Origin of the sequence: Paenibacillus graminis, assembly GCF_000758705.1 — a bacterium.
GTDB lineage: Bacteria > Bacillota > Bacilli > Paenibacillales > Paenibacillaceae > Paenibacillus_AQ > Paenibacillus_AQ graminis.
In genome coordinates, this window is the sequence record NZ_CP009287.1 from 2421353 (window position 1) to 2479023 (window position 57671).

The window sequence follows — 57671 nt, forward strand, 5'->3', positions numbered from 1 at the left end:
GCTCTACGTGCGGCGTGCAGTTGAATTTCTCCATCAGAACTATGACCGCAGTATACAGGTCAAAGAGATTGCCGCCGAGGTGAGCCTGCATCCCGGCTATTTGCACCGGATCTTCCGCGCGCATACGGGCCGGACACTGACCGACTACCTGAATATGCTGCGGATGGAGAAAGCCAGAATGCTGCTGGGACAGAGCGAGATTCCCGTTGCGGAAATTGCCGACTATGTGGGGATCAGCAGCAGGCAGTATTTTCACCTCCTGTTCAGGAAGTATACGGGCTGTACTCCTGTGGAGTACCGTAATTCGCTGGAACGTTTTTCGTGGAGCGATGCCCAGCCGGACATCCGGGACAGGTGAGGATTGTTGACAGTTGACCGGTAAAGTGGTCATGATATTGATAACGCTTCCCGCCTCCTCCTTGCTACAATGGACAGGTAGAAATCATACATTGGGAGGAAGATGGCGATGTCTTTTAAAGTAGCTTTTATCGGGGCGGGCAGCATTGGCTTTACCCGCGGTTTACTGCGTGACCTGCTGACTGTACCGGAATTTAAGGAGATTGAAGTCTCTTTTATGGATATTAATCCTCATAATCTGCAGATGGTCACCGAGCTGTGCCAGCGGGATATCCGGGAGAATGGCCTCAAGATTGTGATCTCGGCTACGACGGACCGCAAAGAAGCGCTCAAGGATGCCAAGTACGTATTTTGCACAATCCGTATGGGCGGATTGGAGGCTTTTGCGACCGATGTGGATATTCCGCTGAAGTATGGTGTGGACCAGTGTGTGGGCGACACCTTATGTGCAGGCGGCATTATGTACGGGCAGCGCGGGATTGCCGAGATGCTGGAGATTTGCCGTGACATCAGAGAGGCGGCTGCGCCGGATGTGCTCCTGCTTAATTACTCGAATCCAATGGCCATGCTGACCTGGGCCTGCAACAAATACGGCGGTGTGCGGACCATCGGGCTCTGCCACGGAGTCCAGCATGGACATCACCAGATTGCCGAGGTCTATGGACTGGAGAAATCCGAGGTGGATATCATTTGTGCCGGGATCAATCACCAGACCTGGTATATCTCCGCGAAGCATAAGGGCAGGGATCTGACCGGAGGGCTGCTTGAAGCTTTTGAAAAGCACCCGGAATTCAGCCGGACGGAAAAGGTGCGGATTGATATGCTGCGCCGCTTCGGCTATTACAGCACCGAGTCCAACGGCCACTTGAGTGAATATGTGCCGTGGTACCGCAAGCGCAGCGGTGAAATCATGGACTGGATTGATCTGGGCAGCTGGATTAATGGAGAAACCGGAGGCTACTTGCGGGTCTGCACGGAGGGGCGCAACTGGTTCGAGACCGATTTTCCCAATTGGATGAAGGACCCGGCGCTGGAATACACGGCTGAGCACCGGGGCGAGGAGCACGGCTCCTATATAATTGAAGGGCTGGAGACAGGCAGAGTGTACAGGGGCCACTTTAATACCGTCAATAACGGGATTATTACCAATCTGCCGGACGATGCCATTATTGAAGCGCCGGGCTATGCCGATCATAACGGCATCTCCATGCCGCTGGTCGGCGAACTGCCGCTGGGTCCTGCTGCAGTGTGCAGTGTCAGCATTTCCGTGCAGCGTCTCGCTGTCGAGGCTGCTGTGCATGGCGATGACCAGCTGCTGCGCCAGGCCTTCATGATGGACCCGCTCGTCGGAGCGGTCTGCAATCCGAAGGAGATCTGGCAGATGGTGGATGAGATGCTGGTGGCAGGTGAAGCTTGGCTGCCGCAGTACAGTGCGGCGATTGCCGAAGCGAAGGTGCGTCTGGCTTCAGGCGGCCTCATACCGACACTGGCCGGCAATGCCGGGGCAGCCCGGCTGAAGGTGAAGTCCGTGGACGAGATGATGCAGGACCGGGAAGCGGCCAACAAGAACGCCGGCGAGTCTGACAAAGGCAAGGACCGGGAGAAGGTAAGCTCCGTAGATTGAACTTAATTATAACGATATCATACTGGATACCGAAGATGTGATGTAAGCGGGCTGAATATTTGCTGTATGCCAAGAACCCCTATCCCGGCTTTACGGGACAGGGGTTCTTAGCCGATATGGAGGACTGACGGACTGTTATTTTACAGGTTCTCTTTTGCCAAAAAACGTCTTCAGCGCTTGATAGACTTCCTTTTTGTCCTTGATCACATAATGCATGAACTGCTCCTGCTTCAGATGGCGGTAGGCGGACATCAGCGTGCTGCTGCGGTTGTATTGATTAACCTCCCCATAGCCGAACATGTTGCTGCGTTTCAGCAGTTCACCGATCAGCTTAACGCAGCGTTCATTGTCAGAAGTAAGGTTGTCGCCGTCGGAGAAATGGAAGGGATAAATATTGTATCTGGAGGGCGGATAACGGCTGTCGATAATCTCCAGGGCTTTCTGGTAGGCCGATGAGCAGATCGTTCCTCCGCTTTCGCCGCGGGTGAAGAAATCATGCTCGCTGACTTCTTTGGCCTCTGTATGATGCGCCAGAAATACAATCTCGACCTTCTCGTACTGGCGGCGCAGGAAGCGGGTCATCCAGAAGAAGAAGCTGCGGGCGCAGTATTTTTCGAAGGTGCCCATGGAGCCGGACGTATCCATCATCGCTATAATGACTGCATTGGAATGCGGAACTGTAATATCGTCCCAGGTTTTGTAACGCAGGTCGTCAGGGCTGATGCTGTGAATGCCGGGGTTGCCACGGCTGGCGTTGCGCCGCAGATTCTCAAGCAGGGTGCGTTTTTTGTCGATGTTGGACATCATGCCTTTTTTGCGGATATCGTTGAAGACGATGGATTTGACTTCGATCTCTTCCTGTGTTTTGGGAGCCAGATGAGGCAGTTCCATGTCCTCGAACAGGATGTCCTCCAGATCCTCCAGGTCAACCTCCGCTTCTACTGTATCCTGACCGGGCTGATCGCCCGCCTTGTCTCCTTTGCCTGGCTGGGCGGATTGAGAATCGCGGCCGAGCACATCGCCGACCTGGCTTTCGCCGTCGCCTTGGCCGACATGCTTTTGCTTGCGGAAGTTGTAGACAATCCTGTACTCATCCAGACTGCGGATAGGAACTTTAACGATCTGCTTACCGTCAGACATAATAATATTCTCTTCGGTCACGAGGTCGGGCAAATTCCCCTTAATGGCTTCCCGGACCTTCTGCTGATGGCGCTCTTGATCCTGATGGCCTTTACGGTGAAGGGACCAGTCTTCTTTGGATACGACGAACGCATAATGATCGGATGATTGCGGCAGGATGACCACCTCCCATGGAATATAATTCGATACGGACACTACCCGGTACAATGAAGGGCAGGTTGTAACTAAAGTATATTCATGGGGCTGGGGGATATGTGAACCTTCTTATTCACTGATTTCTTCAATTAAAAGTCTGTAGCTGTTGGAGCGGGCCTCGCCGGAGTACCGGCGTCCGTCGATGGTATACAGATACAGCGCGGTTGAGCAGCCCTGAAGGGCGTTGCCCATATAACCCGGATGGACACGCACAAGATAGCTGAGCTGAATGGTCTGCCCTGGCTGCATCACTCCTAGTGAGATTATGCCGCTATATGTGGATTCGGGTAACGTATGGACGCTGACCGTAACCTTGCCCGTCTCCAACGTGCTTCCCTGGGGAATGATCTGTATGACCGATACCTCAGCCGGATAGTTGCCGCTGTTCATGACAGTGATGTTGAATTCGGCAATGCCGCCGGGTTCAACTAGTGGAGGCTCGCCTGTCATTTCAATAGAGATGATTGGGGAGACCAGCAGGGTGACGACTGTATTGGAACGGACCCTTTCCCTTACATTACGACCATCCGGCAGTGTGAAAGTATACTCCACGCTGCCTTGATTCTGGATTGCCGGCACATGGTGGATGTTAGCCTCAGCAGGGATTGATACGAGAAAATCCACAACGGCTGCCGATCCTGCCCGGATGGTGCCAAGCGGAATGCCTTCTCCGGGACGGACTCCTCTCTGCGGAATTCCGTCCACACGTACACTGTCCCAGATAAACAGTGTGCCGGTAGGAATGGCGTCGGCAACCATGGCGTCCACGGCCAGATTCCCGCTGTTCCGGATGGTGAACTCATAGCGCAGCTGGTCACCGGGAGCTGCGCTGTACTTGTCAACCTTCAGGCTGACAGAGAGGCCGGATTGAATTACGGCGACAGTGACTGTATTGCTCTTGGTTTCACCCGCATCTCCAGCCGTATCGTAAGTGACAACTGCCCGGGTGGTTAAGGCGGATGAGGACGGAACGGAAACAACCCTTACCTGAAATGAGATGTCTTCAGCCTTGCCTGGGGCGAGAGGGGGGAGCGGTATGCCCTTAGCCGGGCCGGCATCCGGCGAATAGATACCGCCCGAGATTACGCTTGCGGGAAGGAATGCCGCCCCTTCCGGCACAGGGATTGTGGCCAGGATGCCAGACATCAGCCGGGTTCCCTCATTCCTTAGCCGCAGGGTGAACGTAACGGCATCCCCAACAAATGTTGTAGGTGTGCTCGCCGCCAATAGAATAGAGAGCTTATAAGCGAGCAGGGAGACCGATACCTGGTTCGAGTAGACTTCGCCCTCCACACGCCTTCCCTCCGAAGTAGTAAAAGAATACACGGCTCTTGCCCTGTTGCCCAGCTCAAGAGAAGGCGGCAGGGAGACAACGATCACTTGAAAGGCAATGCGGATCTCCCCCTGGGGAGCGATTGCCCCCAGCGGGATGCCGGAGGACGGGGAGACTCCGGGCAGGGGGACTCCGTCCCGCAGCACACTGTTGGCGACAAAGGATACCCCGGAAGGCAGAATGTCCACAAGGGTAGCCAGGGCTGGCGCATTGCCTTCATTGCGGGCAATAAGCGTATAAACCAGTGTCTCCCCGAGGGAGACACTGGTTTGATCTGCACTTTTTAAGATTGTCAGAACCGGGCCGACAACCGGAGTGTGGACGGTATTGGAATAAGTAATAACATCCGCACCTGCTGCCGAGCTGAACAGCACCATGGATTGATTGCTGACGACGGGTTGAAGGCGGGAATCCCGGATCATACGGCAACTACCTGTACCTGGAATGTCACTGTAACGGAAGCTCCGGGGGCAATGGTGCCGATAACAATGCCTGAACCGGGATTGGCTCCGGGACGGGCCGTACCATCGACGGTGACGCTGCCGGCAACAAACTGGCTGCCAGCCGGGATCGGGTCAACCAGCACGACATTGTTGACAGGCGCAATTCCGTTGTTGGTCACTACAATGGTATAGGTGATAACGTCGCCGACTACAGCATCAATGGCAGGTGTGCTCTTTACTACAGTGACGTCTGGAGACGACACGGGGATGACCAGCACGTTCGACACTGAGGAGCCGGAGAGCAGGCGTCCGTCCGGCGGACTGAATGTAAAGGTCGAGGCAGCCTGATTCACCAGCTGCTGCGGCGAAGGCAGGGAGGCGACCGTGACCTGCAGGGTGATGGTTACGGTGACGGTTGCTCCCGGAGCCACTGTTCCAATATTGAGTCCGCCGGCCGGATCGGCACCCGGCTGCGGCACGCCGTTGACCAGCACGCTGTTCGGAATGAATACAGCCCCCGCCGGTATCGAATCTGTAATGGTAACATTTGCCGCCAGATTGCCGGTGTTGGTGATATTCAGGAAATAAGTGACCGTATCTCCGACGGTTGCGTTGGCCGTATCCGCGCTTTTGACAATGTTGATGAACGGCTGGTATACCGGAGTCACGAAGGTGTTGGAATAAGAGGCACCCGAGAATGCTCCGGAGGTGAAGCTTACGGAAGCCTGGTTGCTCAGGCTGGCAGACGCCGGCAGTGCGTTTACAAGGATGCTGAACGTTACCTGTAAAGTAGCACCCGGCGCGATAGTACCCAGCGCAATGCCATTGGCAGGATTGGCACCAGGCAGCGGGGTGCCGTCAACGGCTACGCTGCCGCTGACAAAGGAAGCACCGGCGGGAATCGGATCGCTGAGCACGGCGTTGTCTATGGGCGCTATGCCGCTATTAGTGACGCTAATGCTGTAAGTGATGGTATCTCCGATAACGGCATCCGTTGCCGGTGAGCTTTTAACAACCAGGACATTTGGCGAGGAGACGGAAATCTGATTGATATTGGAAACCGATGTCTGATTGAAGGTTCTGCCGTCCGGAAGCGTGTAGGCGAAGGAGATCGTCGCCTGATTGCTCAATTGCTGGCTTGCCGGCAGTGTGTCAATTACCACAGAGAACGTAACAGCCACAGTAGTGCCAGCGGCAATGGAGCCAAGCGTGATTCCGGTTGCCGGATCGGCTCCGGGAGACGGGAAGCCGTTAATCAGTACGCTGTTCGGAAGCAGTGTAGTCCCCGCTGGAATAGTGTCGGTTAAAGTAGCCGCAGCCGGATAGTTGCCGGCATTGCTGACATTAACCGTGTAAATAATGGTATCTCCGATGGTTGCATTTACAGAGCTTGAGCTTTTCGCTGCACTTATAACCGGCTGATATACCGGTGTGGTCACAATGTTCGAGAAGGCTACGCTGGAGAGCACGCCGGAGGTGAAGCTTACGGATGACTGATTGTTCAACAAGCCGCTGGCTGGAAGCGAAGTGACGGATACGCTGAACGTAACGTTTACTGAAGCCCCTTGAGCGATGCTGCCTATGGTAACTCCTGTAGACGGTGAAGCCGCCGGGCGGGCAACGCCGTCCACCAGCACGCTGCCGGGAACAAATGCCGTGCCGGACGGCAGAGCATCCGTAAATACAACATTATTGATGGTAGCGATCCCGTTATTCGTCAGCGTTACAGAATAAATGATCGTATCACCAAGCGTGGTTGCTGTGGTTGCTGTGGTTTTGACTACAGCCAGGTTGGGGTTGGTGACAGGGATCGTTACCGTATTGGATAGAACCGAACCGCTCAGTGTCCGCCCGTCAGGCAAAGTGAAGCTGTATGCTATAGTTCCCTGGTTGACGAGCAGCTGCGGTGAAGGGAGCGAGGTGATGATTACAGAGAAAGCCACCGCTACGGTTGCCCCCGCAGCAATCGTTCCTGCCGCAATCCCGGTAGCCGGGTCAGCCTGTGGCAGAGGCAGCCCGTTAATCAGGACACTGTTCGGCTCGAACGTGGTGCCGGCCGGAATGGTGTCTGTTACGGTCAAAGCTGCCGGATAGTTGCCGGAATTGCTGACCGTCAGGGTATAGGTTACGGTATCGCCGACGGTGGCGTTGGCTGTACTGGCGCTTTTGACCGCAGAGAGAACAGGCTGGTAAAACGGAACGCTGACCGGGTTGGAAAAAGTAGAACCCGAAAAAGCAACACCGGAAGTATACGTCACCGTAGCCTGGTTGTTGATTGCTGCGCTGGCCGGTGCAGAAGTAACCGTTACATTGTAAGTGACAGTGGCTGATGCGCCGGGTGCAATCGTTCCAACGGATACACCGGTCGCCGGGTGGGCATTCGGAAAGGGAACCCCGTTCACCGAAACGCTGCCGGTCACAAAAGTGGTTCCCGGCGGAGTCGGATCACTCAGCTGCACACTGTTCACAGGGTCTATTCCTGTATTGGTTATGCTAACAGAATAGGGAATGGTATCCCCAAGCGTTGCCGCTGTTGCCGTGGTGCTTTTTACAACCTCAACATTTGGAGCGGACACCGCGACCGTTACAGTATTGGATTCCGCTGTGCCGGTCAGCAGTCTCCCGTCCGGCGGAGTATACGTAAAGGTGGACGAGGCCTGATTGACAAGCTGCTGCGGAGTAGGCAAGGATACAATGATGACCGTGAAGCTGACGGAAATACTGGCACCCGGAGCGACCGTACCGACAGTAATGCCGGTATCCGGCGCTGCACCCGGCTGCGGAAATCCGCCGACAATGACACTGTTGGGATCAAAGACAGTACCTGCCGGAATATTGTCCGTCAAGGTTACATTTGCGGCAAGATTGCCGGCATTGCTGACAACTACTGTGTAAATGACGGTATCGCCGACGGTTGCGTTGAGATCATTCGCACTTTTGACCAGGGAAATCTGCGGCTGGATCACCGGTGTGGAGGTGACATTGGAAGATGAAGAGCCAGAGAAGACACCGGAGGTAAAGCTTACGGTTGACTGGTTGTTGATCTGTGAAGGAATCGGCATTGTTATCCTCACCTCGAATGTTACGGCGACTGAGGCCCCTGGGCCCAGACTGCCGATTGGAATGCCGGCGGACGGAACTGATAGCGGCTGGGAAAGGCCGCCCACAATTACGGTTCCGGGAATGAAAGCCGCATTCTCAGGCAGAGGATCACTGAGAATGATGTTGCTTACAGCAGCAATGCTGTTGTTCGTCAGCACGGAGGTAAAGGTAACAATGTCGCCGGTGACGGCGTCGATGGCGTTCACACTTTTTACGATGCTGACATTAGGCGCAGAGACGGGAACGGCAAGCGTATTGGAAGCGGCGCTTCCTCCAAGCTGCCGTCCATCAGGCAGCGTGAAGGTGAAAGATGCGGCTGCGGAGTTGAGCAGCTGCTGGTTCGGAGGCAGCGCCGTTACGGTGACCAGAAAAGAAACAGGAACGCTGTCTCCCGGTGCGAGCGGCCCCACAGGGATGCCGGTCGCCGGGCTGTAACCCGGCAGCGGAGTGCCGCCGATGCTGACACTGTTGGTCTCGAACACAGCCTGCGGCGGCAGGGTATCGGTCAGATTCAGAACAGCGGCGATGTTGCCTGTGTTGCTGACCAGAATGGTGAAGGACAGAGAGCCGCCGACAGAGGCTTGAGCGGCATTGGCGCTTTTGACCAGATCGATAATAGGAATATATACAGATGTGCTCACTGTATTCGACAGAGCGGCTCCACTGAACGTGCCTGCCGTAAAAGAAGCGCTGGCCCTGTTGGTAAGGACGGCCGGATTAGGCAAAAGGGCTGCATTCACCTGAAAGGCTACGGTTGATGAAGCACCCGCCGCGATAGTTCCGAGTGTAATCCCTGCTCCCGGATTGGCCGAAGGCACGGATGCACCGTTCACGGTGACTGACCCGGCTACGAATACGGCGCCTGCCGGAACAGGGTCAGACAAAACAACGTTATTTACGGGAACGCCGCTGGGATTGGATACAACCACTGTATAGATCAAGTTTTCCCCTACAGCCATACTTGCCAGGCTGGCGTTCTTGAGCAGGCTAATGCCTGGGGCAGATACCGGTATGCTGACCGTATTGGACAGGCTTGTTCCTGAAAGAGAACGTCCGCCCGGTAATTGATAGGTATAGCTGCTGCCGCCCTGATTACTAAGAACAGGGGGAGAAGGCAGTGACTGGACAGCCGTTAAAAAGGTAACGGTAACGGCGGCTCCGGGGGCTACCGCACCGAGGGCAATGCCTCCTGTTGGAGAATCGGACGGGCGGGCGGCCCCGTTTACGGTGACAGAGCTCGCCACAAAGGCGGAACCGGCCGGAATGTTGTCAGTCAGGACAACCGTGGCGGCCAGATTGCCTGTATTCTGTACCCGCAGCGTATACAGCACATTGCCGCCTACAGTTGCGCTGGTTGTATTGGCGCTTTTGGCAATATTGATAACCGGCTGATAGACAGGGGTTGCCGTTGTATTGGACTGCGAAATGCCCGTGAATACACCGGAGCTGTAAGAGGCTGATGAACGGTTGGAAAGCTGCGCGGGTGAGGGTACTGAGGTTACGTTTACCTGAAAGGTAACCGTAACGCTGGTACCCGCCGCAAGGGTCCCCACAGTGATTCCGGTCGCAGGATCGGCGGACGGACGGGCTCCGCCTGCAACAGTGACACTCCCCGGCACGAAGCTGCTTCCGGCGGGGATGGGATCGGACAGAACGACATTGGTGACAGGAGCAATACCGTTGTTGCTGATAACCGAGGTATACAAGAGAATATCGCCTACGGCCACGTCGGTGAACCCCGCGCTTTTCACAACAGCTACATTCGGCAGAGTCACCGGTATTGTCAGTGTGTTGGAAGCGGCTGTTCCGGCTAAGGTGCGGCCGTCCGGCACCTGGAACGTGTATGCGGCAGTGGCCTGATCCACAAGCTGAGGAGGGGAGGGCAGGCTGTTCACTTGTACCCGGAACTGAACCGTGGAGCTTCCACCGGCGGGCACAGTCCCGATAGAGATGCCAGCCGCAGGATTGCCTGCTGCAGGCGTGCCATTAACGGTGAAGCTGCCCGGAACATATGTGCTTCCGGCCGGAATGTTGTCCGTGACCGTAGTAGCGGCTCCTATGTTGCCTGTATTGGCAATCTGCAGGGTATAGGTGATTTGATCGCCCACTGTAGCATTGGCGGTGTTGGCGCTTTTGACGATGCCGAGAACAGGCGAATACACCGGCAAGGTGGCCGTGTTGGACGGAATAACTCCGGTCAGAACCGATCCGCCCGCCACACTCTGGAACGTAAATGCCACATTGGCTGTATTGGCTACAGTTTGCGGACTCGGCAATGAAGTGACAGTGGCTTGATATGTAACGGTTACAGAGGTGCCGAGCGTCAATGTCCCCAAAGGGACGCCTGCCGTAATATCATACGAAGGACGGGATACACCGGCTACAACAACACTTCTGGTCACAAAGGTTAACCCTGCCGGCAAGGTGTCCGACAATACGGCGCTGGTCGCACTGGCAGTTCCTGTATTGCTGATTGTTACGGTATAAGTCACGGTATCCCCGACGATGGTCCCTGTCACATTGGAGCCTTTGGTCAAGGAGATCTTAGGGGCGTTGATATCAATTTGCAGCGCATTTCCGTTGACCACATAGGCATCTCCGGAGGTCGTCAAGGTCAGCAGTGCAGTAGACTGGTTGTTCACAAGTCTCGCCGATACATCTACATTGGTGATATCCCAGCCCTGCCGCCCGCCGATGATATTGGTTCCGGGACTGCCATTGGTCTGGTTGCGGGTGCCGAAGGTGCCGGTGGTATTGAGCGCGCCGGAATCATTATTGATCTGGGAGGCAAAAAAGTTATTGGCAAAGTTGTTGGGACCCGATAACGCAACCTGGGTATTTGATGTCGGACCGAACAGCGCCTGATCTCCCGAACGGTTGGCATCACCTTCCTGTGCGCTGAACAGAATGCGGCCTCCGAGCGCTCCGGATACCGGGGTGGCAAAGCCTGTAATGGTTGTGACTACAGGGGCTGAACTGGCCTGCACCAGCACGGCCCCTGCCCGAAGAGACATATTACGGAAGGGAAGCGACGGGTTCTGGTAGATCACGCCCAGCGTCCAGCCGGCATGATTGGCTGTGGTATCGCCGGTAATAACAATAGTGCCAACCACACCGCCCGTCGTGTAGGTTCCGGCACCCCCGGATTGAATAATGCTGGTTACGTTCGCCGAGCGGACGTAGGCAGATGCACCGTTTCCCAGATCTACCGTATTGCTGGTAGCGGAATCTGGAGCCACACTGGAGGTGCTGCCCGCAGGGGTAGTGAAGGTGACCGGATTGTTGATGGCTGAACTCAAATTGACAGAACCATTGATATAGGAGCCGCCCCAGATAAGCTCGGCATACAGCACCGTACTTCCTGAGGGGATTGTCAGTACCGCCGAAGAGCTGTTGCTCTGGTATAAGCTCGTGGTCCCCGCCGGATAGGTTCCGAATACGGACGCTGTATTTACTGTAGAGAATGCCCCGATGCTGTCCTGTGTCCCGGGAACGCCCGCTGTGTCCGAGCGGCTCAGTCCCAGTGTATTGCCAGTGAACGTGATCGCTCCCGTTGCGTTAATGGTAGCCCGAACGACTAGAGGAATAATTTTCACCTCCTTTTGAAAATAATGCGTTCATAAGTGAGAACGAAAAAAAGCAAACCGGCCTCTTTGTTGGCATCGGTATGCTCTGTTTCTACTCTTCATAGGCTATGCTTAAATTGGCGGGAAATTGTTTGTCCATGGATAAAGCGGCATATTATTTTTATACTTGCCTGTTTTGTGCGTGTCTTCTCCGTTTCAGAAGCGCTTGCGGTTCGGGATAAGCTTTCCTGCTCATGGCTGCAAGCTCTTCAGGGGTGATGGGCTTCTTGACTGCGACGAAATGGTACATAATTTCATGAACGACATTAGACTGCAGCGTCTTCAAAATCTCCAGTTCCTCAGATTCATAAAGCGTGTTGTCAAACGGATATTGATAGAACAGCTCCATCCGCAGCAGCCTGTAATCAAAGGGAGGCACAGGCGCCGGATAATCGGGGATTTCCGGTGAGACTGCCCCGGAGGCAGGCTGAAAAAAGCTTCCTGTGAAATAACGGGGAGTGTATTCGTCGAATTTCTGCTTGAACAGCGGATTGGACAGGTGGGGGAAGCTGTGGGCGTAAGGCGCCAGAATACAGATAACAGCTTTGTGGACGCTTATCCGGTGAATTTCCGCCATTACCGCAAATAAATTGTTCACATACGGCAATACGCGGCTGGCCATGACAAATTCGGCAGTGTTGTCCGGCAGTGGAATTCCTTCATTTATATCGCAGATGATATCTACTCCGGGCCAAGCGGTGCGGTCGATTCCAAGATAACCGGATTCCTTGCAAGAACCGCAGCCGATATCGATTTTCAAGGAAATCACTCCTTCAGGGGATGACTCTAAAATAAGGCTCTCCACCATTGTATTAATTTCAACGCCTCCTGTCTCCGGCGTACGCCTATCCAAGCCGTAAACGGCCGGCAAGTTTATGCAACCCCGGAGAAGGGTTAAACGTTAATAAGAGTAAGCCAAGCCAGGCAATAACTTTACCGCTTCAACAAAGAGGAGGCAGTCAACATGAAATCGCAACGCAAATTACCTGTTATGGCGGCCATCGCTGTATTGATGCTGGCTATCACCGCTTGCGGCGGCAATACACCCGCCGGGGCTCCGGGAGAGCCTTCACCTGCGGCTTCGCCCTCGCCTGCCGGGAGCACGGCTTCGCCGTCACCAAGCCCTACAGCCCAGCCGAGTTCCTCCCCTGCGGAGGAAACGCAGTCGATTCAAGGTACAGGCATCTATGTCGGGCAGATCGATAATCATTCCGTAGAGATCAAGACAGATGAAGGGGCGACGTCATTTGAACTGGGCATAGGCCTGGAAAAGGCTCCAGAGGCTTTAAGTATGGATGATCCGGTAGTTTTTGAATATGTCGAACGGGGCGTAGAGGGAGATTCCTCCGTCCTGCAGCGGGTGCTTACGAAGCTGGACAAGTCTGCCGGCAGCGGCAGTGCAGCCCCATCTCCGGCGGCACTCCCCAAGTCGAAACCATTCAGTCTGACACTGGAAGGTATGAAGGAAGAAAAGACGGCTGCACTTGCTGCCGGAGAGGGCTATTCGCTGTATATATTTGATATCTTCACTTTTGATGCAAAGACAGGCAAACTGGCCATGAAAGTAGATCCAGGGTATTACGCTGAGATCACCAAGCTGCCCAAGAACTTCAAGCTCGATTCTCTCAAGCTGGAGGGTGAAAAGGAACTGTCCGCTACAGGGAAGGTGAACGCACTCGATCAAAAAGAGCGTGACCGGCGGATGTCCGGTATCCGGCTCTATCTTACAGCCATGGGTAAAGGGCTGACCCGTGAGTATGTGGTGAAGGAGATTGCAGGGCAGGGGTATGTGATCAGGCTGAACATTCCGCAGCGTGAAGCCTCGGAAGGCTTCGGACCGCATGTCTACGCGTCGCTGGACAGTCTGGTCAGCCAGTAGCCGGGGGCCAGCTGAGAGAGCAGTATAGCAGGAGCTCTATAATGGAACTTAAAAATCAATGATGAAAAGGCAGTCTTTGTTAGTGGAAAAAGTATCGCTAATATAACTCACTCGGCTTACGGAGTATCCTATGTGGGGAAAAGTACCACTAATCCGGCTGATATCGTCCATCTGGGATGAATAAGCATGAATTAAGTGTACAAAATCCCACTAAAACCTTTTGCAGCCAGAATTTCAGCTCATTAGTTTTACTTTTTCCACTTAGCCACAGTTCCTGATGAGCCTGTTCGCTATCCCCAAGCTTTCTCCAGTTCAACTCGTATATTAACAGAATAGAAGCACAACAAGGGACCGATTCCGGAGAGCTTCCGGACCGGTCCTTTGTGCAAATATAAGGATTTACATCTTTCACGCCCCAAATCATCCTTATATTTGTCGCTGATAGGGTGCCGCCCTTTTAAAGGCTGGCGAAGCCGTTTCTGCCTGTGGGTGCAGGTTAAGCTTTAAACAGAACCGGCATTCACGAGTACGGTGGAGATGATCAGCATGAACACCAGCAGAAAAACCGCATTTATGGTAGTGCCGATGACCGCAAACACTTTGCGGCGTTTGCGGAGAGTAAGGCCGATAATGCCGAGCACTCCCCCGATGACATTGAAGGCCGCCAGGATAAGCACAGATAGTCCGAGATAGAAAATAGATTCTGCACTATCTGCAATGAATGAGTCGCTTCCGTTGACAAGGGAAGTGGACCGGACACCTACAACTACAAAGGCGATAATATAGCCTATAAGGGTAATTAAGGCGATGATGAACGAAGCAATTCCGGGTCCGGAATGTTTGAAATCCCGTTTGTTCTCTTCATACGTTGGATGCTGCTCCGGCGGCAGTCCCGTCTCCGGGATCGTACTCTGGGGCCGGGGGGAGGAAGGATCTGTTTTGGGTGTAGAATAATCGTTCATGGGTGCACTCCTTATGTCCTAAATGGGTTAATGCCTGATAGTATCCACTTTTCCATAAGATGGCGGCAAAAGCAAGCCTTGTTTGTAAAATGTACCCAAGCAGCCGCTGCTGGAAATAAACGGCCAGGTTACGGTAAGATAGGGGGAAGTCCAATTTTAAGGAGCTGTGGTACCATGCAACGAAGATTTATGGCCTGGGGAGCCTTGCTTGCCATGCTGTCTGTCGGCATAGGCGCGTTCGGAGCGCACTTGCTCAAACCGGTAATTAGCGAGGATTACCTGAAGGTGTACGAGACAGGTGTACATTACCACATGATTCATGCACTGGGGCTGATCCTTATCGGTCTGGCTGCAGGTCAATGGGGGGAGCGTTCACGCCTGCGCTGGGCAGGGAGGCTGCTGATCCTGGGGATTGTTCTATTCTCCGGCAGCCTGTATGTCTTGAGCATTACCGGCATCAAGGGGCTTGGAGCGATTACTCCACTTGGAGGCGTATGTTTTCTTGCGGGGTGGCTTTGCCTGGCCTGGGAGGCTTTGTCACGGAAAAATTAAATGAGGTACAACCCAAGGTCCCCTGCAAAACAACAAGCACCTGCCTGGAAAATCGGGCAGGTGCTTGTTGTTGCGGGATAACAGCAGAAACTTATTACGAAAATTCGTCGATCTCATTGAGCTTGAACGTGTATACTTGCTTTTCATCCACATGGTATACACTGAGTGAATTCGCCGCTTCGTCAAAATTCAGAATACGGCAGGGCATTGACACCTGTTTGCCGTGCCGGTTGGCCCGGAGCCGGACCAATTGGTTGTTCTGAATGTATAATCTGATTTTTCCATATGCATCCGCAGGACTTTCTCCGGGCGCGTCAGCAGGAATACTGTTGGTTACGGGCTTGCCGGCTTGCTTGTCCGCTGGCTTCACTGGCAATTTAACAGGGATTTGAACGGCTGCTGCAGATTCATGCTTCAGGGCGAGCTTCGCAGACCGCAGCAGGTGGTCAATCGTTCTTCCAAGCTCGAGACCCGAGTTGATGTTGAAATCTGTGATTTTGTCGGTGCTGTTCAATATTTCAAGTAAATATTGCAGTGCAAGCGGGTTAGTACGGGCGTTAATCAGGATGTCGACATTAAATAGATAATTGCCGTCCGTATGTTGTAGTTTCTTGTCCATAGATCCCCCAGCTTTGTCAGTAGACACAATTAGAAATACAATTTTTAAAGTATATAAACTATACCACTAATTAAACAATAAGCATATACCTCCTTCTTGAAAAAACAAGGACTATTGACCCTGGGGTTTGCAGGGGATATAGGTCCATCGTCCACACGCTGCCCGGAATAACAGCATACACATACATCATGATGAGGATCAAGTAAAAGGGAGGTAGTGCAAGTGGTTACAATGGAGCCTGTTGCCGTAGGCGGGCATATATTGGTTGGTGTTGAAGTGAAGCTTCCGAAAACTACGCTGCTGTCCATCAGCACGAGCAAAGGTTATATCATGTGCGGGGCGCTCGATGTGGGCCTTCTTAACGAGAGGCTCAGCGACAGGGGAATCATCGCAGCCCGGGCGGTTGGAGTGAGAACATTGCCGCAGCTTCTGGCTGCTCCGCTGGAGTCTGTAACGATAGAGGCCGAGAAGCTGGGGATCGTACCCGGGATGACCGGAGCGGATGCCCTGCTCCTCATGCTGTAAGGCCGCTGCCTGGTTGTATGCAGAGTGCATGGATTAAGCGGGGCCTGCGGGCCTCTTTTTGCTGTGCCTGATAAGCTAAGCGAAGGGCGGTTTTATCCGGAACGGGGCATAAGGGAGGCGGGCTTGGCTCATCCTATAGAATAGCTTTCGAGTTATGGAGGCGTCAGGGGTTTCAGCGATGGGGCCGGGCATATTAATTGTTTCGTCTTCTGTGCGGAAGGGTAAATTCAGTATAGACACTGCACTGCCGGACCAGGGACAAGCAGCCGGCTAAATTATGGATAAGGAAGGGATTATACAATGGCTAAAGCATCGAATAAAGTCAACACTACTTCACTCGAACAAGTACTCAACCGTGAGGTTGCCAACCTGAACGTGCTGTACGTCAAAATTCATAATTATCACTGGTATGTGAAGGGCGAGCAATTTTTCTCCCTGCATGTAAAATTCGAAGAGCTTTATGATGATGTTACCCTCAAAATGGACGAGGTGGCTGAACGCCTGCTCAGCATCAAAGGCAGTCCGGCAGCAACCATGAAAGAATATCTGGAACTCGCAACCATTCAGGAAGCGACCGGTAAGGAAGATACCCGGGGCATGGTGCAGACGCTGATTGAGGATTTCGCCACCGTGGCTGAAGAGCTTACAGAAGGCATTGAACTGGCCGAGCAGGTGAGCGATCAGCCAACAGCCGATCTGTTCATCAAAATCCGCAGCGATTTGGAAAAAAATCAATGGATGCTGCGTTCTTTCCTCGGTTGATCATTCCTCTCTCATACTAGCAGTTCAAAATAGAGTAGAGCCTCCGGCATGGGGGCTTTATTTTTTGCTTTTTGTCGATCCATGAAAACGGGTTTTGAAATACATGTTTGTAAAAAAAATCGGTTTGTAATAAAATTAGTGAGAATCATTGATAATCACTGCGATACACTTTATAATTATTATAATATGATATAAAATCTAATTTTGCTGGCATCAGGGATTACCTGTTACAATACAGCTTTCTGATTTCGCAAATCGAACAATGGGGGGAACATTATTATGGCAGCAGATTTTGTCATTGAAGGACTGAAAGCGACGATTGAAGGAAAAGAAATTCTGAAGGGCATCAACCTTCAAATGAAGGGCGGCGAAATTCACGCCATCATGGGACCGAACGGTACCGGTAAAAGCACCCTGGCTTCGGCTCTGATGGGCCATCCCAAGTACGAGGTTACCGAAGGTACAGCCGTTCTTGAAGGCGAGGACCTGCTGGAAATGGCTGTTGACGAACGCGCACGCGCCGGTCTTTTTCTGGCGATGCAGTATCCAAGTGAAATCAGCGGCGTAACGAACTCTGACTTCCTGCGCAGCGCAATTAATTCCCGCCGCGAAGAAGGAAGTGAAATTTCCTTGATCCGCTTCATCCGCCAAATGGAAGCAAAGATGAAGGAACTGGATATGAACCCTGAGTTTCTGCACCGTTATCTGAACGAAGGCTTCTCCGGCGGTGAGAAGAAACGCAACGAAATTCTCCAAATGATGATGCTGGATCCGAAGATCGTCATTCTTGACGAAATTGACTCCGGCCTTGATATTGATGCGCTCAAAATTGTCGCTGAGGGCGTCAACTCGATGCGCAGCCCGGAACGCGGCTTCCTGGTCATTACCCACTATCAGCGCCTCCTGAACTACATTAAGCCTGACTTTGTACATGTTATGATGCAGGGACGGATTGTGAAATCCGGTGGTCCTGAACTGGCAGAGCGTCTGGAAGCAGAAGGTTATGAATGGGTGAAGGAAGAACTCGGCATTGAAGATGAAACCGTAGGACAGGAAGCTTAAGAGACGCCAGGAAGGAGGAAACCACTTATGACGACGCAAACCATTCTTCCGGTAGATGCACAGCTGCTCGGCGATTGGTCGCAGAGCAGCGGCGAGCCGGTCTGGCTGAAGGACAGCCGATTGAACGCACTTACGCTGGCCGCTGGTCTGGCACTGCCGAAACTGGAGAAGACCCGGATTGACCGCTGGAATGTGAACACCTATGGAACCTACAAAGCAGGCCAGGCGATCACTGCACTTAGTGAAGCTCCTGCTTCTGTTGCCGCACTGATCAAGGATCAGGAGGAAGGCAGCCTGATTATTCAGCGCAACTCCAGCGCCATCTATGTCCGCCTTGCACCGGAGCTTGCAGCACAAGGCGTTATTTTTACCGATTTGCAGACTGCGGCCAAAGAGCACGGCGATCTGGTGCAGCGCTATCTGCACAAGGCCGTACTGCCTGATGAGCACTCTCTAGCTGCGCTGCATGCGGCCCTGTGGAACGGCGGAGTATTCCTCTATGTTCCGAAGAACGTTGTGATTGAGACTCCGCTGCAGGCGGTGCTGTTGACCGATGATGCGGAAGCGGCCTTTGTTCCGCATATTCTGATTGTTGCCGACACGAACAGTTCAGTGACCTATGTCGACAACTATGTGTCAGACAAAACTGAAGCCGGACTGCACAATGGTGCGGTTGAGGTGTTCGTGGGCGCAGGAGCTAAGGTCCGCTATGCCACGGTTCACCAGTTAGGTGAGGATACGACTGACGTGACTTACCGCCGTGCCGTTGTGGAGAATGACGGAACGATTGAATGGATTGTCGGCGAGATGAACTATGGCGATACGGCCAGCGACACCAAGTCGGTGCTCAAGGGCAACGGAGCGAGTTCTGATGCCAAAGTCATCGCGGTGGGATCAGGCTCGCAGAAGCTGAACTATACCACCCAGGCGCAGCATTTCGGCAAAAACACGCCGAGTGACATGATCACCCGTGCGGTGATGCGTGATACGGCAACCTCTATTATTAACGGAATTACGAAGATCGAGAAGGGTGCAACCCGGGCTGATGGCCAGCAGACAGAAAAAGTTCTGATGCTGAGCCCCGGGGCGCGCGGAGACGCGAATCCGATCCTGCTTATAGATGAAGATGATGTAACCGCAGGCCATGCCGCTTCCGTAGGACAGGTCAATTACGAGCAGGTGTACTACCTGATGTCCCGCGGAATTTCACGGCATGATGCAGAAACACTGATCATTTACGGCTTCCTTGCACCTGTTGTGTCGCAAATTCCACTGGAGGGACTGCGCAATCAGCTCCAATCTCTTGTGGAAAGGAAGTTAGGCCAATGATCAGCAGTGCCATCCGGGAGCAGTTTCCCATACTGAACCAGACAATCAACGGGCATCCTCTGGTATACCTGGACAGCGCGGCAACCTCACAGAAACCGCGCCAGGTCATCGAAGCCGTGAAGTCCTATTATGAATGGGATAACTCCAACGTGCACCGTGGTGTCCATACGCTCGGCAGCCGGGCTACGGATGCTTACGAGGGGGCCCGCGAGAAGCTGGCCAAATTCATTAACGCCCGCAGCACGAAGGAGATTATCTTTACCCGCGGCACAACGACGGCTCTGAATATTGTAGCTTCGTCTTACGGCCCGGCTAACGTCGGTGAAGGCGACGAGATCGTCATCACCCAGATGGAGCATCACAGCAATTTCATTCCATGGCAGCAGCTGGCGAAGAAGACAGGGGCCACCCTGAAGTTCATTCCTCTGCAGAAGGATGGGTCCATTACGCTTGAGGATGCCGAGCAGACGATTACGGATAAGACCAAGATCGTCGCCATAGCATATGTCTCCAATGTAATGGGCATTTCCCATCCGGTAAAAGAGCTGGCAGCCATCGCTCACCGTCACGGTGCAGTAATCGTTGTGGACGGAGCCCAGAGCACACCGCATATGAAGGTGGATGTTCAGGACCTCGACTGCGATTTCTACGCGCTGTCCGGCCACAAGATGCTTGCGCCTACCGGCATTGGTGCCCTGTACGGCAAGAAGGCTCTGCTGGAAGCGATGGAGCCGGTCGAGTTCGGCGGTGAAATGATCGACGATGTGGGCCTGTATGATTCTACCTGGAAGGAACTGCCTTGGAAGTTTGAAGGCGGTACACCGATCATTGCCGGTGCGGTTGGACTCGGGGCCGCGATTGACTTTCTGCAGGAAATCGGGCTGGATGAAATCCACCGCCATGAGATGGAACTGGCCGCTTACGCGGAGGAGCGCCTCTCGGAAGTGGAGGGTCTGACGATTTATGGTCCGAGAAACCGTAAAGTCGGTGTGGTGACCTTCAATCTCGGTGATGTCCATCCGCATGATGTGGCTACGGTGCTGGATGCTGAAGGCGTGGCTGTACGTGCCGGGCATCACTGCTGCCAACCGCTGATGCGCTGGCTGGAGGTCAGTTCGACGGCCCGGGCCAGCTTCTACCTGTACAACTCAGAACAGGATGTAGATGCGCTGGTCCAAGCCTTAATTAAGGCAAAGGAGTATTTCGCCTATGAACTTGGATGACTTGTATAGACGTGTAATTATGGATCATTATAAAAATCCCCGGAACCGTGGTTCTTTTGCAGATGACGCCCTGAAGATTGAGCTGAATAACCCTACCTGCGGCGACCGCATTACGCTTCAGCTAAAGGTGGAGGATGGCGTCGTGAAGGACGCCCGTTACAGCGGCGAAGGCTGTTCGATCAGCATGTCGTCGGCTTCGATGATGACGGAAGCGGTCAAAGGCCAGACTGTAGAGCATGCGCTTGAGCTGGCTGACCGGTTCTCCTCCCTGATGAAGGGGGAGGCAGTGGATTTTGAAGATTACGAAGATATCGAAGCCCTTTCCGGTGTTAATAAATTTCCGGCGCGGATCAAATGTGCGACACTCGCATGGAACGCGCTGCGCAAAGGCATAGACGTAGAAGAAGAGCATCACCAAGAACATTAAAAACAAGGAGGCTGACACCATGGCTAAGAAAGCGCCTGATATGGAAGAGTACCAATACGGGTTCCGTGACGAGCATAAGTCGATATTCCAGTCTGGTAAAGGACTTACGGCCGAAATTGTTAAAGAAATCTCCGCCATCAAAAATGAGCCGGAATGGATGCTGGAATTCCGTCTGAAAGCTCTGGAGCAGTTCTACAAAATGCCAATGCCTAAATGGGGCGGCAATCTCGACGAATTGGATTTTGACGATATCCAGTATTATGTAAGACCGTCGGAGAAACAAGGGAAGACTTGGGAGGAAGTGCCCTCCGAGATCAAAGAAACCTTCGATAAACTGGGGATTCCAGAAGCGGAACAGAAGTTCCTGGCCGGCGTATCGGCGCAGTATGAATCCGAGGTGGTCTACCACAGCATGCAGAAGAACCTTGAAGATCAAGGTGTAATCTTCACCGATACCGACACGGCGCTGCGTGAACACCCGGAGCTGTTCAGAAAATTCTTCGGCACCATTATCCCGCCTGCTGATAACAAATTTGCAGCATTGAACAGTGCGGTATGGTCGGGAGGAAGCTTCATTTATGTTCCGAAAGGCGTGAAATGTGAAGTGCCTCTGCAGGCCTACTTCCGTATTAACTCCGAGAACATGGGCCAATTCGAGCGTACCCTGATTCTTGCTGATGAAGACAGCTTCGTACATTATGTAGAGGGCTGTACCGCTCCAATCTACAGCACGAACTCCCTGCACAGTGCGGTGGTTGAGATCCTGTGCATGAAGAATGCGCGCGTTCGTTACACAACCATTCAGAACTGGGCGCCAAATATCTATAACCTGGTTACCAAACGTGCTGTAGCCGAAGAGAATGCTACGATGGAATGGGTTGACGGCAACATCGGCTCCAAGCTGACGATGAAATACCCTGCGGTGGTGCTCAAAGGCCGCGGAGCCAAAGGTTCTGTATTGTCCATCGCGGTTGCAGGCAAAAACCAGCACCAGGATGCAGGGGCCAAAATGATTCACTTGGCACCGGACACCACTTCGACGATCGTGTCCAAGTCGATCAGCAAACACGGCGGTAAAGTAACGTACCGTGGTCTTGCTTCCTTCGGCCGCAAGGCGGAAGGCGCCAAATCGAACATCAAATGCGACACACTCATTCTGGATAACGAGTCGACATCGGACACCATTCCTTACAATGAGATCATGAACGACAACATCGTGCTGGAGCATGAAGCGACCGTCTCCAAGGTATCCGAGGAGCAGTTGTTCTACCTGATGAGCCGTGGTCTTACCGAAGCGGAAGCAACCCAGATGATCGTTATGGGCTTCATTGAACCCTTCACCAAAGAACTGCCGATGGAATATGCGGTAGAAATGAACCGCCTAATCAAGTTCGAGATGGAAGGCTCTATTGGATAACAAAGTAAATTTTAAATGTAGGAGACGAGCGTTCAAGTTCGTCTTCTTCTGTTTTTATTCTAGCCTAATTTTTATAGGGGCTTCATAATACATATCCCTTGCGCAACCGGGATATACGGACTTGCTTATACAGTACCTTTTTAAAGTGAATCAAATCTCCATAGAAGCTGCCCCTTAACAGATTTATCTGTTGGAGGGGCAGCTTTTTGCTGCTTCATGCTAATCAAAAAAGAATAACTATGCAGAATATACAAATAAAGGTTTAGCTTTGTTGACGCGGAAATAGACTGAATCTTGGTTAATCTTAATCCAATAGTATTTAAGAGGAAATGGGAGCATTTAAAGCTGAAGCCATCCTTTTCCTGCAGAAGAAGCCTGCTTTTATCAGGAATAACCGTAAAACGGTGATTTCTCCACTTTGCTGCATTAAAACAGGGGTGATAAACTGCATAAAGTCACTAAAATGGAAGCGCTAAAAATCTAACGCTTTAAGGAGGAGAGATATGGATGTTCTCAGGCAACTGCGGGGCTTTTATCGGGAGAAGCTGCATTATCTGATTCTGTCGATTTTTTGTTTGGCTGCCGCGACTGCAGTGGGGCTGATTACCCCCAATCTGTTAAGACGTTTGATTGATGAGGTTATTGTTCCCCTGAAGTTTACTGAGGTGCCCGTACTTGCTATCAGCGTATTGGCGGTGGTGCTGGTCAAAGCCTGCCTGCAGTTCGCCCATGGATTTTTTGGAGGACGGCTGGGCAACTTTCTGGCTTACCGGCTGCGCAATGCCTGCTATGAGAAGCTGCAATTCCTGTCTTTCCGCTATTATGATACTGCGAAGACAGGCGACCTGATGTCCCGGCTGACCGGGGACCTGGAAGCCATCCGGCTGTTTATCGGTTTCGGATTTGCCCAACTGCTGAATGTGTTTTTTATGGTATTGTTCGGCTCCATTATGATGTTCACGATCAATTGGCAGCTTACGCTGATCACGCTGATCACCATGCCGTTTCTGGCTGCGGTCGCATTCAGATTCGAATCCAAGATTCATCCGGCTTTTCAGGAGATGCGGCTTGCACTAAGCTCTCTTACAACGGCTGTCCAGGAGAATGTCACCGGTGTGCGGACCGTCAAATCGTTTGCCAGAGAGGCCTACGAGGTAGAGAAGTTCTCGCACCGTAATGAACGCTATAAGGATAATCAGATTTTTGCCGCAGAGCTGTGGAGCAAGTTTTTCCCGGTGATGGAGCTTTTGGCTTCGGTCAGTGTGGCGATCTTGCTCGGGGTGGGCGGAACGCTGGTGATCAAGGGGCATATGTCGCTTGGTGAGCTTGTAGCCTTTTTCAGCTTAATCTGGTATATTATCGGCCCTGTATGGGGCCTTGGCTTCCATATCAACAACTATACGCAATCTAAAGCTTCCGGAGAACGTGTGCTTGAAGTGCTTAATCAGCACATCGATGTGAAGGATAAAGAGAATGCCCGTGAGCTTGTGGCCGCTGAAGTGCAGGGTGAGGTTGTTTTTGATCACGTGACGTTTGCCTACGGCAACAAAATGCCTGCGGTCAAGGATATTCATTTCAGCGCCAAACCGGGGGCGGTTATCGGGTTCCTCGGCGGGACCGGCTCCGGGAAATCGACCATTATTCAGTTGATGATGCGGGCTTATGATGTGAACAAAGGCAGTATCCGGCTGGATGGGGTGGATATCCGTGAATATAATGTACGCAGCCTGCGGTCGCAGATTGCCACGGTGTTCCAGGAAACGTTCCTGTTCTCCTCTTCCATCCGCAATAATATTTCGTACGGCCTGAAGAATGTGGGCATGGAGGAGATTATCCGCGCCGCCAAGCTCGCTAAAGCCCATGATTTCATTATGGAAATGCCCGAAGGGTATGATACGGTAGTTGGCGAGCGGGGGATGGGGCTCTCAGGCGGCCAGAAGCAGCGTATTGCCATTGCCAGAGCGCTCCTGAAGAATCCGCGGATTCTGATCCTCGATGATGCAACCAGTGCCGTCGATATGGAGACAGAGCATGAGATCCAGGCCGGGTTCCAGGAGGTTATGCGCGGGCGGACTACGCTGATTATTGCCCACCGGATTTCCTCGCTGCGGCATGCCGATCAGATTATTGTCATGAATGAAGGGAATATGGTTCAGCAGGGCACCCACCGGGAGCTGATTGAGGTTCCGGGTCCTTACCGGGATGTTTACCGGATTCAGTACGCCGATTATCTCGCCAGGGACAACGGAAGAGGGGCAGGTGATCCGGCATGAAGCTGGAAGCTAACCAAGGGAATACTGCCAAAATAAAGCAAGGTACAGCCCAGGAACAGACACTTGACGAACGATTCGTATACAAAGACGATGATGTGATCGACAAGGCGTTTGACTGGAAGCAGTTCACCCGGCTGTTCAGTTATATGAAGCCTTATGCACGGCAGATGCTGCCGCTGGTGTCGGTAATGATGATTCTCGGCACCGTTACGAAGCTCACCGTCCCTTATCTGACGAGTATGGCCATCGACAAGGCGATTGCCCCCAAGTCGGGGAATCCCAGCCTGACACTGCTGTACACATTGACTGCCGCTGTGATTGTGCTCTATCTGATCCAGTGGATCGCCGGGGTTTACCGGATCAAATATACGAATGTGATCGGACAGCGGGTCATTTATGATCTGCGTTCCGACCTGTTCCGGCATATTCAAAAGCTTTCCTTCAACTTTTTTGATAAACGCCCGGCCGGTTCGGTGCTGGTGCGGGTAACGAATGATATCAACTCATTGCAGGACCTGTTCACGAACGGGGTCGTCAACTTAATGATCGACAGCGTGCAGCTGATCGGCATTATGGTGATTCTGCTGCTGATCAACTGGAAGCTGGGGCTTGCGGTGATGATCACCGTGCCGGTCATGTTCTTTGTATCCACCAAGCTGCGCCAGAAGATCCGGATAGCCTGGCAGGATGTGCGGATGAAGAACTCGCGGATTAACTCCCATCTGAATGAGTCGATTCAAGGGATCCGGGTCACTCAGGCGTATACACAGGAAAAGGAAAACATGAACTATTTCGACGCCATGAATATGGACAGCCGCAAATCCTGGAACAGGGCTTCGGCGATGAACCAGGCGTTTGGCCCGATTATCGAAATTACAGGCGGCTTCGGCACGATGATTCTGTTCTGGTTCGGGGCTTATCTGATCCAGACGGGTGACCTTACGGTAGGGTTCCTGGTGGCGTTCAGCACCTATGTCAGCAATTTCTGGGACCCGATCAACCGGCTCGGGCAGATGTATAACCAGCTGCTGGTGGCGATGGCTTCTTCGGAACGGATCTTTGAATATCTGGATGAACAGCCTGCTGTTCAAGATAATCCGGGGGCAACGCCGCTGCCGAAGATTAAGGGCGACATTAAATTTAATAAGGTAGTCTTTGAATATGAAAAAGGCCGGGCAGCGCTGAAAGGTATTGATCTTGACGTCAAGGCCGGCCAGTCGATCGCACTTGTCGGGCATACCGGCTCCGGCAAAAGCACGATCATTAACCTGATCGGCCGGTTCTATGATATTAAGAGCGGCAGTATCACCATCGACGGCAAGGATACGCGGGAGGTGACGCTGCAGAGTCTGCGCGAACAGATCGGGATCGTGCTGCAGGATACCTTTATTTTCTCGGGGACGATCCGGGACAACATCCGCTTCGGGCGGCTGGATGCAACGGATCAGGAGGTCGAGGAGGCAGCCAAGGCCGTGGATGCGCATGATTTCATCAGCAAGCTGCCGGGAGGCTACGAGACCGAGGTCGAGGAACGCGGCAGTGCGCTCTCCATGGGACAGCGCCAACTGCTGTCCTTTGCCCGGGCGCTGCTGGCCAATCCGCGGATTCTGATCCTGGATGAGGCGACAGCAAGCATTGACACCGAGACGGAGATCAAGATTCAGGAGGCGCTGAAGATTCTGCTCCAGGGCCGGACCTCGTTTATCGTCGCCCACCGGCTGTCAACTATCCGCCATGCGGATAAGATTGTTGTCCTTGATCACGGAGAGATCAAGGAAGAAGGCACCCATGCTGAGCTTACGGCGCAGGATGGCATCTATAACGGCCTGATCGAAGCACAATTCCGCTTCCTGTAGCCTAGAACAGCAGCAGCCCTTTCCAGCACGTTCAAGTGTGGGAGGGGCTGCTTTGCCGCTGCTGAGTCTGCGGTTAGTTGCGCCGCCTGCCCGCTCTGCCGGTCACGCGGACTTCGTACATTTGCGCGCTGATCTCCTGCTGCCACTGGGCATCATCCGTATCTGCGGCCAGCGCTGCCTCATTGTTCAGCCGCGCCATTTCCCAGCAGTACATGGCGTTCGCCTGCAGACAATGCCGCTGCTCGGTTTCTTCATCGCTTGTCAGCGGCCGCTGACAGCTTAAGGTGTACAGTTCCGCAAGCCGCTGATGAATGCCTAGCATATTTTCCCTCCTGAACGTTTTGTGGCACTCGTATATTCCCTGCTGTTATCAGCCTAGCCACAGAAAATGGCTTCCAAACATAAACACAAATCCCTGGAAAAATTATCGTAAAACAAATCCCTATATTTTTTAAAACAAAAATCTTGTAATCGCTTTTTTTTATGCTACAATAACAGTAATACAGGATTGTGACCGGTAACGCGGGCAATGCCTAAGCTGATTCGAGTATCATTTTTGTTAATGATATTGGGATCAACTTAGGCTTTTTTTGTACAAACTATGTGATGGGAGGTGACAACAGATGATTATAGAAAAGGTGCTTAACAACAACGTGCTGCTGACGAAAAACCAGAAGGGCAAGGAAGTTATCGTGATGGGCAGGGGCATTTCCTTCAATAAAGTGGCTGGCGATTACGTGGACCCGGACAAAATTGATAAGATCTTCCTGCTGAACGAAAACGAATTCACAGCGCGGCTGACTGAACTGCTGAATGATATTCCTGTAGCCCACTTGGAACTCGCCAATGAGATTGTAACCTATGCCAACGGGATTCTGGGCACCGAGCTCAGCGACAATTTATATCTGACCCTGACGGATCATATCCATTTTGCCGTGCAGCGCTTTGAGAAGGGGATTACGCTGAAGAATGCGATGCTCTTCGAGATCAAGCGGTTCTATAAGAAGGAATTCTCCATCGGGATGGACGCGCTGCAATTTATTGAGAAAGCTACAGGACTTACATTGGGAGAGGATGAAGCGGGCTTCATCGCCTTGCATTTGGTGAACGCGAGGATGGACGGAAATGAAATGAAGTCCACGCTTAAGATGACGGAGATTGTCCAGAATATTCTCAATATCATCACCTACCATTACAAGGTGGTGTTGGATGAAAACTCGCTGAACTATTCACGGTTCCTGACGCATTTGCAGTATTTCTCCATGCGGGTACTGAAGAAGGAAACCAGCAACAGCGGTGAGGATTTCTTATACAACCAGGTCAAGCAGACGTATGCCAAAGCCTTTGAATGCGCAAGCAAAATCAATGATTACCTGGAAAAAGCGTATGCCCAGAGTCTCAGTAAGGACGAATACGTCTACCTGACGATTCACATCCAGCGGGTCACGGAGCGCAACAGCCTGGAATAGCAGCTTGTACCGGCCAACCGGCAAATGGAGCCGGCAACTAAATAATGATTATCTATCAGGGTGTTACTGGTAAGGCAGGCAAAACCTGAACTGATGGCAAAATCGACGTGAATTAGCGTTTCATTTTGCTGTGAGTTCAGGTTTTTCTTGTTTGCAGAGGAATTAATGATAACTGCTGGCACATCCTAATCCTACTGCAACGATCACAAGTTCCACCAACATAATCCTTCAAAGGAGCAATCAATATGAGCAGCAAGGACTTATCCAAACAGATCATTATGCTTGTCGGCGGCGAATCCAATGTGAATTCGGTATTTCACTGCGCCACACGATTAAGATTTAAGCTGAAGGATCATGGAAAGGCAGATAAAGCCGCACTAGAAAAAACACCGGGTGTCATTACAGTAGTCGAGAACAGCGGCCAGTTTCAGGTCGTCATCGGCAATAATGTCAGCCAGGTCTTCGAACAGATTATGAAGGAAACCTCACTGCAGGATGCCGAAAAAAACGGCAAAGCTGACGATGCTTCTGAAAGCACCGGAGTTCTCGGCAAAGCAGTGGACATTATCTCCAGTATCTTTTCCCCGATACTTGGGGCATTGGCTGGTGCCGGAGTGCTTAAAGGCCTGCTTGCGTTAATCCTGTCACTGAAATGGATCAGCGCCGCAAGCGGAACCTACCTGATTCTGAACGCTGCTTCAGACAGCGTATTCTACTTCCTTCCGGTGTTTCTGGCGGTAACCGCAGCACGTAAATTCAAGGCCAACCAGTTCGTATCTGTGGCCATTGCCGGAGCGCTGATCTACCCTGCGGTTATCGCCGCTGTCGGCTCTACGGAATCGCTGGACTTTTTGGGGATACCGATTGTACTGGTCAACTATTCCTCCAGTGTGATTCCGATCATTCTGGCGGTGTGGGTACAGTCTTATATAGAGAAATGGTTCCGTTCCATGATCCATGAATCGGTTCGCAATATCCTGGTTCCGATGTTCGCGCTGCTGATCGTTATTCCTTTAACCTTCCTGGCGTTTGGGCCTGTGGGCTCGCTGATCAGCGAAGGACTCGCTTCCGGATACACCTGGCTGTATAATCTAAGCCCGCTTGTCGCTGGGGCCATTGCCGGGGCATTCTGGCAGGTGTTCGTTATCTTCGGCGTCCACTGGGGGTTTGTCCCGATTATGCTCAGCAATATTGCTACACTCGGTTATGACACCATGCTGCCGATTCTGGCCGCTGCGGTTCTTTCGCAGGCCGGTGCCGTATTCGGCGTGTTCCTGAAATCTAAGAATACGCAACTAAAAGCTTTGTCCGGATCATCCACACTGGCTGCTGTGTTCGGGATTACCGAACCCACAATCTACGGTGTTACCCTGAAGCTTAAAAAACCGTTCATCTATGCCTGTATCTCCGGCGCGGTTGGGGGTGCTATCATTGCTGTAGGTGGTGCCAGAGCCATCGCCTTCTCTTTGCCTGGGCTGCTTGCGCTGCCAACCTATTTCGGCACCGGATTTGCCTGGGCGGCTATCGGGATCACCGTGGCCTTTGTTCTGGCTGTTATCCTGGTATATGTGCTTGGATTCGACGACCCTGAAGCAGCGGTGGAGGAGACAGCAACCCAGCCGGTTGTGAAGCAGGGAATGACCCAAATCGGCAAAGAACAGATCGCAAGTCCATTAACGGGAGCGCTGCTGCCGCTGGAAAGTCTGCCGGACGAAGCCTTTGCCTCAGGGGCCATGGGAAAAGGCATTGTGATTGAGCCCTCGTCCGGGCTGCTGACCTCGCCTGTAAACGGAACAGTAACGACGGTATTCCCCACTGGCCATGCCATCGGCATCACCTCAGAAGGCGGGGCGGAGCTGTTGATCCATGTCGGCGTCAACACAGTGAAGCTGAAGGGCAAGCATTTTCAGAAAAAGGTGCAGGAAGGGGATAAAGTGGAGCAAGGCCAGCTGCTGCTGGAGTTCGATGCGGATGCGATCCGCGCAGCCGGGTTCGTGACGGCGACACCTGTCATAGTAACCAATTCCGCCGATTATCTGGATGTACTGAAGAATACAGGCACAGAAGTAACAAATGGCGAGCTTTTGCTAACACTAATCCACTAGAGCTTTAAGGGACCATAAGAAGATTGGAAGAGAGGGGACATATTCATGACTGAACTGAAAAAAGGATTTCCGGAGAACTTTCTATGGGGCGGGGCAACCGCCGCAAATCAGCTGGAAGGTGCGTTCGATGCAGACGGCAAGGGCTTGTCCAGTGCGGATATGGTCGCTTATGTGCCCAAGGCGGAGCGCAGCAGCGACCATGCGATTGAGATTACGTCCGAGCGGATCGGGCAGATTTTGTCCGGGGAATTTAAGGCCCGGTTTCCAAAACGCGAAGGGGTGGATTTCTATCACCGGTACAAAGAGGACATTGCTCTTTTTGCCGAGATGGGGTTCAAGGTCTTCCGTCTGTCGATCAACTGGGCGCGGATCTTTCCGAATGGGGATGATGCCGAGCCGAATGAAGCGGGCTTGCAGTTCTATGACAATGTATTTGACGAGCTGCATAAATACGGCATTGAGCCGCTGGTGACGCTGGCCCATTACGAGACACCGCTGGGCCTGACGCAGAAATATAACGGCTGGGCCTCACGTGAAGTCATTTCATGTTTCACCCGTTATGCGGAGACTGTGTTCCGGCGTTACCAGGATAAGGTGAAGTATTGGATTACCTTTAATGAGATCAACATGATGACCCTGAGTCCGTTCACCGGAGGCGGCGTTGTCATTGACCGGGCGGAGAACAAGCTGCAGACGATCTATCAGGCGCTTCATCACCAATTCGTGGCGAGCGCTCTGGCCACCAAGCTGCTGCATGAGATTATCCCGGGATCCCAAATGGGCTGCATGCTCGCCCGGATGGAGAGCTACGCCAATACCTGCAACCCCGAGGATGTAAGGCTTAACCAGCATGAGAATCAGATGAATCTGTATTTCACGGATGTACATGCCCGGGGAGAATACCCTAAATACATGGACCGCTACTTCGCCGAGAACAATGTTGTTCTCCATAAAGAATCCGGTGACGATGAGATCCTGAAGCTCCACACTGTGGACTATGTGGCATTCAGCTACTATATGACGCTGACCGTATCGGCCAGTCCGGAAGGGGAGCGGGCGCAGGGCAACCTGTTCGGCGGTGTGAAGAATCCGTATTTGAAGGCTTCGGAATGGGGTTGGCAGATTGACCCGGTCGGACTAAGAATTATGCTGAATACCATGTACGACCGTTACCAGAAACCTTTGTTTATTGTGGAAAATGGCCTCGGGGCGTATGACAAAGTAGAAGCTGACGGTTCCATCCATGACAGCTACCGCATTGACTACCTCCGCCAGCATATCGCCCAGATGAAAGAAGCGATCCTGGACGGCGTAGAATTGATTGGCTACACAAGCTGGGGACCGATTGACCTGGTGAGCATGTCTACTTCAGAAATGTCCAAGCGTTACGGCTTCATCTATGTGGACCTGGATGATGACGGCAACGGTACCTTGAACCGTTCGAAGAAGGACTCTTTTCACTGGTACAAAAAAGTCATCGCCAGCAACGGTGCGGAGCTGTAGGAGGAGCCTGGGAGCGGCTGAGCATAGCTGTGGCTGTGGCGGATAGCGGCTTTAGTGCGCAATGTGCAGAAAATGAAAACAGGAGATTCCCAAACCGTCCGGTGAGGGAGTCTCCTGTTTTGTTGTTTTTTAGAAAATTATGATTGCCTTCTGTTTGTGGGGGAATTGCAGGAAATGAAGTGGAAATCGTTCACTTCATCCGGATGAAAAAGTGCTCTGCGGAGGAGAGAGCTGGAAAAAGTAGACTTAATTGAAGCGAATTCACCCAAAATGGTGGAAATCGGCCGAATTAAATATCCTTTTTCCAACTAAAACTCGCTGGGAAGCAGGATGTGGAGATTTAAGTTCAATTTTTCCACTTGAGCTTCCTTCCGTCCACGTAGTGATAATAACTTTCCCTTCCGCCAAGCGTCCGGGTGTCCCTTTACTCCATATAAATCTCAACCACTGCAATTGTACGTTCGCGGGCCAGATCCAGAAATTTGCCTTCCATCTGTATGAGCGGCCGGAAGACGTCCAGCGGATTGTTCATGATAATCACGCCCATGTCTCCAGTACTCAGCAGCACCCGTTTTCCAATGAAATTGGGCATCAGATGCTGGATGAGGGCCTGCACCGGCTTGCCGTTCAGCTTGCCGAAGCTGAGTGTGTTAATCTCACGCAATACGGAGATCAGCTCCTGCTTGGATTGATAGATCCGCTGAGAGGTCATGGCGCTGTAAATGTCAGCCACGGCCGCAATCTGGGAATAGGGGTGTATATCATCTTTGGTCAGGTTATGCGGGTATCCGGAACCATCGTCACGTTCATGATGCTGAAGCGCCACCAGGGCGGTATAGGGGTCATCCATGGAATTGCGGATAATTTCATAGCCATAAATCGTATGTAGTTTCACTTCGTCAAATTCAGCGGCAGTGAGCTTGCCCGGCTTGTTCAGAATATCAGGGGAAATGCGGCATTTGCCGATATCAATCAGATAGCCGGCCCGGCCGATTTCATAACACTCCTTCTTGGAATATCCAAGCCAGGTAGCTATATAATAAGAAAGCATGCCCACTTGCAGGGAATGGTTATATGTATAATTATCCTCCCGGTCAAGCAGAAGCAGTAATGAAACCACATCCTTGTGTTTGTCCAAGGAATCCAGCGAGGGCTGAAGAATGTCATCCACAACGGACTGGTTGAAGCTGCCCTTCGTCAAGGCTTCCATATATACCGATTCAAACCCGTCAATCATGGTATCAAAATTCCTGGAAGCGGACTGAATGACGGAAGATCTGCTTGAAGGCACAGGTTCCTCCTGGATGGCTTCGATATCAACGTAATCTACTCCGTGCTGCATCAGTTTAGCAATTTCTTCGATTTGAAGCTGTGCCCCTTTGGGTAATACATGAAGCCCTCTTGAGCTAAAGGTATCCATCTTCAGGTAATCACCCGGTTTCAGATCTGTTACGTGTACTCTCAATGACTATGCCACCTTACATTAGCGTTTTTTTCCAGCATAGCAACAAAGCAGGAATTATTCAATGGTTTGTAATGCCCAACCGGCAAAGCTCACAGCTTAGGGTAATCCTTAGCATGGGGATCAGCCCCCAGCCACTGTTCTCCAGAGTCACTGATGTCTTTTTTCCATACAGGTACGGATGCCTTCAGTCTCTCAATGGCATACCGGCTGGCTTCATAGCAGCTGTCGCGGTGGGGCGCAGAAACGGCGATCATTACACTTGCTTCCTTGAGGGCTACGAGTCCGGTACGGTGGGCAATAGCGCAGCGGGCATTCCACCGTTCCTCGACCTCGTTGCCGATTTCCTCCAGCTTGGCGAGGGCCATGGGAATATAAGCTTCATAATGCAGCGCGGTTGTGCGCTGGGCGCCGGTCATTTCCCGGGTTGTGCCAACGAACAGCAGGGAAGCGCCATGATTTACATCCAGCACTTTATCCAGCAGGGCCTCCCCGTTCAAGGGCAGATCCGTGATGCTGAACCTTCCGTCCGGTGTTTCCGCATCCTCAGCGGCCGGCTCTCCTCCGGAGACGGGAGGAATCAGCGCAACCTCGGAAGCTTCGGATATGACGGAGTCATCCGGTGCATACTCATGGTCAATGGCAACTAAAGATACCTTAATCTGCGGAGCGGCTTCCGGATAGGATGCTGAGAGCAGCTCCTTCAATCTTCCCGCAGTAAGCGGAGACTCATGGAAGTGGAAGGCCAGTGAGGAGGAACCCATAACCTCTGCCAGGCCGGCGAACAGACGAATTGTCACGTGCATGCTTGATTCACCTCGGAATGTATAGGATATGTAGCTTTCAATAATGATTCCAATATACCATATTGAGCTTGAAAATGTTATGCTAGGCACTATAAGATCACATGCCTGCCGCTTAATATAAAACGGCTTTACAGGTGGGAGGGAAGACAAGCATATGGAGCGAACATTGCAAAGATTGACCCTAATTCATACGAATGATATACATAGCCACTTTGAAATGATGAGCCCCATTGCTGCAGAAATCGCTAACCTGAAGGCAGCGGCCGGTGAAGAGCCCGTGCTGCTGCTGGATATTGGCGATCATATGGACCGGGCGGCAGTAGAGACTGAAGGCACCATGGGACAGGCAAATATCGATATGATCAACCTGACCGGCTATGATGCAGTTACGATCGGCAATAATGAAGGGCTGACGTTCTCCCGTGAGATTCTTTCTGCTTTGTATGCGGGACTCCAATGTCCTGTGGTATGCAGCAACATCCTAGAGAGTGCTACCGGAGAGGCGCCCGGATGGATGAAGCGCCATGTCATTCTGGAGAAGGATGGCATCAAGATAGGCATTACCGGGGCTACTGCGGCATTTGCCTCGTTCTACGGGCTGCTGGGCTGGGAAGCGCTGGACCCGGAACAAGCGCTGCGTGAACAATGTGAGCTGCTGGCTCCGCAAGTGGATCTCCTGATTATCCTTTCCCACCTGGGGCTTCCTGCGGATCAGCGGCTGGCGGAGCAGCTTCAGGGGGTTCATGCCATTCTGGGCGGCCACACGCACCATATGCTGGAGACTCCGCAGATGATCAACGGAACGGCTGTCTGCGGGGCCGGCAAATTCGGCCGTTATATCGGACGGCTTATTTTTGAGCGGGCTCATGCCGGGACAGCCTTCGAGCTGGTAAGCGGCCGCTGCTTCACGGTTGATCCTTCGCTTACCGAAGAGGTGCTTGCGCCTGCGGCGGCGTTGCATTTGCAGCACGGGCTTGAGGTTCTTAACGAAACCGCAGCCATCACAGACCGCGAGCTTTCCCTGGACACAGAAGGGGAATCTCCTTTTGGCAATCTGCTGGCTCAGGCTGTCCGCCGCTTCACAGGAACACCAATATCCCTGGTTAACAGCGGACAACTGCTTGGACCTCTGCCGCAAGGCACCATTACGGCAGGGATGCTGCATGCGCTGTGCCCTTCTCCGGTTAATGCCTGCATTATCCAGCTAAAAGGGGAGGACATCCGCAAGGCTCTTGAGCAGAGCAGGACCGAGGCGTTCTACAATAAGGCGATTTTTGGCTACGGCTTCCGGGGGAAGCTGCTGGGCAGCCTGGCAGTTGATGGATTAAAAATCCTGTACGATCCAGGGGTCTTGCCTTATGATAACGGTATCGCTGTTTTTGTCGGGGGGGAGCCGCTGGATGACAGGGCTGTCTATTCTGTCGGAACACTGGATATGTTCACTTTCCGCATAGGGTATGAGAGTCTTGCGGATGGAACCGAACCGCTGTATTTGCTGCCTCATTTCCTGCGGGATCTGCTGCGGATGGAGCTGCAAAGGCCGGGAAGCTTGGATGAATGTGCCGTTCTCCGCTGGGTGAGCCGGTCTGTCTAACCGTGATGATTTCATTTTTATTTTCATTTTCAATATCAGGAGGATTATATGGACACGATTACAGCAATAATTCTGGCAATTGTAGAAGGAATAACTGAATTTATCCCGGTATCATCCACGGGGCACATGATTTTAACCACTAAGCTGCTGGGCTTTGACGAGCAGTCGCCGATTATGAAGACCTATGAGATTGTTATTCAGCTTGGAGCCATTCTCGCTATTGCCCTGGTGTACCGCCAGCGGATTCTGAACCTGCTGGGTATCGGACGCAGCCGCTCAGGCAGAGGCGGAGTGATGCCGGCCTCCAGACTGAATCTGATTCATGTCATTCTCGGGATTGTACCGGCGCTTGCAGTAGCTTTTTTCGCCCGTGATTTCATTAAAGGACTCTTTGGAGCTTCCACAGTGCTCTGGGCGCTTGTCGCCGGCGGGGTGCTGATGATTGTTGCAGAATGGGTGAACAGACGGAAGATCCGGATTACCGCGCATGAGCTGGATGACTTATCGTACGGACAGGCGCTGGCTATCGGCCTCTACCAGATTATTTCCGTGCTGTGGCCGGGATTTTCCCGGTCCGGCTCGACCATCTCCGGCGGTATGCTGAGCGGGGTCAGCTACAAGGCTTCGGCGGACTTTTCGTTCCTGATTGCCATACCGATTATGTGTGCGGCATCCGGGTATGAGCTGCTTGATTCCTATCAGTATTTTACCAAAGATACGATTATGGATTTCGCGATCGGATTTGTCATTTCATTTATTGTCGCTTATGCGGTGGTGGTTGCGTTCATGAAGCTGATCCAGAAGATCCGGCCGACCCATTTCGCAATTTACCGCTTTATTTTGGCTGCGGTGTTCTGGTTGTTTATTATGCGTTAATCTATAGGCTCTTGACTAATCGCTCAAGGTAACGGTATATACAGAGAGGGTCAACTGGGGATTTTGGAACAATATAGCAATTTACCGTTAAAGGCAGGAGTGAACGAAGGTGCGTCTAGTATCCGTGAATCGGCTTCAGGCGGGAATGAAGCTGGGTAAAAAAATATATAATGATGAAGGACTGGTTCTGCTCGCGGATGGAGTAGAGCTAACGGATGCGCTGATCAAGCGGCTGGCTAAGATCGACATCGGCTATATCTACATAGAAGACTCCGTCACCGAGGATGTTGAGATTACGGGCATGCTGCAGGATGAGACGCGCAATCAGGCGCTCAAGGTGGTCCGGAACCAGTTTCAGCAGATGTCAGGCGCTTCCGGCATAACCAAGGGTTTTTATCATTTGGACAAAAAATTCTCCAAAGTGATGGATTCCATTCTGGATGATCTGGCCACACAGGAAGATCCCATGATTATGCTGCTTGATATGCACACGGCCGACAACTACCTGTATGTTCACTCCCTGAATGTCTGTCTGTATACGCTGGTGCTCGGAATTGCCCATGGCTATAGCAGGGAAGAGCTGCGGGTCATCGGCATGGGCGCGCTGCTGCATGATATAGGCAAAACGCAGATCCCTGTCAAAATTATTCAGAAGCCCGGTATGCTCAGCGACGAGGAGTTCCGTCATATGCAGGCCCATACCGAGATCGGCTACCGGATTCTCAAGGATGAACCGAATATCCCGCTGCTCGCGGCACACTGTGCGCTGCAGCATCACGAGCGTATCGATGGCTCGGGTTATCCGCGCGGGCTGAAAGGGCCGCAAATACATGAATATGCCAAATGGCTGGGGGTTGCGGATTCCTATGATGCCATGACCTCGAACCGGATCTATAAGAAGGCCATGCTGCCGCATCAGGCAGTAGAAGCGTTGTACGTAGGTTCAGGAACGCTCTATGAGCAGAAGCAATTGGAGCTGTTCCGGGACCGCGTGGCGATCTATCCGCTGGGTCTGACCGTCAAGCTTAGCACCGGAGAGAGCGGAGTGGTGGTCAAAATTGACCCAGCCATACCGCACAGGCCGGTTGTGCGTGTGCTGCATGACCCTGATGGCGAGCCCGTCATTCCCTTTGAGCTTGATCTGGGCAGCAAGCTTTCTGTAGTGATTGTGGATGTGACCGATGAAGACAGTGTACATTTAGGGTCCCCGCAAAGGACCTGAATCAGCTTCTATGCAAAGGCCCCACTTTGTGGGGTTATTTTAATTTTCACCTCCTCTACTTGGAACTATTTTCTGCAAACGGAGGAGCAGACAGCCGCCAAAGTGCAGTTTTTTGCCCAGTCGTGGTATGATATAGGTTAAGTTACCGTTCTTTTTCATTGATTTTGGGTTAATAATAGGAATACGTATCGAAGGAGCACCACGAAAATGAGTATATTAGAGCCATCCTCAACACCAATAAGAGAGCTGTCGCCAAGCTATGATCCTTGGGACCCGATCACTTCATTGCGCAAGCATGGGCGTCATGTGCTGACCAGTGTCGAGATGACGGTTACCAATCTGTGCAACATGCGGTGTGAGCATTGTGCGGTTGGCGACAGCCTGACCACTAAAGAAGGAGACATGCTGCCGCTAAAAAATATCCTGGACCGTCTGGAAGAGGTTGAACATCTGCAGACGATCAGTATTACGGGCGGCGAGCCGATGTTCCGCGCCGGTACTGTGGAGAATACCATCGTTCCATTGCTCAAGTATGCCCGTGAGCGGGGCATCCGGTCGCAGATCAATTCCAACCTGACCATGCCTTATTCCCGATATGAGCAGCTGCTGCCCTATTTGGATGTCATGCATATCTCTTTCAACTACATAAATGGAGATGACTTTCATGAGGTAGGTTTTGCGAACAGCGGCCACTCGGTCTCAAAGGAAGCGGCTTACCGGCTCTATGACACGATGCTGGATAACTCCCGCCGCTTAAGCAGTGACGGGATGCTGATTTCTGCGGAATCGATGATCAATTACCGGACGCATAAAAAGCTGCCGGCAATCCATAAGCTAATTGGGGACATGGGGGCAAGAAGGCATGAAGTGCATCCGATGTATGCTTCCAGCTTTGCTTCCAAGCTGCCTGTACTGTCCCTGAAGGAAATGGGAGCAGCGATACATGACCTGCTGGACCACCGTGATCCGGACATGTGGATGCTGTTCGGTACGCTTCCTTTCTTTGCCTGCAGCTTTCTGGAAGAAGACCAGAAGCTTCTCCGCCGATTGCGGGAGGAAAAAAATGTTACCCTGCGCAACGATCCGGACGGCAGAAACCGTGTGAATGTCAATATGTTCACAGGAGACGTGTTTGTGACGGATTTTGCTGATATCTCCGCCTTTGGCAACATTGGCAGCGGCAAGCTGGATGATATCTTTACCGAGTGGCAGCAGAAGCATCCGCTCAATCAGAAGGTGAATTGCCACTGCGATGAAGCCGGCTGCTGTGGTCCCAATCTTCTCGTAGCCGATATGTATTATCCGAAGGTTGATTTCAAAACTAGAAAAGCGATCACTCTGTAGAAATGGGGCGTTGTTATAGTGCATACGGAATTTGAAGTAGGGAGATTGCTGCTCAATCTTTTGCTGGTTCTGGTGCTCGTAATGTTGAACGGCATATTTGTTGCAGCGGAGTTCTCGCTCGTGAAGGTGAGGCAGTCGCGTCTGACGCAGCTTGTCAGCGAAGGGAACAAGATGGCTGGATATGCGCTGAAGGTCAATAAAAAACTGGATGCCTATCTGTCGGCTACCCAGTTCGGGATTACGCTTGCCTCGCTGGGGCTGGGCTGGGTCGGGGAACCGGCCATTTCCGAGCTGCTGGTGGAGCCGCTGATGATCCAGATTGGCGTGACCGACCATACGCTGATCTCCACGGTATCGGTAGTTGTAGGTTTCTCAATCATTACTTTTTTACATATTGTGCTGGGTGAGCTTGCGCCGAAATCCCTGGCTATCCAAAAAACGGAAGGCTCTGCGCTGCTGTTGTCCGCGCCGCTGATGTTTTTTTATAATGTGTTTCTGCCATTTATCTGGGTGCTGAATGCATCGGCCAATGCGCTCCTGAGGCTGGTGGGAGTAGAGCCGGCCAGTGAAGCCGAAGCAGCCCACTCGGAAGAAGAAATCCGCATTCTCATGAACCAAAGTGCCAAGAGTGGTGTCATTGACAAGGATGAGATGAAGCTGATGGACAACATCTTTGAATTCTCTGATCTGCTGGCCCGCGAGGTCATGCTTCCGCGTACAGATATGGATGTGTTATACAGCAATCTTTCTCTGGAAGAAAATATGCGGATCATTACGGAGACGAAGCATTCCCGTTATCCGGTGGCTTTTGAGGACAAGGACCGGATTATCGGTTTCATTCATATCACCGATCTGCTGTTTGCCCCGCTGGAGCAGCAGAACGATCTGGCATCGCTGGTCCGGCCTATCCTTAATGTGCCAGAATCTATAGAGATCAGCCATGCGCTGCGGCTTATGCAGAAGAACAAGGCCCAGCTCACACTCGTTGTGGATGAATATGGCGGGACCGCAGGGCTGCTCACAGCCGAGGAGATTCTTGAAGAAATCGTAGGGGACCTGCATGACGAATTCGAGGATGAACGTCCAAGCGTGGAACGCAACGGCGATTATATCTCCGTCGAAGGACGTATGCTGATTGAGGATGTGAATGACCTTACCGGCGTAGTTATTGAAGACGACGAAGTCGATTCGATCGGAGGCTGGCTCTTCAAGGAGCTGGAGGGCAATCCGTCCAAAGGCAAGCGGGTAGTTGTCGGTGATGTTACCTTCGAGGTGGAGGAAGCCACGCGTCTGCGGATCACCAGAATCAACATCCACCGTGAAACGCCTGTGGCATCCGAAGAGGATGAAACCGGTGAAGATGAGGACGGCCTGAAGTAAGCGAACAGCCCAGTCGCTGTAATGCACCTGTGAATATACGTGTTCTGATGGTTCAGATTTCTGCTTTTCGAATTTTTTTCGGTATGGTATGCCCCAAGCTGCCCAAGTCACATGATGACTTGGGACAGCTTTTTTTGTTGTGCAGGTAATAGCCAATTTACACTCAGTCAGGTTAGCCTGCGGAAGGGGCGAATCTTCCCACATAACGGCGTTCCTGTCCACAATCTTATTCCAACGAGCGCCTGATCACCGGCTTCTTGAAAAAATTGTAGAGCGCGTAGGCAAAGTAAAGTGGATCGTATTCGGCAGAGTGCCCCAAGGCCCGGTTTAGCGGTTCTTGGGGCACTTTTGGCTGTTCAGTCCTGGAAGCGGCAGGTTCACGGCGAGTCTTTACATTTCTCTCGGGGATTCTTCATCTGGCGGCCGCTTCAGCTTGCGGGGATATGAACTTTCCTTGGTCTACTGGCTAGGCGAGTAACATAGAATGATTACAAAGTACTGTGTTTACTACGTTAAGCGCCTGCAAGTAAACCAGAGGAGGAAAAAGCATGAATTCCCAGGAACGTGTATGGACACCGTACAGGGGCCCGTTTGACCCTTGCCCGCCGGTGCCGTTCAAGACGTATGTTGTCCCGCCGAACCAATTTATCAATTTTCAGCCGCCCAATTGGCCGCAGTTTTCACTGCCTGAGGCTTTGAGGGCAGGTACGCTGTGGCCTGCGCTTTTCAGCCCTTATGAATCCAAGAGCAAAGGAGGCAAGTAGCCCATGGAAGCAAATCCTTGCGAGCCCCGTTACTATGAGATGCTGGAACAGCTCCAGGTTCTGGATTTTGCGCTGGTGGAGCTGAATTTGTATCTGGATACTCATCTTGAGGACCTTAAAGCTATAGAGCAGTTCAACCAGCTGACCCAGGAACGTACCCGGCTGGCAAATCAGTTCCAGGAGCTGTACGGACCGTTGCAGAACTTCGGCCGCGCCTATTCGAAATGTCCATGGGAATGGAATCAGACTCCCTGGCCTTGGCAGGTCTAGCGGGCATGTAGCGATTGAAGTTTTGGACGAAGCTGATTCACGGATGCTTATACTTACAAAACCTTTAGGAGGGATCATTCCCGAATGTGGATATATGAGAAAAAACTGCAGTATCCGGTGCGTGTCAGCAAATGCGATGTGCGGATGGCGCGTTATCTGACGGAGCAGTACGGAGGAGCAGACGGGGAGCTGGCAGCCGCGCTGCGGTATATGAATCAGCGGTATGCCATTCCGGATAAAGTCATAGGCGTGCTGACGGATATTTCAACCGAAGAATTCGCCCACCTGGAAATGATTGCTACGATGATATATAAATTAACAAAAGATGCATCGATTAGTGAACTCGAAGCTGCCGGGCTTGGCCCGAACTATGCACAGCGCGACCATGCGCTGTTCTACCAGAATTCGGCAGGTGTGCCATGGACAGCAACGTATATCCAGGCCAAAGGTGATCCGCTTGCCGACCTCTACGAGGACATTGCGGCCGAAGAAAAGGCTCGGGCTACATACCAGTGGCTGATCGACATGACGGATGACGTGGATCTGCAGGACAGCCTGAAGTTCCTGCGGGAGCGGGAGATTGTACATGCGCTGCGGTTTAAGGAGTCGGTGCAGATTATTATTGATGAGCGGGAGCAGAAGAGAGTGTTCTGACATGATGTATATACAATTAAATAGATCGTTTGATAAGAAGAGCCACAGGAGCAGCATCTGCGGCTCTTCTTACATTCCCCGCGAGTTACTACGATCTGGCTCTGGCTGGATGCTTTCGGAAATAGCCTGAATAACAAGCCCCTATCGATCATTTTTCGGGATGGGCTTCTCATGTAATCTTCCGCAATTATAATTCACCGTTACTTGTGGTTGCTCTCAGTAGGAGTTCAAGTACACGTTGCACCAGCAACGCCGTCGCGTCAGCGTCATACGACGGAAAACTGCTTTCCGCGAAGTGTGTTGATCACCTAGTTCGTCAGTTCCAGATTTGAACATTCTCAAGCTGTAGTTTTCTAGCAGATTCGGTTATTGAATTTATATTACACCTATGTTATATTACACATATGAAATACTCAAGATAAGGAGTCTCTCTATGCATACATTGTCGAATGTCGAATTCATGCTCCTGCAAATGATCGCGGAACATTGTCAAGCTTCCGGATACGATATTATGAAGTTAGTCGAGCAGCGGGGTTATAAAGAATGGGCGAATATCGGTACAACTTCGATATATGTGGGATTGAAGAAACTTAGCGATAAAGGTTGGATCTCACCTGAGACAGCCGACGAGAAATCCGGTAAGGGGCCAACGCCGACCCGGTTTGCCCTCACCGAAGTGGGTATAAGTAAGCTGAGAAATGAAATTCTTGATAGTCTGTCGTCTACCCGGGAACGTGACAACCGCTTCGATCTCGGTTTGGCCGCTTTGCCCCATATCGGGAAGGAAGAGGCCGTCATTGCTTTACGGAAACGACTGGATTTTCTTGGACAAGCCTCGATAAATATAAGACAGAAGTACGAATCACAAGGCGGAGCTAGCTTACCGCTGAACGTAAGGGCATTGTTCTTGCATCCATTCAGCTTAATCGAGAGCGAGCAAGCGTTCGTTAGCCGTTTAATACATGAATTATTGGAGGAGGCAAGTAGACATGGCCAAAGTTATTGAAGGTTTCATTCCTTATCAAGGCGAACATTGCGAAACAACCGCCATTGGCAATTTAATGCAATATGCGGGAGACCGCTTGTCTGAGCCGATGTTGTTCGGACTCGGGCAAGGGCTTGGATTCATATACTGGGATTCGAAAGGAATGGACTTCCCCTTCATCGGAGGAAGGGTCAAACCGGATAAACTGACCGCTTATCTCGCCGAACGACTCGGCTTGAACGTCAGATATCAAGAAACCTCTTCCGTCAATAAGGCGTGGCAGAACGTCCGAAGCAGCATCGAACACGGCATTCCGGTTGGCCTTAAATTAGATGCCTATTACTTGGATTATTTTAAGAACAAGGTGCACTTCGCCGGTCACTATGCGGTACTTTACGGTATAGATGACGAATACGCCTACATGGCGGACACCAGACAACAGGGTGGACTTGTGAAGACGCGTTTGACAAGCTTGGCCGCTGCCAGAAATGCAAAGGGACCCATGAGCTCCCGGAATCGTTCCTTTACGATCGAGCCAAGCGACGCATTGCTTCCGCTTGTTCCTGCTATACGCGAATCCTTGACCATGAATGCGCATGACTATCTGAACCCGCCCATTGGGAATATTGGCAATAAAGGCATTGTTAAAATGAGCAATGAAATCTTGAAATGGCCTTCTCGCAGCAACAATTCCGAACATGATTTATGTCTTACCGCGATGTTAATGGAGCGGGCAGGAACCGGCGGCGCTTTATTTCGGAATCTGTATAGGGATTATTTGAGAGATTGTGCTGATCGGTTGGAGGACCCGAAGATCGAACAAGCCCACTGCATGTTTACAGAGATCGCTCCAATGTGGGTTAGCGTCTCTGCTTCAATCGACCGAGCAGGAAGAACAGGTGAGCACCAAGAGCTCGTGCATGCGTCTAAGCTGTTGCTCGAGATTGCGGATAAAGAACGCGCAGCCATGGAGCTGTTGTTGTGATAGCCTTACACCTACATTGAACGGAATCATTCCTTTCGGCTTGCATGCTTTAACCCAGTGTCAGCTTAAGCACCTCACGAGGGTGCTTTTTCTTACCATACTTGGGGTCAATGAGCCATGATCCATTCTTAACCCATGATCCTGGACTTCAATCTCTACTATATTGTGCCCTTGACAACGACTTGCCGCTATAATAAAAGAAGAAAGGAAATATTGCCTGCATTCAGTGGAATATGTGAGCTGGTACTGGATATTTCTGATGTGGGAAGAGGCCGCGGAGGGTTGAACATCGGGCTGTTGAACAGGGGGAGAGTCATGGCATTTGAACGGTGGCGGGGATTTATCCGGGCCTGGCGGGATTACCCGCTTCCGGACGGGACACGGGTCGGTGAACGATATAAGATAGAATCTCTGTTGGGGCAAGGGAGCTACGGGCTGACCTACCGGTGCTGGGACGTTAGGGATGGGGCTCTTCTGGCCGTCAAACAGTCGAGGCCGAGCAAGAAAGCGGTGGGCAGGGAAATGCTTCACAAGGAAAGTAATATTTTGCGGTCCATGGATCATCCCAACATTCCTGCATGCCGTGATTTTTTGGAATACAAAGGCTCAAGCTGGCTGGTAGCTGATTATATTGAGGGAAACACACTGGAAGAATTGATCTTTGACGGGGGTATCGTCTACGGGGAGCGGGAGTGTCTGGCTACGACCTTGAAACTGATGGAACTGGTAGCCCATGTCCATTCGCGTGGATATGTTCACCTGGATCTGCGCATTCCTAATGTGATCCTTACAGGGGAAGAAATGTACCTCATTGATTTCGGGCTGGCAAGGCGGATCGGCGAGGAAGAAACCGTGCTTGGTGATCGGAAGCCGAAGACGGGGGAGATGCCGGGACGGATGCCGCCGGTTATCGCTTCGGATTTGTATGACGTCGGACAATTAATGCTGTTCATGCTGTATTCCGGTTACCAGCCTGAACCGGGAGAAGCGGAACGGAACTGGCGCCAGGAACTGAGTTTGTCGCCGGGGATGCTGCAGCTCCTTTCCCGGCTTCTTGGAGGGCAGGAACCCTATTCGGATACCGCATTGTTTGTCCGCGAGGCGGAGGCTTTGTATAAGAGTCTGCGGTGAGACCCTAAACACAAGGCGCCTTCAGCCAAAAGCTGAAAGGCGCCTTGTGTTTCGTGCAGGAATGGTCAAGCAAGGATCAGCTTGAGCTGCCGTAGCGATTCTTATAATATTTATGTCCATTTCCTCCATGGTGTGAGTCTGAAGATGAGTAGCTCTTGTATCCGCGGCTGCTGCTTGAATGTCTGCCGTATCCTGGCCTCCCTTTATGGCTGCTTGAAGATCGGTGCCGCCCTCCATGCTGGGAGTGTTCCATAGAGTGCAGTACTTTGCCGAGAATTTTTCTTAGCATCATATTTTCCTCCTCTAGGGTGGGTTAAGCCGCTTAACACGGCCTTACTCTTTAGTTACCCATTAATACGTTATTCATACCTGCGGGTTTCGTGATTATATTTGCAGGCCAGCCCGTTTTTGTGGCATATCGTTATGCTCTTAGACGTTATAGCCGAAACCGAGAATCGTGAAGCATTTGTCCTGATCTTCCCGTGCCATTCTGATTTCGATTACATGCTCCTGACTATGCTCATGCTGGTAGAGAATCACCGGATTGCAGTGTGTCCAGTTGTTCTCATGCGGATCAGCGGTGAGTTTCAGTCGGCCGTCCACATAGATATCCGCTTTCCCGAACTCGGGGCTGCCCGAATCCTTGAACACAAGGATAAGATTTCTGCTGGTTATCGTCAGCTTGAAGCTGTCCTGCCCAGATGCTGCCGTATGCATCCAGTTATATGGAAATTCCGGAGTCCCGAAGGGGTTAAGGTCCATTTCAACCATCTGCAGTTCTGTATCCGTTTCCGTAAAACCCCCTGCTTCAATAACAGCGCCGGCATGATTCTTGCGGTCCAGCAAACGGGTGTTGGCAAAATCTTTTCCCAGAACCGGCGGTTTATCCAGTATGATATCCTCTCTGTCCGCAAGCGATTTATAAGTTTCGGAAAACAAGAAGGCAAGACAGTCCGCCATTACCCGGTGGCCCTCATTAGTAGGATGATAGATATCGTAGAAAAATTGCCGTTTCGAGATAAGATTTCCTTCGGCTTTGCTCAGGCGGAACTGCCCGGTTACTGCGTCCTTTACGCTCACCATGGGAAGATTATAGTGCAGGCCCACAGGAGAGAGCCGTTCCTGCAGATTCCAGTCATTCATAAACACACTGAACAGCAGAATCACAGCGGGCTGGTTCTCGGCAGAAAGAATCTTCAGAATAAGGCTTTCGTAGCAGTTGCCCTTCGTTTCGTCGCCCTCGTCGTTGACTGCAAATTCCACCACCACGATGTCCGGTGTTACCGCGCCGTCCCTAAGAATGTCTCTGTCATAGCGGATCACTCCAAGTTCCGAGGGCGTACCCCCTACACCGGCTTTTACAAAGTGAATGTTCTCTCCGCCGTCTTGGCCGAACAGTTCCTTGAATCTTACATACGATTGATAGGCATAACATTCGGTATGTATCGGCTTCGCTCCCGCCCCCTGAGTAATGGAGCCGCCGATGTAAGCGATCGTCACATCCTCGCCTTTTACTGCTTTTTCTATGGCGGTTTTTAATCTTTTATTATTACCTGGGTGGACCAGGGACTTACCGATCATGTCGCGGTATTCATTCGAACCAAATGCAACAGGAAGCTCAGCCGTGAGTTCAGGCACCTTGTAGCCGTCATTAAGATAGAAAATAATAGTTGCCGTTGCCAGCTCGCCTGCACGGCTGAATTCAAAAGCAAATTTACCCGGAGCAGCATCATCTTCAGACCATGAGATATCCGCCAGTGTAAGTATAATTTCCGTTCCATCGACTGGGCATGGAATAAGCAGACGGGTGCCCGATTCATACTTGCTGGTTTTGCCCCAGTTCTGCAGCAGAAAAGAGATCTCCGCCTGTTCACTGTCCGTCTTCACAGAGATTCCGATACTGTGGACCAATTGGCGGAATCCGCTCCAGCTTGAGAGAAGAGCCAGCATCTGCTCGTCCGTAACCCCGCCTGTAAATCTGGCCTTATCGGTCAGATAGCTGCCTTCCAGATAAATTTCCTGTGAAGGTCTGCCTTCAGGCCGGGCTGTCGCTTCAATAGCTGTTTCGAACAGCACAAAAAAACCGCTTCTTTGCTCCGCCGGGTCCCTGGGTGCTTTCGGTCCTTCCGTCCTGCGGCCGGCAAGGGTCTGTTTATGATCTTCCAATTCCATCATCCCCGCTTTCTGAGTGTGTGAATACGCTCCCACAAAACTATTATAGATGCGGATGCACAAGCCGCTCAACGGGCAAAACAAATCTGTCTCTAATTATTACAAAAACTCTCTAGTTTACCCCTGTTCCCTGTTTTGGGCGGAGCGTTTTCTGAAAAAATTAACAATGAGCAGGAGTGACGGGAAGACCACGGCATAGGTAAAGTCCCAATCCACCCAGAAAGGGGGGATTTCTTTAACGTAGAAAATAATATCTTTTGCCAGCAGGTTCGTCATGCCGTAAATCAGGAATCCCACCGGAAAGATCAGATGCCGGTAGGTTTTCAGCTTTAACAACTGGGCGATCCCCAGGACAAAGGCGTAGAAGTATAGCACTGTTTTGAAATATGTGCTGATAATCCAGGTGGTGGCCAACAGTGCTTCAATCCGCTGCAGAAAATTCCCGATGTTGATTCTTTGGGCAAGAATATAGGCAGGATAGAATTCATGCTCGGAAAAATAGGCCCCGAGTACCGTCAGAGAAAGAAACAAAATCAGGTTCAGGCCAACAGCTCCGATGAAAAGGGAGATGAAGATATCGCGGCTCGTTTTGCTGTGCTTTTGGGCAAAGGGATAGACCATGAAGAACACGCACATTTCCCCGTAAGGATAAAATACACCGTACATAATCGTATGCAGCATATCCGGAAACGGCGTATTCCAAATAGGATGGATCCGATCCATTTGGACATTGGGAAACAGCAGGATGAGGGAGATTAAAAAAAGGGCAAAGAAAGGAAAGAAAATCTGTGCCGCACGGCCCAGATTCTCCAGACCCAACCGTAAGCCGTACACCAATAGAACAATAGCCATGAAGCGGATTACCCCGCCGGGGGTCCCCTCGTAAATTTGTGTACACATGAAGTCTTCAATTTCCCTGACATAAGTGGACGCTGCCATCAGAAAAAAGAATAAATAACTCACCGCAACTGCCCCGCCCGCCCATTTTCCTAAAATTTGGATGGAAAGCTCGATAATTGTTTTATTTGGATTGATATTTGCGGCAGATACCATTAATTTAACGGTTGCCAATCCCAGCGGAATACAAATGAACCCGGCAATCCATGCATCCTCATGGGCTCCGGCTGCCATTACTGAAGGATATACAAGCGCCATATCCCCAATAAGCGTAAAAAGCCCCAATATGATCATTTGAGCCGAGCTGATCCGGTCCCTTTCAAGACTCATGAGATTCCTCCGTGTCGGCTGCAAGCAGTCCTTCAGCCATGTTTTATCCTTTCCTTAGCATGCAAAGATCTTCCACAATTATGCATCATTGCTCCGGATTAGGATGGGCGGGCATAAATATCAAATTATGCATCATACTATTTACACCTTGTCTATGGAAAGTGGAGGATGCACTTGAAGGATACGAACTTTGGTACATTGTCATCCTGTCTTAAGGATAACCAGATGCAGCTGGTTCAGCTTCTCGGAAAAAGCACCGATCTGATCATCAAAGAACTGCAGCCGGATCAGGCTACACAAATCGCTGTGATTTATATTGATGGTCTTATCGACACACAGGTACTGCATCATTCGATTTTATTTTCACTTCAGGAACGCTGTACCCCGGACCAGTTGAGGGATCTGGATGCCGGGCAGAAGTTTGAGCTTCTGCATAAACGCATACTGATGGCAGGAGATATGTCGGTCACCCATGACCTGGAGCCATTCATTCACCAGCTGTTGTCAGGCAATGTAATGGTGATGGTGGATGGAACACCGGCTGCTCTGCGGATTGGACTGCCCGGGTGGGAGGACCGCAATGTCAGCGAGCCGAGCTCACAAACGGTTGTACGGGGCCCGATGGAGGGATTTACGGAAAATTTACGGACGAACACGGCGCTGCTCCGGAGAAAAATCAAAGACAGCCAGCTATGGCTGGAGACCTTCCAGGTCGGCAGGGTGACCCAGACCAGCGTGTCCATTATGTATCTCACCCACATTGCAAGCCCTGAGCTGGTGCAGGAGGTTAAACGCCGGCTGGGCAAAATTGATACGGACAGTATTCTGGAGAGCGGATATATCGAGGAGTTTATTCAGGATACGGCTGGCACGCCTTTCCCGACCATTTATAACAGCGACCGCCCGGATTCGATTGCGGCAGGAATCCTTGAGGGCAAAGTGGCGATTCTTGTGGACGGTACGCCATTTGTCCTGCTGGTGCCTTCTTTTTTTGTTGCCTTTTTTCAATCTCCAGAAGATTACTATCAGCGGGCGGATATCGGTACCTTGCTGCGTTTTATCCGTTTTCTATCCTTTTTCATTACTATGCTTGCCCCATCCTTTTATGTGGCGGTGACTACTTATCATCAGGAGATGATCCCTACCACGCTCGTTATCAGCCTTGCCGCACAGAGGGAGAGCGTTCCCTTTCCGGCGGTCGTGGAGGCGCTGCTGATGGAATTGACCTATGAGATTTTGCGGGAAGCGGGGGTAAGAATACCGAAGAACGTAGGGCAGGCCATCTCGATTGTCGGTACGCTGGTGATCGGCCAGGCGGCGGTTTCGGCGGGTTTTATCTCCTCGGCGATGGTCATTATTGTATCCATTACAGCCATTTCCAGCTTTGTCATCCCTGAAACGGGAATGGCCATTGCCGCAAGAATGATTCGTTTTGCATTAATCGCCCTGGCGGGTTTTATCGGATTGTATGGCATTTTGTTCGGTATTTTTATCATCGTGCTGCATTTGGCAAGCCTGCGTTCTTTCGGGATGCCCTATATGAGCCCGATTGGTCCATACCAAGCCGATGATCTGAAGGATTCCCTTCTCCGCTTCCCCTGGCCGCGCTTAAAGTCCAGACCGGCAAACAGTAAAATTCAAAACCCCAACCGTCAAGACACAACCAAGTGAGGTCTGTTTATGAGCTCTAAAAAAAGTAGAACCCTCTCCATACTGCTGCTTGCCCTTCTTGCTCCCCTGCTGCTCAGCGGCTGCTGGGAAAGAAGGGAGTTAAATGAAATGGCTTTTGTGCTGGCTCTGGGGCTGGATAAGGCTGAATCCGGCTACAGGGTCACCATGCAGGTGGTTATTCCTTCCGCGATTTCCTCACAGACGGTTGGAGGAAGTGGCGGCGGCGGGGTGCCAGTGGTTGTATCCAGCTTCAATGTCCCGACCATTTATGAAGCAGACCGAAAGTACAGTCTTCTCAGTTCGAGATCAGGCTACAAAGGTCATATCCGCGCACTGGTGATCGGAGAGGAGCTCGCCCGGGCAGGTATCGCCGAAACACTTGATGTGCTGAACCGAAGCCGGGAGCCGCGGAATGATTACTATGTTATGGTCGCAAAAGACACCACCGCAGAAGAGGTCCTGAAGGTTCTTACCCCGCTGGACAAATTGCCGGCGAATAAATTGTTTAGTGCCATGGACAAAGCCTATAAGGAATCCGCCAGGATTGTCGCGGTCCCTCTGAACGCGTTCATTGAAAATCTGATTTCTGAAGGGATTAATCCGGTATTGGCCGGCGTTGAGGTGACTGGCGATGCTAAAGAGGGGGGCAAGAAGAGCAATCTCGATGAAAGTACCCCCAAAGCCACTTTGCGTTACCACAGTGTAGCTCTATTCAAGAAGGACAAGATGATCGGGTGGTTAAACGATAATGAGACGATCGGGTACAATTTTATCACCGATAAAGTTGTCAAAGCCTCGGGCCCCATACCAGGAGACGATGGCCGCCCGATTGTTATTGAAGCGCTGCATACATCCACAAAACGTAAAGTAAAGATAATCGGCGGTGAGCCGCATATTTACATCCATGTACAGGCAGAGTGCAACATTGAAGAGGTGCAGAGCCGGGATAATCTGGAGTCGGAGAAGGTGATCACAGAGCTGGAGAAGAAAACGGAAGAGCGGATTATCTCGCGGATGGAATCTGCTGTTAAGCAGGTTAATAAGGATTACAATGTGGATATCATGGGTTTTGGCCAGATGATCTACCGTGCTGAACCGCAGGCCTGGGCCAGACTGCAGCAGCGGAAGGGAGAAGATTACCTGAAGTCGCTGCCCATTCATTACGCTGCCAGCGTGTCGATTACCCGGATCGGCGTTACGGACAATTCTTTTATTAAGGATATCAAGGAGTGAGCCCGAGATGCTGCTGTTATTTCTCGTGATTGCGGCAGGTTGTGTTGTCATCGACCTGCCTTTGCTGAAGCAGAAAAGCAGGCTCCGCGACCGCCTGGTCTGGCTTATGTTCTGGGCCCTGGGCATTGCCGCGGTCTACTGCTCGCTCAACAAAGTCAAAGTCCCCAGCCCGCTGTATCTGGTAATAATGATCTATAGGCCGGTTAACAGTTTGTTTGAGTCTTGGTTTAAATAGGCTCTTCAATCAGTCCCTGGATTCTGCAGAGTAAAGATCATGTCCTCGGCAGGTTCGGTAATCTCTTGGGAATGTCGGCCGACGGTTACGCTGCCCCCATACATTTTGCCGACAATAATCTTACGGCCTGCTGTGAGGGTGGAGCCTGGCCCTGCTTCACTTCCTACGGTTTGTGCAGTGAGGGTCCCGCCTGCCTCCAGCTGTGATTCCCCGCAGACTGCATCCGGCATCAAGAAAGTGATGTCTGCCAGGGAGAGCAAATCGCTTTGCAGAGTCCCGTCCTTGTGAATGCAAATGTCGCCGCTTGATTTGATGATGGTGTTATGGCACTCTGGGATGTCAACGCAGACATTGGTTTCCTCCATGCGAGCTACTCCGGTATACAGTTCCTTCAGCAATTTCAATAACGACACCAGCATAGCATCATTAAAAGCATCGATGAACAGGGCTGGCCGTAAGAAAACGTCCAGAATCCGCTGCAGCTGTTTGTTGTCTGGGTGAGAGATATACTTGATGCTGGCCACTACGGATTCCAGATCACGTATCAGGACGGGGATCCTCTTATATTTACTCTCCATGAGCAGCTGAATGACTTGCCCGAACTTTACGGTCTGCTGCCGGGATTGTATTTCCTGGATCAGCAGTCTGGAAGCTTGCCGCAGCAGGCTGACTTCTTCGATCAGCTTCTCGGAGAGGTGATAGAGACGGTTGTAGGTTACACCGAAGGCGCCTGAATACAACTGGCTGTTGCCCACCTTGCCCAGTATGTAAATACTGCCTGTTGCTGTAATGGTAGAATTATGGACATTGCCGCATACATACACATTTCCTAAAGACTCGATGATCGAGTTGTCCTCCACGTCCTGGTGCACAATGACATCGCCAGAAAATACGATATTGCCTATTTGGCGGTTGACACTGCCCGGAACGGTATATGCGGTAGTGATATCGAAAGTTTTGACATATGTGCCAGTAACACGCGGCCGGCCTTCTACAAGGGCTGTAATTTCATGGCTTGGCCGCAGCAGGGTGCCCTCCTTGGCCATAACTTTGATATCCCGGGGAGCTGGGGCATGCAAAATGCTGCCGTATACATCATACCCGGGCACACCTTCACGCGGCGGATGCTTGCGGGCAATGATATCGCCTTTCTTCGCGGTAGGAATCCGCAGATAGCTCCGGTAATCCACAACCCCTTCTGTTTCTTCAAAAGTACTATCAGCCTGCCCGGCAAAAAATAAATCGAGCTTCGCATCCTCGCCTGCAGCAGGCGGCGTGCCTTCCGCCACACAAACCGGCAGGTGGGTCGGATGATTCAATTCCGCATAAATTGCGGGGATATTCAGGTTTTGGGAAATCGATTTTTTCTCGAAATCGGCAATAATCTGTTCAATGCCAAGGGTGGACAACAGAGTGGAAGGGTCCCTTTCAGCTCTTACCGCGAGATGGCTCGATGCCGGGGTGTTCACCAGGTTCCATTCATACTGTTCTACACGGTTCAGGGTAAAGAAGGCTTGGAGTTTATCCTCGGAGACGGTGATCTGATAGGGAGGCGGTTCTTGTATGGACCAGGTAACCCGGTCAGTGGATACGACGGGTACGGGACCAGCTACCGGCTGATTGTTAAGCTCCAGCATTACAGGCGGGACCGCCGAGAGGAATGCCGGCTCGCCGCCGGGCAGCGGGGAGGTGATGTAAAAACGGTTATCTTGAACAATAATAATGCCATTCTGATCCTGTGTCCCGTAAGGCCGGGAAGGAAGGGGGGATGCAGCCGCAGTCTCAGTCTCTTTCTCTTTCATCCCGGTCTGACCGGCAGGCTTATTCAAAATTTTCTCAGTAATGCGCTGTGGCATTGCGTTTGGCTCCTTTTTAGATAATCAATGGGCATTTGGACATAAGAGTATCCCGGCAGGCAGATACGGTACCCAAACGGATACCCGCACAGTTCAGCGTCTTCTTGGCAGCCTGGCAGCCATGGATGGTGATGTTCACATCTTTAGGCCCATTGCTTTGCGTCCTATCCTTTCAGATAGTTTGCCGTTATGAAATGGATCAGTGATTAGCCGAAATCAGGTGCTTAACCCGAATGAAATCGACAAAGGAATCATAGTTGAAAATTCAAATATATAAACTTTTGCAACCTTTATTCTAGTACTAGAGTCACTAATTTACAATATTTAATTATATATTTATATAGATGAAATGGCTATCAGTCAGCAGATAGAATTCAGCCTCTACGGCTGGTTTGACAAATATGATTGAGCATGTGATAATTCTTCCTGACGGTCGTCAGGGAGGCGGTATAAGAATGACAGCTGGCGCTATTTTGCAAGCCGCATTGTTCCAATTTGCTGAAAAAGGCTTTGAGGGGGCATCATTGGCGGGGATTGCCCAGTCGGTAGGGATTAAAAAACAGTCCATCGCAACCTATTTTCCTAAAAAAGAGGATTTGTTTATCGCAGCATTTCAGGAAATGGCCCGGCATTATATTGAATTTCTTGACCGGTTGTACAGGGAAATCCTTGGCACCTCTGTAGAGGTTAGACTGCGTGAAATTGTATACAGGACCTATTTTTATAGGGTAGAGTACCCTGTTCTGACCGCCTTTTACAAAAGGAGTGTTCAATTCCCTGCGCCTTTCTTTCAGGAGATGCTGGAGCAGCAGATTTCAATGCTGGAGCAGCGTTCAGCGGCATTTTACCGGGCTATTTTTGAGGAAGGCATGAACTCCGGGGAGATTCGGCGGCAGCACACGGAAAGCCTGCTCTCAGCTTATTATTGTTTACAGGATGGAATTGCCATGCAGATGTTTTTTTACAGCCAGGAAGAATTCGGGCGCCGTCTGAAGGATATCTGGGAGATATTCTGGGCAGGCATTAAGCAGACATAACGAAGGGGAGGGATCGTACCATGCGGGTAGAGCGGGTTACCACCGAAGCAGGGCTGCAGGAGGCTTTCAGAATCAGACGGGAAGTGTTTGTGGAGGAACAGGGCGTGGCGCTGGCAGATGAATTTGATGATCACGAAAAGCACGCAGAGCATATATTGCTCTATCAGGAAGAGCTTCCTGTGGGAACGGCCAGACTTAGGAGTGTGGACGGGTGGGCTAAGCTTGAACGGATTTGCCTTAGCGCTCCTTACCGCAAAAGCGGACTGGGGTCCGTTATAATCGATACACTGGAAAAAATGGCGGTTGAACGGGGGCACCGGCAAGCCAAGCTGCATGGCCAGAAGCAGGCCGAGGGCTTTTATCAGAGGCTGGGGTATGTAACGAGTTCGCAGGTCTTTATGGAGGATGGCATTCCACACGTGCTTATGGTCAAGCAGCTATAGATGAAATTGCCTAAACTACTTTTCACTTCTTTCTATTATATATAGACTCCTCTAGAATAAATATGAAACGATAGCAACCGGCGGCAGAGCCGGATAGGAGAGGAGCAAGTACAAGACGAAATACCGCACAAAGCTATTGAAACCGCTTACGGATCGGGTATGGATTTTTTTGATACAGCCAATGTCTACGAAAAAGGAGCAGCCGAAAAGGTGCTGGGCGAAACCCTGTGCGGATATCCCCGCGAGTCTTATGTGCTGGCTACCAAAACTATACCGGGCAGGCCGGTGTAAGGTTTGGCATGAAACAGCGATTCCTGAATATACTCTCACTACCGAATTTCCTCTAAAAGGAGTCCTGGCCATGCCAACACATCCGTATGTTTCCCGTTTTTTTGTGAATGCCGATGCCCGCCGCGACAAGCTGATTTATGATTTGCCGGAATCCTGGTGGAGCCGGCCTTATGAATACGAATGGTGCACGAATTTTGTTTCGCCCCATGATGTGGTGCTGGATGCGGCCTGCGGGATCTCCCATCCGCTCAAGTTCTACCTTGCCGGCTACAGCGCGGAGGTTCATGCCTGCGATATCGATGCGCGGATACTGTCCCGGGATGCCATTATGCAGGACATTGCCAGCGACATCGGCGAGGAAGCCGCTCGGCTGGTGGAAGCCAGACGGACCACCCGCCTGCATCTGGCGCAGGCTAATCTGACCGCATTGCCTTATGAGAATGAAAGCTTTGATACTATATTCTGCATCTCGGTTCTGGAGCATTTATCACTGGAGGATTCTGTACGAGCCGTAAGGGAGTTTCACCGCACACTGAATGGAGAAGGACTGCTTGTACTGACTTTTGATTACCCTACGGTTAATCTTCTGCGGATGAATGAAGTGCTGCTGCAGGCCGGATTTGAGTATTGGGGCGAGACAGATTTTAAGCTTCCCGCGGATGCTGTACGGACGGAGCAGTGGGGCGGACTCAACTGTTTCCGGGCCGTGCTTAAAAAGGCGCGAATCTAGCAGAAATCAGAATCCTGGCAGAATACCAACCCTTAATTTGGATTTTCCCCTCTATTATAGTAGAATAATTGGCAGATTAAGAGAGAGGGGTCCAAGATTTTGCGCAGATTTGCAGTCATAACTTTAGTATTGTTTTTGCTGATTCCCGGGCAGGCAGCTTTCAGTCAGGGGGCTTCCCCGCAGGAGAAGATTAACCTTGTTTTTGCCGGAGATATTTTGCTGGATGGATTTGTCGGCGATCAGATCGCCAATTATGGCGTCAATTTTCCTTTTGCGAAGGTAGCACCTGTCCTTAAAAAAGCAGATATAGCTTTTGCCAACCTGGAGACACCCGTATCGGTTAGAGGGAAGGCGGCAGAGAAGAGCTTTGCTTTCCGTTCCAAACCGGCGGCACTGGCGGGGCTGAATTATGCCGGGATCGATGGCGTGACCGTGGCCAATAATCATATTCTTGATTTTGGACAGGATGCTATGCTGGATACGCTGGTTCATCTCGACAAGTACAAGATTGGACACACTGGAGCAGGGAAGAACAGCAATGAAGCTTTCAAACCCTACATCCAGACGGTAAAAGACAAAAAAATTGCCATACTGGGGGTAAGCCGCGTGCTCTCCAGCCCGTCCTGGTATGCAGGGAAAAACAATCCGGGTGCAGCTTCGGCCTATACGCCTGAGCCTATGCTGGGAGCCATCAAGAAATCGGCCAAAGAAAATGATTATACCATCGTGTACATCCACTGGAACAATGAGTTTAAGGATTACCCTGAGCCATACGCCCGCAGTCTGGCGAAGCAGATGATTGACAGTGGTGCGGATATTATTATCGGTGCCCACAGCCATTGCCTGATGGGAATTGAGTACTACAAGCATAAGCCAATCTATTATTCACTGGGTAATTTTGTGTTCAACCGATCAACACGCGGCGGCGACAAGACTGTTCATTCTATGCTGGTTAACTTTGAGATCAGCAAGAATAGCGTAAAGGGCCGGATTACGCCGGTCAAAATTACCGGCGGTCAGCCGGGCTTTATGGGCAAGGGCTACAATAAAGATACCATTAGCCGGATGAACCAGCTCTCCTTCAATGCCCGGATTGCAGCGGACGGAGAAGTTAGCGAGAAGCAGTGAACGGCCTCCTTTGAACTGAAGCACTGAGCGGAACACCAACGAACCGAATAGAACGTCTAAGCCCCGGCCTGAGCGATTAGCTGACTATCGCTTGGGCTTTTTTGCTGTACAGGAAATGAAAGGTGAAAGTGGTTTTAATTTGGCGCAGTCAGGCAACGTGGCTCCCTCACCTTCAGATTGTGCTATTCCATCTTAGCATTGTGCTAACCATGCTCTAATCATCTATTTTACAATGTGAATATAGCCAGTAAGGAGGCGTTGCAGGGTGAGTATGGCAGCAGGAAGAAGCAGAAGCCGGTTTGCTGCGAATTGGAGTTTTTATAAAGGGGATATCCGCATTCCGCATGCGGTCAAAGCCGGCCTGGCTCTGAGGGGAAGCCGATTGAGGTGCG

Annotated in this window: 46 protein-coding genes, 1 pseudogene and 1 riboswitch (1 of these 48 cut by a window edge); of the genes and pseudogenes, 35 read left to right on the plus strand and 12 right to left on the minus strand. The window is 51.5% G+C overall.

The features are described from left to right. On the plus strand, positions 1-358 hold the final stretch of the coding sequence (locus tag PGRAT_RS09750) for an AraC family transcriptional regulator (protein WP_025708380.1). The gene continues 584 nt to the left of window position 1, outside the view; the window shows 358 of its 942 coding nt (coding positions 585-942); its start codon lies off the left edge, out of view; its stop codon occupies positions 356-358. Between the two features lie 108 nt (positions 359-466). Beyond that, complete coding sequence (gene melA / locus PGRAT_RS09755; protein ID WP_025708379.1) at positions 467-1981, plus strand: alpha-glucosidase/alpha-galactosidase; 1515 nt, start codon at positions 467-469, stop codon at positions 1979-1981. A gap of 135 nt (positions 1982-2116) precedes the next feature. Here the strand turns inward: melA and yhbH are convergent, their stop codons facing one another. The 4 genes from yhbH to PGRAT_RS09775 all read right to left on the minus strand — a co-directional run bounded on the left by yhbH (position 2117) and on the right by PGRAT_RS09775 (position 12580). Beyond that, positions 2117-3277 carry a sporulation protein YhbH gene (yhbH, locus tag PGRAT_RS09760; protein WP_025708378.1) on the minus strand — a complete coding sequence of 387 codons (1161 nt, stop codon included), beginning with the start codon at positions 3275-3277 and terminating at the stop codon, positions 2117-2119. A gap of 108 nt (positions 3278-3385) precedes the next feature. Further along, positions 3386-5071, minus strand: a complete 1686-nt coding sequence (locus PGRAT_RS09765) for a DUF11 domain-containing protein (RefSeq protein ID WP_025708377.1) — start codon at positions 5069-5071, stop codon at positions 3386-3388. Beyond that, positions 5068-11790: a DUF7507 domain-containing protein gene (locus tag PGRAT_RS09770; RefSeq protein ID WP_081954743.1), complete on the minus strand. Its 6723-nt coding sequence runs from the start codon at positions 11788-11790 to the stop codon at positions 5068-5070. The genes PGRAT_RS09765 and PGRAT_RS09770 overlap by 4 nt, the downstream gene beginning before the upstream one ends. Positions 11791-11941: 151 nt before the next feature. Next, positions 11942-12580: a class I SAM-dependent methyltransferase gene (locus PGRAT_RS09775; RefSeq protein WP_025705460.1), complete on the minus strand. Its 639-nt coding sequence runs from the start codon at positions 12578-12580 to the stop codon at positions 11942-11944. Positions 12581-12784: 204 nt separating this feature from the next. On the opposite strand from PGRAT_RS09775, the gene PGRAT_RS09780 reads away from it, so the two are divergent. Continuing rightward, complete coding sequence (locus tag PGRAT_RS09780; protein ID WP_052415707.1) at positions 12785-13699, plus strand: DUF8580 domain-containing lipoprotein; 915 nt, start codon at positions 12785-12787, stop codon at positions 13697-13699. A gap of 503 nt (positions 13700-14202) precedes the next feature. Here the strand turns inward: PGRAT_RS09780 and PGRAT_RS09785 are convergent. After that, complete coding sequence (locus PGRAT_RS09785; RefSeq protein WP_025705808.1) at positions 14203-14661, minus strand: hypothetical protein; 459 nt, start codon at positions 14659-14661, stop codon at positions 14203-14205. Positions 14662-14835: 174 nt separating this feature from the next. Here PGRAT_RS09785 and PGRAT_RS09790 point away from each other — a divergent pair, with 174 nt between their 5' ends. Beyond that, entirely contained in the window at positions 14836-15213 is a 378-nt protein-coding gene (locus tag PGRAT_RS09790; protein ID WP_025705807.1) for a DUF423 domain-containing protein, read from the plus strand. A 94-nt stretch (positions 15214-15307) separates the two neighbouring features. Here PGRAT_RS09790 and PGRAT_RS09795 read toward each other — a convergent pair whose 3' ends face one another. Next, complete coding sequence (locus PGRAT_RS09795; RefSeq protein ID WP_025705806.1) at positions 15308-15832, minus strand: hypothetical protein; 525 nt, start codon at positions 15830-15832, stop codon at positions 15308-15310. Positions 15833-16054: 222 nt separating this feature from the next. Between PGRAT_RS09795 and PGRAT_RS09800 the strand changes: the two genes are divergently transcribed. The 9 genes from PGRAT_RS09800 to PGRAT_RS09840 all read left to right on the plus strand — a co-directional run bounded on the left by PGRAT_RS09800 (position 16055) and on the right by PGRAT_RS09840 (position 26706). Continuing rightward, positions 16055-16357 carry a YunC family protein gene (locus PGRAT_RS09800; RefSeq protein WP_025705805.1) on the plus strand — a complete coding sequence of 101 codons (303 nt, stop codon included), beginning with the start codon at positions 16055-16057 and terminating at the stop codon, positions 16355-16357. 300 nt (positions 16358-16657) lie between these two features. Then, positions 16658-17119 (plus strand): Dps family protein, encoded by a 462-nt coding sequence (locus PGRAT_RS09805; protein ID WP_025705803.1) that lies wholly within the window; start codon positions 16658-16660, stop codon positions 17117-17119. A 279-nt stretch (positions 17120-17398) separates the two neighbouring features. After that, entirely contained in the window at positions 17399-18181 is a 783-nt protein-coding gene (gene sufC / locus PGRAT_RS09810; RefSeq protein WP_025705802.1) for a Fe-S cluster assembly ATPase SufC, read from the plus strand. A 27-nt stretch (positions 18182-18208) separates the two neighbouring features. Further along, entirely contained in the window at positions 18209-19510 is a 1302-nt protein-coding gene (gene sufD / locus PGRAT_RS09815; RefSeq protein WP_025705801.1) for a Fe-S cluster assembly protein SufD, read from the plus strand. After that, on the plus strand, positions 19507-20733 hold the full coding sequence (locus PGRAT_RS09820; protein ID WP_025705800.1) for a cysteine desulfurase: 1227 nt from the start codon (positions 19507-19509) through the stop codon (positions 20731-20733). Before sufD ends, PGRAT_RS09820 begins: the two co-directional genes overlap by 4 nt. Beyond that, complete coding sequence (sufU, locus tag PGRAT_RS09825) at positions 20720-21160, plus strand: Fe-S cluster assembly sulfur transfer protein SufU (protein WP_020426759.1); 441 nt, start codon at positions 20720-20722, stop codon at positions 21158-21160. Before PGRAT_RS09820 ends, sufU begins: the two co-directional genes overlap by 14 nt. 19 nt (positions 21161-21179) lie before the next feature. Next, the gene (gene sufB, locus PGRAT_RS09830; RefSeq protein WP_025705799.1) at positions 21180-22577 is read left to right on the plus strand and encodes a Fe-S cluster assembly protein SufB; all 1398 of its coding nucleotides are present in this window, start codon (positions 21180-21182) and stop codon (positions 22575-22577) included. A 503-nt stretch (positions 22578-23080) separates the two neighbouring features. Next, positions 23081-24850 (plus strand): ABC transporter ATP-binding protein, encoded by a 1770-nt coding sequence (locus tag PGRAT_RS09835; protein WP_025705798.1) that lies wholly within the window; start codon positions 23081-23083, stop codon positions 24848-24850. Then, positions 24847-26706, plus strand: a complete 1860-nt coding sequence (locus PGRAT_RS09840) for an ABC transporter ATP-binding protein (RefSeq protein ID WP_025705797.1) — start codon at positions 24847-24849, stop codon at positions 26704-26706. Before PGRAT_RS09835 ends, PGRAT_RS09840 begins: the two co-directional genes overlap by 4 nt. 73 nt (positions 26707-26779) lie before the next feature. Here PGRAT_RS09840 and PGRAT_RS09845 read toward each other — a convergent pair whose 3' ends face one another. Next, entirely contained in the window at positions 26780-27028 is a 249-nt protein-coding gene (locus PGRAT_RS09845) for a DUF7667 family protein (RefSeq protein ID WP_025705796.1), read from the minus strand. A 301-nt stretch (positions 27029-27329) separates the two neighbouring features. On the opposite strand from PGRAT_RS09845, the gene licT reads away from it, so the two are divergent. The 3 genes from licT to PGRAT_RS09860 all read left to right on the plus strand — a co-directional run bounded on the left by licT (position 27330) and on the right by PGRAT_RS09860 (position 31783). After that, a complete protein-coding gene (gene licT, locus PGRAT_RS09850; protein ID WP_025705795.1) occupies positions 27330-28175 on the plus strand; it encodes a BglG family transcription antiterminator LicT in 846 nt (281 codons plus the stop codon). A 245-nt stretch (positions 28176-28420) separates the two neighbouring features. Further along, on the plus strand, positions 28421-30280 hold the full coding sequence (locus PGRAT_RS09855; RefSeq protein ID WP_025705794.1) for a beta-glucoside-specific PTS transporter subunit IIABC: 1860 nt from the start codon (positions 28421-28423) through the stop codon (positions 30278-30280). A gap of 45 nt (positions 30281-30325) precedes the next feature. Then, positions 30326-31783: a glycoside hydrolase family 1 protein gene (locus tag PGRAT_RS09860; protein ID WP_025705793.1), complete on the plus strand. Its 1458-nt coding sequence runs from the start codon at positions 30326-30328 to the stop codon at positions 31781-31783. 424 nt (positions 31784-32207) lie between these two features. Here PGRAT_RS09860 and PGRAT_RS09865 read toward each other — a convergent pair whose 3' ends face one another. Both PGRAT_RS09865 and PGRAT_RS09870 read right to left on the minus strand, forming a co-directional pair. Beyond that, positions 32208-33248, minus strand: a complete 1041-nt coding sequence (locus PGRAT_RS09865; RefSeq protein ID WP_025705792.1) for an HD-GYP domain-containing protein — start codon at positions 33246-33248, stop codon at positions 32208-32210. Positions 33249-33337: 89 nt separating this feature from the next. Further along, entirely contained in the window at positions 33338-34051 is a 714-nt protein-coding gene (locus PGRAT_RS09870) for a molybdenum cofactor biosynthesis protein (RefSeq protein WP_025705790.1), read from the minus strand. A gap of 154 nt (positions 34052-34205) precedes the next feature. Here PGRAT_RS09870 and PGRAT_RS09875 point away from each other — a divergent pair, with 154 nt between their 5' ends. From PGRAT_RS09875 to PGRAT_RS09925, 11 genes are all read left to right on the plus strand, one after another. After that, the gene (locus tag PGRAT_RS09875; RefSeq protein ID WP_025705789.1) at positions 34206-35645 is read left to right on the plus strand and encodes a bifunctional metallophosphatase/5'-nucleotidase; all 1440 of its coding nucleotides are present in this window, start codon (positions 34206-34208) and stop codon (positions 35643-35645) included. Between the two features lie 48 nt (positions 35646-35693). Further along, the gene (locus PGRAT_RS09880) at positions 35694-36521 is read left to right on the plus strand and encodes an undecaprenyl-diphosphate phosphatase (RefSeq protein ID WP_025705788.1); all 828 of its coding nucleotides are present in this window, start codon (positions 35694-35696) and stop codon (positions 36519-36521) included. A gap of 109 nt (positions 36522-36630) precedes the next feature. Further along, a complete protein-coding gene (locus PGRAT_RS09885) occupies positions 36631-37743 on the plus strand; it encodes an HD-GYP domain-containing protein (RefSeq protein ID WP_025705787.1) in 1113 nt (370 codons plus the stop codon). Between the two features lie 207 nt (positions 37744-37950). Then, entirely contained in the window at positions 37951-39087 is a 1137-nt protein-coding gene (gene yfkAB / locus PGRAT_RS09890) for a radical SAM/CxCxxxxC motif protein YfkAB (RefSeq protein ID WP_025705786.1), read from the plus strand. A gap of 18 nt (positions 39088-39105) precedes the next feature. After that, on the plus strand, positions 39106-40467 hold the full coding sequence (locus PGRAT_RS09895; RefSeq protein ID WP_025705785.1) for a hemolysin family protein: 1362 nt from the start codon (positions 39106-39108) through the stop codon (positions 40465-40467). A gap of 548 nt (positions 40468-41015) precedes the next feature. Next, positions 41016-41231, plus strand: a complete 216-nt coding sequence (locus PGRAT_RS09900) for a spore coat associated protein CotJA (protein WP_025705784.1) — start codon at positions 41016-41018, stop codon at positions 41229-41231. Positions 41232-41234: 3 nt separating this feature from the next. After that, complete coding sequence (locus PGRAT_RS09905; protein ID WP_025705783.1) at positions 41235-41501, plus strand: spore coat protein CotJB; 267 nt, start codon at positions 41235-41237, stop codon at positions 41499-41501. A gap of 84 nt (positions 41502-41585) precedes the next feature. Further along, positions 41586-42155 carry a manganese catalase family protein gene (locus tag PGRAT_RS09910; protein WP_025705782.1) on the plus strand — a complete coding sequence of 190 codons (570 nt, stop codon included), beginning with the start codon at positions 41586-41588 and terminating at the stop codon, positions 42153-42155. A 433-nt stretch (positions 42156-42588) separates the two neighbouring features. After that, positions 42589-43161, plus strand: a complete 573-nt coding sequence (locus PGRAT_RS09915; RefSeq protein WP_025705781.1) for a PadR family transcriptional regulator — start codon at positions 42589-42591, stop codon at positions 43159-43161. Then, positions 43145-44125, plus strand: coding sequence for a BtrH N-terminal domain-containing protein (locus tag PGRAT_RS09920; protein WP_025705779.1), 981 nt, complete (start codon positions 43145-43147; stop codon positions 44123-44125). Before PGRAT_RS09915 ends, PGRAT_RS09920 begins: the two co-directional genes overlap by 17 nt. Positions 44126-44440: 315 nt before the next feature. Then, positions 44441-45256 carry a serine/threonine protein kinase gene (locus PGRAT_RS09925; RefSeq protein WP_025705778.1) on the plus strand — a complete coding sequence of 272 codons (816 nt, stop codon included), beginning with the start codon at positions 44441-44443 and terminating at the stop codon, positions 45254-45256. 429 nt (positions 45257-45685) lie between these two features. Here PGRAT_RS09925 and PGRAT_RS09935 read toward each other — a convergent pair whose 3' ends face one another. Then, positions 45686-47422: an SGNH/GDSL hydrolase family protein gene (locus PGRAT_RS09935; RefSeq protein WP_025705776.1), complete on the minus strand. Its 1737-nt coding sequence runs from the start codon at positions 47420-47422 to the stop codon at positions 45686-45688. Positions 47423-47545: 123 nt separating this feature from the next. Next, positions 47546-48655 (minus strand): GerAB/ArcD/ProY family transporter, encoded by a 1110-nt coding sequence (locus PGRAT_RS09940; protein WP_025705775.1) that lies wholly within the window; start codon positions 48653-48655, stop codon positions 47546-47548. Between the two features lie 174 nt (positions 48656-48829). On the opposite strand from PGRAT_RS09940, the gene PGRAT_RS09945 reads away from it, so the two are divergent. Genes PGRAT_RS09945 through PGRAT_RS09955 form a run of 3 tightly spaced genes read left to right on the plus strand, consistent with a single transcriptional unit; the run spans position 48830 to position 51794 of the window. Continuing rightward, positions 48830-50326 (plus strand): spore germination protein, encoded by a 1497-nt coding sequence (locus PGRAT_RS09945; protein WP_081954744.1) that lies wholly within the window; start codon positions 48830-48832, stop codon positions 50324-50326. A gap of 9 nt (positions 50327-50335) precedes the next feature. Next, on the plus strand, positions 50336-51559 hold the full coding sequence (locus tag PGRAT_RS09950; protein ID WP_025706703.1) for a Ger(x)C family spore germination protein: 1224 nt from the start codon (positions 50336-50338) through the stop codon (positions 51557-51559). Between the two features lie 7 nt (positions 51560-51566). Beyond that, entirely contained in the window at positions 51567-51794 is a 228-nt protein-coding gene (locus PGRAT_RS09955) for a hypothetical protein (protein WP_025706702.1), read from the plus strand. Between the two features lie 5 nt (positions 51795-51799). On the opposite strand, the gene PGRAT_RS09960 is transcribed toward PGRAT_RS09955, so the two are convergent. After that, positions 51800-53650: a FapA family protein gene (locus PGRAT_RS09960; protein WP_025706701.1), complete on the minus strand. Its 1851-nt coding sequence runs from the start codon at positions 53648-53650 to the stop codon at positions 51800-51802. A 103-nt stretch (positions 53651-53753) separates the two neighbouring features. Next, positions 53754-53846: riboswitch (cyclic di-GMP riboswitch) on the minus strand. A 259-nt stretch (positions 53847-54105) separates the two neighbouring features. Between PGRAT_RS09960 and PGRAT_RS09965 the strand changes: the two genes are divergently transcribed. The 5 genes and pseudogenes from PGRAT_RS09965 to PGRAT_RS09980 all read left to right on the plus strand — a co-directional run bounded on the left by PGRAT_RS09965 (position 54106) and on the right by PGRAT_RS09980 (position 57279). Then, positions 54106-54687 carry a TetR/AcrR family transcriptional regulator gene (locus PGRAT_RS09965; RefSeq protein ID WP_025706700.1) on the plus strand — a complete coding sequence of 194 codons (582 nt, stop codon included), beginning with the start codon at positions 54106-54108 and terminating at the stop codon, positions 54685-54687. A gap of 20 nt (positions 54688-54707) precedes the next feature. Next, positions 54708-55130 (plus strand): GNAT family N-acetyltransferase, encoded by a 423-nt coding sequence (locus PGRAT_RS09970; RefSeq protein ID WP_025706699.1) that lies wholly within the window; start codon positions 54708-54710, stop codon positions 55128-55130. Between the two features lie 108 nt (positions 55131-55238). After that, a pseudogene (locus PGRAT_RS32295) lies at positions 55239-55397 on the plus strand (aldo/keto reductase); the annotation flags it as partial. Positions 55398-55491: 94 nt separating this feature from the next. After that, positions 55492-56151: a class I SAM-dependent methyltransferase gene (locus tag PGRAT_RS09975; protein ID WP_042266491.1), complete on the plus strand. Its 660-nt coding sequence runs from the start codon at positions 55492-55494 to the stop codon at positions 56149-56151. 99 nt (positions 56152-56250) lie between these two features. Continuing rightward, the gene (locus PGRAT_RS09980) at positions 56251-57279 is read left to right on the plus strand and encodes a CapA family protein (RefSeq protein ID WP_025703336.1); all 1029 of its coding nucleotides are present in this window, start codon (positions 56251-56253) and stop codon (positions 57277-57279) included. Positions 57280-57671: the final 392 nt, after the last annotated feature.

Bases quoted from the DNA above. Each gene is read 5' to 3' on its own strand.
- PGRAT_RS09905 (WP_025705783.1), top strand. From the start codon at position 41,235: ATGGAAGCAAATCCTTGCGAGCCCCGTTACTATGAGATGCTGGAACAG.
- PGRAT_RS09900 (WP_025705784.1), top strand. From the start codon at position 41,016: ATGAATTCCCAGGAACGTGTATGGACACCGTACAGGGGCCCGTTTGAC.
- PGRAT_RS09925 (WP_025705778.1), top strand. From the start codon at position 44,441: ATGGCATTTGAACGGTGGCGGGGATTTATCCGGGCCTGGCGGGATTAC.
- PGRAT_RS09840 (WP_025705797.1), top strand. From the start codon at position 24,847: ATGAAGCTGGAAGCTAACCAAGGGAATACTGCCAAAATAAAGCAAGGT.
- PGRAT_RS09870 (WP_025705790.1), bottom strand. From the start codon at position 34,051: ATGCACGTGACAATTCGTCTGTTCGCCGGCCTGGCAGAGGTTATGGGT.
- PGRAT_RS09915 (WP_025705781.1), top strand. From the start codon at position 42,589: ATGCATACATTGTCGAATGTCGAATTCATGCTCCTGCAAATGATCGCG.
- PGRAT_RS09765 (WP_025708377.1), bottom strand. From the start codon at position 5,071: ATGATCCGGGATTCCCGCCTTCAACCCGTCGTCAGCAATCAATCCATG.
- PGRAT_RS09910 (WP_025705782.1), top strand. From the start codon at position 41,586: ATGTGGATATATGAGAAAAAACTGCAGTATCCGGTGCGTGTCAGCAAA.
- yfkAB (WP_025705786.1), top strand. From the start codon at position 37,951: ATGAGTATATTAGAGCCATCCTCAACACCAATAAGAGAGCTGTCGCCA.
- PGRAT_RS09860 (WP_025705793.1), top strand. From the start codon at position 30,326: ATGACTGAACTGAAAAAAGGATTTCCGGAGAACTTTCTATGGGGCGGG.
- PGRAT_RS09950 (WP_025706703.1), top strand. From the start codon at position 50,336: ATGAGCTCTAAAAAAAGTAGAACCCTCTCCATACTGCTGCTTGCCCTT.
- PGRAT_RS09795 (WP_025705806.1), bottom strand. From the start codon at position 15,832: ATGGACAAGAAACTACAACATACGGACGGCAATTATCTATTTAATGTC.
- licT (WP_025705795.1), top strand. From the start codon at position 27,330: ATGATTATAGAAAAGGTGCTTAACAACAACGTGCTGCTGACGAAAAAC.
- PGRAT_RS09805 (WP_025705803.1), top strand. From the start codon at position 16,658: ATGGCTAAAGCATCGAATAAAGTCAACACTACTTCACTCGAACAAGTA.
- PGRAT_RS09790 (WP_025705807.1), top strand. From the start codon at position 14,836: ATGCAACGAAGATTTATGGCCTGGGGAGCCTTGCTTGCCATGCTGTCT.
- melA (WP_025708379.1), top strand. From the start codon at position 467: ATGTCTTTTAAAGTAGCTTTTATCGGGGCGGGCAGCATTGGCTTTACC.
- PGRAT_RS09875 (WP_025705789.1), top strand. From the start codon at position 34,206: ATGGAGCGAACATTGCAAAGATTGACCCTAATTCATACGAATGATATA.
- sufC (WP_025705802.1), top strand. From the start codon at position 17,399: ATGGCAGCAGATTTTGTCATTGAAGGACTGAAAGCGACGATTGAAGGA.
- PGRAT_RS09920 (WP_025705779.1), top strand. From the start codon at position 43,145: ATGGCCAAAGTTATTGAAGGTTTCATTCCTTATCAAGGCGAACATTGC.
- sufU (WP_020426759.1), top strand. From the start codon at position 20,720: ATGAACTTGGATGACTTGTATAGACGTGTAATTATGGATCATTATAAA.
- PGRAT_RS09960 (WP_025706701.1), bottom strand. From the start codon at position 53,650: ATGCCACAGCGCATTACTGAGAAAATTTTGAATAAGCCTGCCGGTCAG.
- PGRAT_RS09780 (WP_052415707.1), top strand. From the start codon at position 12,785: ATGAAATCGCAACGCAAATTACCTGTTATGGCGGCCATCGCTGTATTG.
- PGRAT_RS09940 (WP_025705775.1), bottom strand. From the start codon at position 48,655: ATGAGTCTTGAAAGGGACCGGATCAGCTCGGCTCAAATGATCATATTG.
- PGRAT_RS09975 (WP_042266491.1), top strand. From the start codon at position 55,492: ATGCCAACACATCCGTATGTTTCCCGTTTTTTTGTGAATGCCGATGCC.
- sufD (WP_025705801.1), top strand. From the start codon at position 18,209: ATGACGACGCAAACCATTCTTCCGGTAGATGCACAGCTGCTCGGCGAT.
- PGRAT_RS09845 (WP_025705796.1), bottom strand. From the start codon at position 27,028: ATGCTAGGCATTCATCAGCGGCTTGCGGAACTGTACACCTTAAGCTGT.
- PGRAT_RS09820 (WP_025705800.1), top strand. From the start codon at position 19,507: ATGATCAGCAGTGCCATCCGGGAGCAGTTTCCCATACTGAACCAGACA.
- PGRAT_RS09970 (WP_025706699.1), top strand. From the start codon at position 54,708: ATGCGGGTAGAGCGGGTTACCACCGAAGCAGGGCTGCAGGAGGCTTTC.
- PGRAT_RS09855 (WP_025705794.1), top strand. From the start codon at position 28,421: ATGAGCAGCAAGGACTTATCCAAACAGATCATTATGCTTGTCGGCGGC.
- PGRAT_RS09965 (WP_025706700.1), top strand. From the start codon at position 54,106: ATGACAGCTGGCGCTATTTTGCAAGCCGCATTGTTCCAATTTGCTGAA.
- PGRAT_RS09785 (WP_025705808.1), bottom strand. From the start codon at position 14,661: ATGAACGATTATTCTACACCCAAAACAGATCCTTCCTCCCCCCGGCCC.
- sufB (WP_025705799.1), top strand. From the start codon at position 21,180: ATGGCTAAGAAAGCGCCTGATATGGAAGAGTACCAATACGGGTTCCGT.
- PGRAT_RS09835 (WP_025705798.1), top strand. From the start codon at position 23,081: ATGGATGTTCTCAGGCAACTGCGGGGCTTTTATCGGGAGAAGCTGCAT.
- PGRAT_RS09880 (WP_025705788.1), top strand. From the start codon at position 35,694: ATGGACACGATTACAGCAATAATTCTGGCAATTGTAGAAGGAATAACT.
- PGRAT_RS09955 (WP_025706702.1), top strand. From the start codon at position 51,567: ATGCTGCTGTTATTTCTCGTGATTGCGGCAGGTTGTGTTGTCATCGAC.